General features: G+C 67.9%; 54 protein-coding genes, 1 pseudogene and 1 riboswitch (1 of these 56 only partly in view). Of the genes and pseudogenes, 41 read left to right on the top strand and 14 right to left on the bottom strand.

Annotated elements, in window-relative coordinates:
- Positions 1-237 precede the first annotated feature (237 nt).
- The 3 genes from GOAMR_RS24920 to GOAMR_RS21560 all read left to right on the top strand — a co-directional run bounded on the left by GOAMR_RS24920 (position 238) and on the right by GOAMR_RS21560 (position 1,732).
- Positions 238-471, top strand: coding sequence for a hypothetical protein (locus tag GOAMR_RS24920; RefSeq protein ID WP_138943850.1), 234 nt, complete (start codon positions 238-240; stop codon positions 469-471).
- Between the two features lie 6 nt (positions 472-477).
- Positions 478-957, top strand: coding sequence for a DUF456 domain-containing protein (locus tag GOAMR_RS21555; RefSeq protein ID WP_005193057.1), 480 nt, complete (start codon positions 478-480; stop codon positions 955-957).
- A gap of 172 nt (positions 958-1,129) precedes the next feature.
- A complete protein-coding gene (locus GOAMR_RS21560; protein ID WP_005193059.1) occupies positions 1,130-1,732 on the top strand; it encodes a hypothetical protein in 603 nt (200 codons plus the stop codon).
- Positions 1,733-1,803: 71 nt separating this feature from the next.
- Here the strand turns inward: GOAMR_RS21560 and GOAMR_RS21565 are convergent, their stop codons facing one another.
- Positions 1,804-3,186, bottom strand: a complete 1,383-nt coding sequence (locus GOAMR_RS21565; RefSeq protein ID WP_005193060.1) for an FAD-dependent oxidoreductase — start codon at positions 3,184-3,186, stop codon at positions 1,804-1,806.
- 284 nt (positions 3,187-3,470) lie between these two features.
- Between GOAMR_RS21565 and GOAMR_RS21570 the strand changes: the two genes are divergently transcribed.
- From GOAMR_RS21570 to GOAMR_RS21580, 3 genes are read left to right on the top strand one after another with little or no spacing between them, the layout of a single operon-like run.
- Positions 3,471-3,953: an Rv0361 family membrane protein gene (locus tag GOAMR_RS21570; protein WP_005193062.1), complete on the top strand. Its 483-nt coding sequence runs from the start codon at positions 3,471-3,473 to the stop codon at positions 3,951-3,953.
- Complete coding sequence (locus GOAMR_RS21575) at positions 3,950-4,363, top strand: rhodanese-like domain-containing protein (protein ID WP_040516072.1); 414 nt, start codon at positions 3,950-3,952, stop codon at positions 4,361-4,363. The genes GOAMR_RS21570 and GOAMR_RS21575 overlap by 4 nt, the downstream gene beginning before the upstream one ends.
- Entirely contained in the window at positions 4,360-5,559 is a 1,200-nt protein-coding gene (locus tag GOAMR_RS21580; protein WP_005193066.1) for an O-succinylhomoserine sulfhydrylase, read from the top strand. The genes GOAMR_RS21575 and GOAMR_RS21580 overlap by 4 nt, the downstream gene beginning before the upstream one ends.
- A 47-nt stretch (positions 5,560-5,606) precedes the next feature.
- Here GOAMR_RS21580 and GOAMR_RS21585 read toward each other — a convergent pair whose 3' ends face one another.
- A complete protein-coding gene (locus tag GOAMR_RS21585; protein ID WP_005193068.1) occupies positions 5,607-6,062 on the bottom strand; it encodes an Rv1443c family protein in 456 nt (151 codons plus the stop codon).
- 169 nt (positions 6,063-6,231) lie between these two features.
- Positions 6,232-6,344, top strand: a riboswitch (SAM riboswitch).
- A gap of 17 nt (positions 6,345-6,361) precedes the next feature.
- Between GOAMR_RS21585 and GOAMR_RS21590 the strand changes: the two genes are divergently transcribed.
- The 3 genes from GOAMR_RS21590 (at position 6,362) to GOAMR_RS21600 (ending at position 8,437) form a co-directional block, all read left to right on the top strand.
- The gene (locus GOAMR_RS21590; RefSeq protein ID WP_050942845.1) at positions 6,362-7,672 is read left to right on the top strand and encodes an aminotransferase class V-fold PLP-dependent enzyme; all 1,311 of its coding nucleotides are present in this window, start codon (positions 6,362-6,364) and stop codon (positions 7,670-7,672) included.
- Positions 7,669-8,130 carry a hypothetical protein gene (locus tag GOAMR_RS21595; RefSeq protein WP_005193073.1) on the top strand — a complete coding sequence of 154 codons (462 nt, stop codon included), beginning with the start codon at positions 7,669-7,671 and terminating at the stop codon, positions 8,128-8,130. Before GOAMR_RS21590 ends, GOAMR_RS21595 begins: the two co-directional genes overlap by 4 nt.
- Before the next feature lie 103 nt (positions 8,131-8,233).
- Positions 8,234-8,437 carry a cold-shock protein gene (locus tag GOAMR_RS21600; protein WP_005193076.1) on the top strand — a complete coding sequence of 68 codons (204 nt, stop codon included), beginning with the start codon at positions 8,234-8,236 and terminating at the stop codon, positions 8,435-8,437.
- Between the two features lie 84 nt (positions 8,438-8,521).
- Here GOAMR_RS21600 and alc read toward each other — a convergent pair whose 3' ends face one another.
- Positions 8,522-9,520, bottom strand: coding sequence for an allantoicase (gene alc, locus GOAMR_RS21605; RefSeq protein ID WP_244427482.1), 999 nt, complete (start codon positions 9,518-9,520; stop codon positions 8,522-8,524).
- Positions 9,521-9,844: 324 nt separating this feature from the next.
- The gene (locus GOAMR_RS21610; RefSeq protein WP_005193080.1) at positions 9,845-10,333 is read right to left on the bottom strand and encodes an inorganic diphosphatase; all 489 of its coding nucleotides are present in this window, start codon (positions 10,331-10,333) and stop codon (positions 9,845-9,847) included.
- A 178-nt stretch (positions 10,334-10,511) separates the two neighbouring features.
- On the opposite strand from GOAMR_RS21610, the gene GOAMR_RS21615 reads away from it, so the two are divergent.
- The 3 genes from GOAMR_RS21615 to tilS all read left to right on the top strand — a co-directional run bounded on the left by GOAMR_RS21615 (position 10,512) and on the right by tilS (position 14,313).
- On the top strand, positions 10,512-11,891 hold the full coding sequence (locus tag GOAMR_RS21615) for a D-alanyl-D-alanine carboxypeptidase/D-alanyl-D-alanine-endopeptidase (protein ID WP_083837063.1): 1,380 nt from the start codon (positions 10,512-10,514) through the stop codon (positions 11,889-11,891).
- The gene (locus GOAMR_RS21620; RefSeq protein ID WP_005193084.1) at positions 11,888-13,132 is read left to right on the top strand and encodes an Rv3626c family coenzyme F420 biosynthesis-associated protein; all 1,245 of its coding nucleotides are present in this window, start codon (positions 11,888-11,890) and stop codon (positions 13,130-13,132) included. Before GOAMR_RS21615 ends, GOAMR_RS21620 begins: the two co-directional genes overlap by 4 nt.
- 155 nt (positions 13,133-13,287) lie before the next feature.
- Complete coding sequence (gene tilS, locus GOAMR_RS25675; protein ID WP_005193087.1) at positions 13,288-14,313, top strand: tRNA lysidine(34) synthetase TilS; 1,026 nt, start codon at positions 13,288-13,290, stop codon at positions 14,311-14,313.
- Between the two features lie 181 nt (positions 14,314-14,494).
- Here the strand turns inward: tilS and GOAMR_RS21630 are convergent, their stop codons facing one another.
- Together GOAMR_RS21630 and GOAMR_RS21635 are read right to left on the bottom strand one after the other, a co-directional pair.
- Positions 14,495-15,211, bottom strand: coding sequence for a DUF8020 domain-containing protein (locus GOAMR_RS21630; RefSeq protein ID WP_005193088.1), 717 nt, complete (start codon positions 15,209-15,211; stop codon positions 14,495-14,497).
- Positions 15,212-15,588: 377 nt separating this feature from the next.
- Positions 15,589-16,308 carry a DUF8020 domain-containing protein gene (locus tag GOAMR_RS21635; protein ID WP_005193091.1) on the bottom strand — a complete coding sequence of 240 codons (720 nt, stop codon included), beginning with the start codon at positions 16,306-16,308 and terminating at the stop codon, positions 15,589-15,591.
- A gap of 456 nt (positions 16,309-16,764) precedes the next feature.
- Between GOAMR_RS21635 and hpt the strand changes: the two genes are divergently transcribed.
- The 14 genes and pseudogenes from hpt to lysS all read left to right on the top strand — a co-directional run bounded on the left by hpt (position 16,765) and on the right by lysS (position 30,616).
- Positions 16,765-17,325: a hypoxanthine phosphoribosyltransferase gene (gene hpt, locus GOAMR_RS21640; RefSeq protein ID WP_005193094.1), complete on the top strand. Its 561-nt coding sequence runs from the start codon at positions 16,765-16,767 to the stop codon at positions 17,323-17,325.
- A gap of 211 nt (positions 17,326-17,536) precedes the next feature.
- Positions 17,537-19,780 carry an ATP-dependent zinc metalloprotease FtsH gene (gene ftsH, locus GOAMR_RS21645; RefSeq protein WP_005193097.1) on the top strand — a complete coding sequence of 748 codons (2,244 nt, stop codon included), beginning with the start codon at positions 17,537-17,539 and terminating at the stop codon, positions 19,778-19,780.
- Positions 19,781-19,974: 194 nt separating this feature from the next.
- Positions 19,975-20,601, top strand: coding sequence for a GTP cyclohydrolase I FolE (gene folE, locus GOAMR_RS21650; RefSeq protein ID WP_005193100.1), 627 nt, complete (start codon positions 19,975-19,977; stop codon positions 20,599-20,601).
- 40 nt (positions 20,602-20,641) lie between these two features.
- Positions 20,642-21,616: a dihydropteroate synthase gene (gene folP / locus GOAMR_RS21655; protein WP_005193103.1), complete on the top strand. Its 975-nt coding sequence runs from the start codon at positions 20,642-20,644 to the stop codon at positions 21,614-21,616.
- On the top strand, positions 21,613-22,005 hold the full coding sequence (gene folB, locus GOAMR_RS21660; RefSeq protein WP_040516060.1) for a dihydroneopterin aldolase: 393 nt from the start codon (positions 21,613-21,615) through the stop codon (positions 22,003-22,005). Before folP ends, folB begins: the two co-directional genes overlap by 4 nt.
- The gene (gene folK, locus GOAMR_RS21665) at positions 22,005-22,538 is read left to right on the top strand and encodes a 2-amino-4-hydroxy-6-hydroxymethyldihydropteridine diphosphokinase (protein WP_040516062.1); all 534 of its coding nucleotides are present in this window, start codon (positions 22,005-22,007) and stop codon (positions 22,536-22,538) included. The genes folB and folK overlap by 1 nt, the downstream gene beginning before the upstream one ends.
- Entirely contained in the window at positions 22,535-23,068 is a 534-nt protein-coding gene (locus GOAMR_RS21670) for a DUF3180 domain-containing protein (protein ID WP_005193113.1), read from the top strand. The genes folK and GOAMR_RS21670 overlap by 4 nt, the downstream gene beginning before the upstream one ends.
- A 73-nt stretch (positions 23,069-23,141) precedes the next feature.
- Positions 23,142-23,777, top strand: a pseudogene (locus GOAMR_RS25970) (DUF6779 domain-containing protein); the annotation flags it as partial.
- A gap of 1,414 nt (positions 23,778-25,191) precedes the next feature.
- The gene (locus tag GOAMR_RS21680; RefSeq protein WP_005193119.1) at positions 25,192-26,229 is read left to right on the top strand and encodes a Rossmann-like and DUF2520 domain-containing protein; all 1,038 of its coding nucleotides are present in this window, start codon (positions 25,192-25,194) and stop codon (positions 26,227-26,229) included.
- Positions 26,226-27,140 carry a pantoate--beta-alanine ligase gene (gene panC / locus GOAMR_RS21685; RefSeq protein ID WP_005193121.1) on the top strand — a complete coding sequence of 305 codons (915 nt, stop codon included), beginning with the start codon at positions 26,226-26,228 and terminating at the stop codon, positions 27,138-27,140. The genes GOAMR_RS21680 and panC overlap by 4 nt, the downstream gene beginning before the upstream one ends.
- Positions 27,141-27,177: 37 nt before the next feature.
- Positions 27,178-27,600, top strand: a complete 423-nt coding sequence (panD, locus tag GOAMR_RS21690; protein WP_005193123.1) for an aspartate 1-decarboxylase — start codon at positions 27,178-27,180, stop codon at positions 27,598-27,600.
- A 3-nt stretch (positions 27,601-27,603) separates the two neighbouring features.
- A complete protein-coding gene (locus GOAMR_RS21695) occupies positions 27,604-28,407 on the top strand; it encodes a type III pantothenate kinase (protein WP_005193127.1) in 804 nt (267 codons plus the stop codon).
- 187 nt (positions 28,408-28,594) lie between these two features.
- The gene (locus GOAMR_RS21700; protein ID WP_005193130.1) at positions 28,595-29,008 is read left to right on the top strand and encodes a rhodanese-like domain-containing protein; all 414 of its coding nucleotides are present in this window, start codon (positions 28,595-28,597) and stop codon (positions 29,006-29,008) included.
- Positions 29,009-29,071: 63 nt separating this feature from the next.
- Complete coding sequence (gene lysS, locus GOAMR_RS21705) at positions 29,072-30,616, top strand: lysine--tRNA ligase (protein WP_005193131.1); 1,545 nt, start codon at positions 29,072-29,074, stop codon at positions 30,614-30,616.
- Between the two features lie 99 nt (positions 30,617-30,715).
- On the opposite strand, the gene GOAMR_RS21710 is transcribed toward lysS, so the two are convergent.
- Positions 30,716-31,534, bottom strand: coding sequence for an LppX_LprAFG lipoprotein (locus GOAMR_RS21710; protein ID WP_005193132.1), 819 nt, complete (start codon positions 31,532-31,534; stop codon positions 30,716-30,718).
- 226 nt (positions 31,535-31,760) lie between these two features.
- Here GOAMR_RS21710 and GOAMR_RS21715 point away from each other — a divergent pair, with 226 nt between their 5' ends.
- The 3 genes from GOAMR_RS21715 (at position 31,761) to GOAMR_RS21725 (ending at position 36,822) form a co-directional block, all read left to right on the top strand.
- On the top strand, positions 31,761-33,428 hold the full coding sequence (locus GOAMR_RS21715) for a cytochrome b5 domain-containing protein (protein ID WP_005193133.1): 1,668 nt from the start codon (positions 31,761-31,763) through the stop codon (positions 33,426-33,428).
- A gap of 126 nt (positions 33,429-33,554) precedes the next feature.
- Complete coding sequence (locus GOAMR_RS21720) at positions 33,555-34,769, top strand: type III polyketide synthase (RefSeq protein ID WP_005193134.1); 1,215 nt, start codon at positions 33,555-33,557, stop codon at positions 34,767-34,769.
- Between the two features lie 4 nt (positions 34,770-34,773).
- Entirely contained in the window at positions 34,774-36,822 is a 2,049-nt protein-coding gene (locus GOAMR_RS21725; RefSeq protein ID WP_005193135.1) for an ATP-binding cassette domain-containing protein, read from the top strand.
- 129 nt (positions 36,823-36,951) lie between these two features.
- Here the strand turns inward: GOAMR_RS21725 and GOAMR_RS21730 are convergent, their stop codons facing one another.
- Positions 36,952-37,788: a helix-turn-helix transcriptional regulator gene (locus GOAMR_RS21730; RefSeq protein WP_005193136.1), complete on the bottom strand. Its 837-nt coding sequence runs from the start codon at positions 37,786-37,788 to the stop codon at positions 36,952-36,954.
- A 68-nt stretch (positions 37,789-37,856) separates the two neighbouring features.
- Here GOAMR_RS21730 and GOAMR_RS21735 point away from each other — a divergent pair, with 68 nt between their 5' ends.
- Positions 37,857-38,363: a VOC family protein gene (locus GOAMR_RS21735; protein ID WP_005193138.1), complete on the top strand. Its 507-nt coding sequence runs from the start codon at positions 37,857-37,859 to the stop codon at positions 38,361-38,363.
- A 14-nt stretch (positions 38,364-38,377) separates the two neighbouring features.
- Here the strand turns inward: GOAMR_RS21735 and GOAMR_RS21740 are convergent, their stop codons facing one another.
- Complete coding sequence (locus GOAMR_RS21740; protein WP_005193143.1) at positions 38,378-39,949, bottom strand: FadD3 family acyl-CoA ligase; 1,572 nt, start codon at positions 39,947-39,949, stop codon at positions 38,378-38,380.
- A gap of 42 nt (positions 39,950-39,991) precedes the next feature.
- Between GOAMR_RS21740 and GOAMR_RS21745 the strand changes: the two genes are divergently transcribed.
- The 5 genes from GOAMR_RS21745 (at position 39,992) to GOAMR_RS21765 (ending at position 45,620) form a co-directional block, all read left to right on the top strand.
- On the top strand, positions 39,992-41,281 hold the full coding sequence (locus GOAMR_RS21745) for an acyl-CoA dehydrogenase family protein (RefSeq protein ID WP_005193145.1): 1,290 nt from the start codon (positions 39,992-39,994) through the stop codon (positions 41,279-41,281).
- The gene (locus GOAMR_RS21750) at positions 41,278-42,087 is read left to right on the top strand and encodes an SDR family oxidoreductase (protein ID WP_005193147.1); all 810 of its coding nucleotides are present in this window, start codon (positions 41,278-41,280) and stop codon (positions 42,085-42,087) included. Before GOAMR_RS21745 ends, GOAMR_RS21750 begins: the two co-directional genes overlap by 4 nt.
- A 207-nt stretch (positions 42,088-42,294) precedes the next feature.
- On the top strand, positions 42,295-43,449 hold the full coding sequence (locus GOAMR_RS21755; protein ID WP_005193150.1) for an acetyl-CoA C-acetyltransferase: 1,155 nt from the start codon (positions 42,295-42,297) through the stop codon (positions 43,447-43,449).
- Between the two features lie 186 nt (positions 43,450-43,635).
- The gene (locus tag GOAMR_RS21760) at positions 43,636-44,946 is read left to right on the top strand and encodes a sensor histidine kinase (protein WP_005193153.1); all 1,311 of its coding nucleotides are present in this window, start codon (positions 43,636-43,638) and stop codon (positions 44,944-44,946) included.
- Positions 44,937-45,620 (top strand): response regulator transcription factor, encoded by a 684-nt coding sequence (locus GOAMR_RS21765; protein WP_005193156.1) that lies wholly within the window; start codon positions 44,937-44,939, stop codon positions 45,618-45,620. Before GOAMR_RS21760 ends, GOAMR_RS21765 begins: the two co-directional genes overlap by 10 nt.
- Here the strand turns inward: GOAMR_RS21765 and GOAMR_RS21770 are convergent.
- Positions 45,602-46,420 (bottom strand): hypothetical protein, encoded by an 819-nt coding sequence (locus tag GOAMR_RS21770; protein ID WP_005193159.1) that lies wholly within the window; start codon positions 46,418-46,420, stop codon positions 45,602-45,604. The two genes, GOAMR_RS21765 and GOAMR_RS21770, sit on opposite strands and share 19 nt — an antisense overlap.
- 201 nt (positions 46,421-46,621) lie before the next feature.
- Here GOAMR_RS21770 and GOAMR_RS21775 point away from each other — a divergent pair, with 201 nt between their 5' ends.
- The 3 genes from GOAMR_RS21775 to GOAMR_RS21785 all read left to right on the top strand — a co-directional run bounded on the left by GOAMR_RS21775 (position 46,622) and on the right by GOAMR_RS21785 (position 49,408).
- A complete protein-coding gene (locus GOAMR_RS21775; RefSeq protein WP_005193162.1) occupies positions 46,622-48,127 on the top strand; it encodes an aldehyde dehydrogenase family protein in 1,506 nt (501 codons plus the stop codon).
- A 201-nt stretch (positions 48,128-48,328) separates the two neighbouring features.
- Positions 48,329-48,925 (top strand): TetR/AcrR family transcriptional regulator, encoded by a 597-nt coding sequence (locus GOAMR_RS21780; RefSeq protein ID WP_005193165.1) that lies wholly within the window; start codon positions 48,329-48,331, stop codon positions 48,923-48,925.
- An 84-nt stretch (positions 48,926-49,009) separates the two neighbouring features.
- Positions 49,010-49,408 carry a DUF7832 domain-containing protein gene (locus tag GOAMR_RS21785; protein WP_040516063.1) on the top strand — a complete coding sequence of 133 codons (399 nt, stop codon included), beginning with the start codon at positions 49,010-49,012 and terminating at the stop codon, positions 49,406-49,408.
- Positions 49,409-49,662: 254 nt separating this feature from the next.
- On the opposite strand, the gene GOAMR_RS21790 is transcribed toward GOAMR_RS21785, so the two are convergent.
- The 4 genes from GOAMR_RS21790 to GOAMR_RS21805 form a co-directional block, all read right to left on the bottom strand.
- The gene (locus tag GOAMR_RS21790; RefSeq protein WP_005193170.1) at positions 49,663-50,838 is read right to left on the bottom strand and encodes an NAD(P)H-dependent flavin oxidoreductase; all 1,176 of its coding nucleotides are present in this window, start codon (positions 50,836-50,838) and stop codon (positions 49,663-49,665) included.
- Positions 50,835-51,599, bottom strand: coding sequence for a CoA-transferase subunit beta (locus GOAMR_RS21795; RefSeq protein WP_005193172.1), 765 nt, complete (start codon positions 51,597-51,599; stop codon positions 50,835-50,837). The genes GOAMR_RS21790 and GOAMR_RS21795 overlap by 4 nt, the downstream gene beginning before the upstream one ends.
- Positions 51,596-52,495 (bottom strand): CoA transferase subunit A, encoded by a 900-nt coding sequence (locus GOAMR_RS21800; RefSeq protein ID WP_005193175.1) that lies wholly within the window; start codon positions 52,493-52,495, stop codon positions 51,596-51,598. Before GOAMR_RS21800 ends, GOAMR_RS21795 begins: the two co-directional genes overlap by 4 nt.
- A 102-nt stretch (positions 52,496-52,597) precedes the next feature.
- Positions 52,598-53,359, bottom strand: coding sequence for an enoyl-CoA hydratase family protein (locus GOAMR_RS21805; protein ID WP_005193177.1), 762 nt, complete (start codon positions 53,357-53,359; stop codon positions 52,598-52,600).
- A 54-nt stretch (positions 53,360-53,413) separates the two neighbouring features.
- Here GOAMR_RS21805 and GOAMR_RS21810 point away from each other — a divergent pair, with 54 nt between their 5' ends.
- The 3 genes from GOAMR_RS21810 to GOAMR_RS21820 all read left to right on the top strand — a co-directional run.
- The gene (locus tag GOAMR_RS21810; RefSeq protein ID WP_005193181.1) at positions 53,414-54,286 is read left to right on the top strand and encodes an SDR family oxidoreductase; all 873 of its coding nucleotides are present in this window, start codon (positions 53,414-53,416) and stop codon (positions 54,284-54,286) included.
- A 133-nt stretch (positions 54,287-54,419) separates the two neighbouring features.
- Positions 54,420-55,316: an SDR family oxidoreductase gene (locus tag GOAMR_RS21815; protein WP_005193183.1), complete on the top strand. Its 897-nt coding sequence runs from the start codon at positions 54,420-54,422 to the stop codon at positions 55,314-55,316.
- 10 nt (positions 55,317-55,326) lie between these two features.
- Positions 55,327-55,533 carry the 5' portion of a DUF8021 domain-containing protein gene (locus tag GOAMR_RS21820; protein ID WP_005193185.1) on the top strand. The gene runs 165 nt beyond the window's last position, so only the first 207 of its 372 coding nucleotides appear in the window; it begins with the start codon at positions 55,327-55,329; its stop codon lies off the right edge, out of view.

Consider the following 55,533-nt stretch of genomic DNA (forward strand, 5'->3'; position numbering starts at 1 on the left):
GGTGGCCCGCGCCCGGGACCAGGTGGTCCCGTGCCGCCGCCTCCGGGAGGTCCGCGCCCCGGCGGGACGGCCGAACGTCCCGCCCAGCCCGGCCCTGCCCAGCGCGGCCCTGCCCAGTCCGGCCCCACAGGCCAGCCGGGTGGTCCCGGACCGCGCCCGCCGCAGCCCGGCGGTCCCCGACCGGGGCCACGTCCCGGACCGCAGGGACGTCCGCCCGCACCCGGAGCGAGGGGTCCGGTGGCCGGTCCGCGCCGCCCGGGTCCGCCGCCCGGTGCGCAACCGCCCGGCCCGCCGCGTAAGCCGGGTCCGCAGGGTGCGGGTGCTTCTGCACCCGGCCGTCCCGCGCCTGCCCGGCCCACTGCCGGTGCTCCCACCGCCGTCACCACCGAGAAGCCGGCACCGCAGCCGACCCCCGACGCCGACGGCTCCGACGACCGCACGCAGGTCGTGCGTTCACCCGGCTCCGACTGACACCGGGTGCCGTTCTGGGGTGAGCTGATCGTCGGACTGACGATCGGCATAGGTCTGTTGGGGATCGTGATTCCCGTGCTGCCCGGCGGGATCATCGTCGGGCTCTCGATCCTCGTGTGGGCCGCGATCGTCGGCGGCTGGGCGTGGCTGGTGTTCGGGATCGCCGCCGCGGTCATCGTGATCGGCGACGTGGTCAAGTATCTCGTCGCCGGTAAGCATCTCAAGTCCAGCGGCGTGCCCAACACGACGATCCTGGTTGGTGGCATCGTCGGGATCGTCGGTTTCTTCGTGGTCCCGGTGCTCGGCCTGTTCCTCGGCTTCATCCTCGGCGCCTACCTCGCCGAGTTCGCGCGCGCACAGAACGCCTCGATCGCCTGGAAGGGTGCGCTGGCCGCGGCCAAGGCGGCGCTGATCACCATGGGCATCGAGCTGTTCGCAGCCCTTGTCGCCGCCGGAACCTGGCTCGGCGGTGCCCTGGCATTCTGATCCGGCCACATTTGTTAGCAATAGGAAGGGTCTTTCGGCCCTATCTTTTTGTGATTGCCGTAACGTTCTCGCGCCTCTTGGGCGACATTGTGTGCACGGGGGTCAAGCACACAATGTCGTGACCGAGGTGGCCCGGCACAATGCCGATGCCACGAATTGGAGGAATACACGGATGAATGCCCAGAAGATGGCTGCCCTGAAGAAGGCCGGGGTGGCCACGCTCGCGGCCGCCGGTCTGGCGGCGGGCACTATGGTGGGGACCGCACCCGCGCAGGCCGCGGGACCGGGAGATCTCCAGATCCGGGGTTCGGTGAAGTGCGTCTTCGGTCAGTGGGGGCAGCCGTGGAATCAGCTCTGGTACATGAAGCGCTCGCTGACGGTGAAGAACATCGGCGGCACCACTATCCGTGACGTCACCCTGACCGAGATCAACGGCCGCAGCGTCCACATCGACGAGGTCAAGCCCGGCAAGACCGTGATGGTGTACAACAAGGCCGCCAAACGCTGGCAGTACCCGATCGAGACGCGCTGGACCGGCTGCGTGCCCAGCTCCATCTCCGGCTACGCCATCGGCCCGGTGATCGAGAATCTGTCCAACAACCTCGGCGCCTGGCGCAACGAGGTGACCATCGGCAAGAACGCGCCGTCGACACCGTCGGGCATCCGGGCCGGCAACCTCGAGGAGCAGGTCGAGCAGAACGGCGGCACCGGCGGCACCCCGCTGCGCCCGTCCACCGGCTCGTCGTCGTTCGGGTCCTCCGACTTCGGCTCGTAGATGTGCCACAACCACTGAGGGCGACCGGAAATCCGGTCGCCCTCAGTGGTTGTATGTGAACCAGCCCGGCCCTAGACCTTGTCCGGTTCCGAGGCGGCGAGCATGTCCTCGCGCTCGACCACCTTGATGCGTTCACGGCCCTCGGCGGCACCGAGCGCGCGCTCGTGCTCGTCGAGGCGGTACCAGCCGGCCCAGGTGGTGAACGGGATCTTGCGGCTCTCCAGCAGCGCGATCACCGACTCCTCCGACGGCTCGGCCGGGGTGTTCAGCTTGTCGGCGGCGGTGTCGTCGACGATGCACTGGACGGTCTCGTTGGCGTCGCCCTTGGTGTGGCCGATGAGGCCGACGGGGCCGCGCTTGATCCAGCCGGTGGTGTACAGGCCGGGCAGGTGGGCACCCTCGTCGAAGATGCGGCCCGCCTCGTTGGGGATCACACCCGCCTGCGAGTCGAACGGGATCTCCGGCAGACTGTCCGACAGGTAGCCGACCGCGCGGTACACGGCGCCGATCTCCCAGTCGGTGGTCTTCCCGGTGGGCTTGACGTTGCCGGTGCCGTCGAGTTCGGTGCGCTCGGTGCGCAGGCCGACGACCTTGCCGTCCTCACCGAGAACCTCCACAGGGTTCTCGAAGAAGTGCAGGAACAGCTTGTGGATGGCGCCCTGCTTGGGCTCGCGGATCGCGTAGTTCTCGATGATCGTGGCCACCTGGTCGGTGATCTTCGAGCTGCGCCGGGCGACGGCCGAACCCTCGTCGTACTCGATGTCCTCGGGGTTGACGATGACCTCGATGGTGGGGGAGTGGTCGAGCTCCTTGAGTTCGAGCGGGGTGAACTTGGCCTGCGCCGGACCACGACGGCCGAACACGTGCACCTCGACGGCCTTGTTGGCCTTGAGGCCCTCGTACACATTGGCCGGGATCTCCGTCGGCAGCAGCTCGTCGCCGGTCTTGGCCAGCACGCGCGCCACGTCGAGGGCCACGTTGCCGACGCCGATCACGGCCACCTTCTCGGCCTCGAGCGGCCAGGTGCGCGCGAAGTCGGGGTGCCCGTCGTACCAGGCCACGAACTCGCCCGCGCCGTAGCTGCCGTCGAGCTCGATGCCGGGGATGCCCAGATCGCGGTCGTCGACGGCGCCGGTGGAGAAGATGGCGGCGTCGTAGTGACGGGCCAGATCCTCGCGGTTGATGTCGGTGCCGTAGTCGACATTGCCCAGCAGCCGGACCTGCGGCTTGTCGAGTACCTTGTGCAGGGCGTTGATGATGCCCTTGATCCGCGGGTGATCGGGCGCCACGCCGTAGCGGATCAGCCCGAACGGTGCAGGCATCCGCTCGTACAGGTCGATGCTGACCCCACGCTCTTTGAGGTCGTCGTGCTTCATCAGGGCATCGGCGGCGTAGATCCCGGCGGGACCCGCGCCGACGATGGCAACCCGCAACGGACGGGTGTCTTCGGTCATCGTGAGGGGTGTTCCTCTGTGTCGGTGGTGTCTATCTCGGTTGTCACAGGCACCCGGGGGCGGCCGGAAGGTGGTGGCCGTCGGCGGGTGTGCGATGGGCGGGCCCATCAGTGTCGGGCAAAAGGCGGGCGGTTGTGACGCCCGTCATTTGCCTATCCCTTCTACGGTAGGCGCTCAACTGCCGACACCCAAATGGTTGTGAGGGTTGCCTCACTCGGGAGGCTGGACGGGCGGGCTGATCCTGCCGGACAGGGACCGGATGCACGGCCGATAGAATCCGCCTCATGGCGAAAGACCGGACCCCGACCCCGCAGGCCCCGGACGGTGACGCACCGTCCTGGAAGGCGGCGCTGCCGTTCATCATCGCAGGTGTGGTGGTGCTCGTGGTGGTGATCGGGGTGCTGATCTCCAACGCGGTCCGTCCGGCGGAGGACCGGATGAGTGAGGACGCGAAGGTCCAGCACGCGATCAACGACTACTACACCGCCCGCAACGAGGCCGACTTCGACAAGTACGCCGCCGTGAACTGTGCCGCCGTCCGGGGCGCCGAGGGCTTCCCCACCAAGGACAGCTTCGTGACCGACAACCGCAAGTCGATGGACGACAACGGGCAGATCAAGATCCCCGAGATCACCGACCTCACCGTCAACGGCGACCGCGCCACGGCGCGAGTACATTGGCATTTCGATAAATCCGAAGACAAGAAGAACGTCGTCGACACCACCGTGGTGCGCGAGGACGGCGAATGGAAGGTGTGCACGTCGTGACGTACGCGGGAGATCTGACGCCCCAGGAAGCATGGGATGCGCTTGAAGCCAACCCCGATGCCGTCCTGGTGGACTGTCGCACTCGCGCGGAATGGAACTTCGTCGGCGTACCCGACCTGGAGGTCCTCGGGAAGCGGACCGTGTTCGTCGAGTGGATCGACTTTCCCGCCGGCGCGCCCAACCAGGCGTTCGTGGCGCAGCTGCGCGACGCCGGTATCCGCGACAGCGACGAGGTGATCTTCATCTGCCGGTCCGGGCATCGCTCCATCGGTGCGGCCGAAGCGGCGACGGCGGCCGGTATCGCCAAGGCCTACAACGTGCTCGACGGTTTCGAGGGCGCTCTCGATGGATACGATCATCGTGGCTCCGCGGGCTGGCGCGCCTCGAACCTGCCTTGGAGGCAGTCATGAGTCATATTCTGCCCGAAGGGGTTTCGCTCGACACCATCGGTGTCCGGGGTGGTCTGGACCGTTCCGGCTTCTTCGAGACGTCCGAGGCGCTGTACCTGACCAGCGGCTACGTCTACGAGTCGGCGGAGGCCGCCGAACGCGCCTTCACCGGCGAGGACGAGCGCTACGTGTACTCGCGCTACGGCAACCCGACGGTCAACATGTTCCAGGAGCGGCTACGCCTGCTCGACGACATGCCGGCCGCCTTCGCCACCGCCAGCGGCATGGCCGCGGTGTTCGTGGCGCTCGGCGCCCTGCTCAAGGCCGGCGACCGGCTCGTCGCCGCGCGCAGCCTGTTCGGTTCGTGCTTCGTGGTGTGCAACGAGATCCTGCCGCGCTGGGGTGTGGAGACCGTCTTCGTCGACGGCGAGGACCTGCAGCAGTGGGAGCAGGCGCTGTCGGTGCCCACCACCGCGGTGTTCTTCGAGACCCCGTCCAACCCGATGCAGACCCTCGTCGACGTCGCCGCCGTCACCGAACTGGCCCACGCCGCGGGCGCGAAGGTGGTGCTGGACAACGTCTTCGCCACCCCGCTGCTGCAGCGCGGCGCAGACCTCGGCGCCGACGTCATCGTGTACTCGGCAACCAAGCACATCGACGGCCAGGGCCGGGTGCTCGGCGGCGCGGTGCTCGGTGACAAAGAATTCATCGACGGACCCGTGCAGCAGTTGATGCGGCACACCGGCCCGGCGATGAGCGCGTTCAACGCGTGGCTGCTGCTCAAGGGGCTGGAGACGATGAAGCTGCGCCTGGACGCCTCGGTGGCCACCGCGCTGCGCATCGGCGAGTTCCTGGAGACCGACGACCGCGTCCGCTGGGTGAAATACCCGTTCCTGCAGTCGCATCCGCAATATGACCTGGCGCGTCGGCAGATGTCGGGCGGCGGCACCGTGCTCACCTTCGAGCTCAACGACCGGGCCGGCGTGTCCGGCAAGGAGCGTGCGTTCGAGGTGCTCAACGGGCTGTCGGTGATCGACATCTCCAACAACCTCGGTGACTCCAAGTCGCTGATCACCCATCCGGCCACCACCACCCACCGTGCGATGGGGCCCGACGGCCGCGCCGCCATCGGCCTCACCGACTCGGTGGTGCGGCTGTCGGTGGGTCTTGAAGGTGCCGACGACCTGCTCTCGGACCTCGACAAAGCCCTCGGCTGAGCAAATCTCGTCCCGGCACGTAGCCGTCGCTCACATACACACAGGGATCACCGGGAGGCCGTCGCGATCGCCGCGACGGTCTTCCATCGTCGGTGCCGGTGCGGGAACAGCAGGCGGATGAACAGCCGGGTGGGCCAGCCGGCGGCACCGTCCTCGATCTCGATCTGATCTGTGTAGCGGCAACTGTTCTCGGTGATCGGTTCGAAGGTGAGCCGGTGATTCCACACCTTGAGCGGGCCACCGTGTTCTGTGGTGTACAGCTCGTGGGCACTGCGTTCGACGAGGGTGATCGTGTGTCTCCAGCTCGGGATCAGGCCGAACCACTTCACCTGGCCGGTGGCGGAGAATCCCGGCTCGACGACGGTGCCCGGCGGTGGCACGTTCTCCCGCGACAGGCTGAGCACGGGCGCCAGGACGAACATCATCACGTCGGGGGTGGCGGCGAGCCGGCAGGCGGTGTCGGCCGGCATCTGTAGTTCGGTGCTGATGGAGACGATTGCCATGCGCCCACCCTAGACCTCGGGGTATGGAAGATTTGTCCCCTGGCAGGACGACACAGGAAAGCCCGCGCGGTGGAAAGTCGAGACGGCGTCGGGCGGGTTTCGACCACGCTGAATCAAACCCACGATCTCGATTGACACCTCCGGCGGCCGTGGGCCACCCTTGGTCGTGGGTCATGAGTGCCAGTGACAAGCCCCGGCTCGCTGGTCGGCAACCCTCCACCACGGTGGGGTGCTCCGGGTGACGACCCGGCCGTGTTCGACCGGACACGGCAAGCGTGGATCTCCTAGGAGTCTTTGTCATGACCGCTGTTCTTTCCAGTCCTGCTGTCCTATCCGGCCCTGCCGTATCTGATTCTGTTGCCGGGCCGTTCATTCCGGCTCTCGCCGAGGTCGTCGGCTGTGATGAGCGCGTCCGGGTGCTCGACGGATCGTCGGTGCGGTACGCCAACTTCGACTACGCGGCCAGCGCACCGGCGCTGCGGGCCGTCGCCGACGGGCTGCTCGACGCTCTGCCGCAGTACGCGAGCGTGCACCGCGGCGCGGGCGCCCTGTCGCAGATCACCACCCACCGCTACGAGCAGGCCCGCGAGACCGTCCGCCGATTCGTCCGTGCCCGCACCGACGATCATGTGGTGTTCACCCGCAACACCACCGACTCGATCAACCTCCTCGCGCACTGCCTGGCCGAACGGGGTGGTGACATCGTTGTTCTCGACATCGAGCATCACGCCAATCTGCTGCCGTGGCAGCGGCTTTCCGGAACCCGGGTGGTCACCGCGTGCGGCACGGTCGAGGACACCCTGGCCGCGCTCGACGCCGAGCTCGCGTCAAAACCGGCTGCGCTGCTGGCGATCACCGCGGCGTCGAACGTGACCGGCGAGGTGCTGCCGATCTCGCGGCTGGCGTCCATCGCCCACCGGCACGGCGCCCGGATCCTGGTCGACGGCGCGCAACTCGTGGCGCACCAGCCGATCTCGGTGGTCAGCCACGGCATCGACTACCTCGTGTTCTCCGGACACAAGCTGTACGCACCGTTCGGCGCCGGCGTGCTGGTGGGCCGCGGTGACTGGCTCGACGAGGCCTCGCCGTACCTCGCAGGCGGCGGTGCGAGCGCCGAGGTCGGCGCCGACGGTGCGCCGCACTGGCATTCGGGCCCGGCACGGCACGAGGCCGGATCGCCCAACGTACTCGGCGCGGTGTCGATTGCCGACGCCTGCACCGCCCTGGCCGGCATCGGTTTCGAGCACATCGGCCACCACGAGCACGCGCTGCGTGAACGCCTCGACGCCGGGCTGGCCGCGCTCGACGGTGTACGCCCGCTGCGGATCTTCGCCGACACCGACAACCGGGTCGGCATCGCCGGATTCGCCGTCGACGGCTTCTCCGCCCGCACGGTGGCCTGCTATCTCGCCGACCATCACGGCATCGGGGTGCGCGACGGCCGCTTCTGCGCACACCCGTTGCTCGCCCGCCTCGGCTACCCCGACGGTGCGGTGCGCGCGAGCTTTGGTCTGGGCACCGACGCGGACGACGTCGATCGGTTGCTGAACGCATTGTCGGAGTTGGTGTCCCGTCGTGACACCGGACGAGTGGAAGAGAGCCTGGGATGACTGTCGAGATCGCCGAAGCCACACCGCGGGCGACCATCAGCGTCGGGCGGCCGCAACTGGTGGTGGCCCTGCGCGGCGACACCACCGTAGATCTGCCGATCGTGGTGCGCCGCCCCACCTTGCGCGACGCCCAGCGGACCCGCAACGTGCTGCGCGCCGGTCAGCGAGATCCGGCGAAATTTATTGTGGCACTTGAGGTCGAGGTGGCAATAGCCGCGCATCCGGCGTCTGCGCGAGCGTCGGTGAGTGCACTCGAGTCGGGACCTCGGGGCCAGGCTGGGACCCGGCCATCGGGCACCGAGACGGTGCGGTATATCGGTTCCTCGCACGGACTCATCGGCCTGATCCGTGACATCTACGCCGCCGAGGTCGCCGACGCGGTCATCCTCACCCCGCTCGACGGTTCGGCCACCGAGGTTCGGATCCGCGAGGAGATCATCCCGGCCTTCGCCTCCTGAAGGGTTCACGCGGTGCCGAAGCACCGAATCGGCCCGATGTGTGAGATGCTGGAGGTGGTGGGCCGAAAAATGTGGCCCGCATTGCAGGAAGTAGCACAGTAGTATGGCACAGGGAACCGTCAAGTGGTTCAACGGCGACAAGGGCTTCGGCTTCATCGCCCCCGACGACAAGGGCGACGACGTGTTCGTCCATTTCTCCGCGATCCAGGGCAGCGGATTCCGCAGCCTTGAGGAGCAGCAGCGCGTCGAGTTCGACGTGGAGCAGGGCGCGAAGGGCCTTCAGGCCACCAACGTGACCGCGATCTAGAGGCAATATCCTCTGACTTTCAGCCCCGGTAACCGGACATCCGGTTACCGGGGCTGTGTCGTATTCGGGTACAGGCCGACCGGGTCAGGCCTCGCCGCGTTCCCACTGCTCGATGAGGGTGGCCTCGGCGTCGTCGGTGAGGGTGCCGTAGAGGCGGAACCGGGCCATGCCGCCGTCGGGGAAGATGTCCAGGCGGGCTTCGGTCATCGGCCGGTCGAGGTCGATGACGAAGCGGTGCCGGGTGTCGGGCAGAAGTTCGGTGCGGGGGAGTACCTCGAACCATTCGCCGTCGTCGCCGTCGCGGCCGCGGACCGTCGCCGAACCGGGGGCGTTGCCGAGGAAGTAGCTGGTGTCGAGTTCGACGAGGCTGACGCGGCTGCGTCCGGCCAGACGCACCTGCACCCAGTCGTTGCCGGCGTCGCGGCGCCGGGACGTCTCCCAGCCCTCGCCCATGGTGCGGGCGCGGCCGGGCATCAGCAGGTTGTTGGGGGAGCTGTAGAACATGTTGGAGCAGGCGGTCACCAGGCCGCCGTTCTCCAGCGCGGCCAGGTCGAAGTGGCCGTAGCGGAAGAACTTCGGGTCCGGGACGCCGCGTCCGTGCACCCGGAAGCGGGCCACGCCCCCGTCGGGGTGCATGGTGAGCCGCACGTGGGTGAAGCGTTCTTTGGCGTCGACACGGAACGGGTTGCGGGTGTCGCCGTCGACGGCGGACTTCTCGACGATGGTGACCCAGTTGTCGCTCGCGGCCAGTTCGGCGCCGGAGACGAGGCCCCCAGGTGCGATCTGTTCTGCCGCGATCGCCTCGACGGAGACGAACGGCGGATAGTTGCCCTTGAACCATGAGGTGTCGACGACCACGCCGTACACCACGCCGGGCGCGCCGAGCCGCACGATCGCCTGGTCGACGCCCTGCTCGCGGCGGCGGCGGGTCTCCCAGCCGTCGTACACCTGTCCTTTGTGCCCGAACGTCGCCGGCCTGTACTCGGCGGGCGGGGTGCTGAGCAGGTTCTGCACCTCGGCGAACAGGTCGTCGTTGGTCCAGACCACCGCCCCGCCGAGATTGCGCAGAGCCAGGTCCGGCATCGACGTGAAGTGCGGGCGGGAGGCTGCGGGGGCGGGTGGCGAAGGCGTCACAACGGTCGATCCTAATGCCGGTCCGTGCCTCCTGCCGGGTACACGAAAGCAGCCACCATCTTGATCCCTGAGGCGGAGGTGACCAACCATCGTGATCCCTGAGGCCGGGGCGAGGACGGGCGACCAACCATCTTGATCCCTGAGGCCGGGGCGAGGACGGAGCGGCCAACCATCTTGATCCCTGAGGCCGAAGCGAGGAACGAGCGAGGGTCACGAAGGGGCCGGTGAGACGAGCACCTGACGCGCCCACCTCCCGGACCCTCGGAAAAGCTCCTAGTGGCCTTCGTTCTTGAGACGCTCGACGGCCTCGACGGCCACCTTCTCGGCCTCCTCGCGGCCGACCCAGCCACCGGGGTTGACGCTCTTGCCCGGCTCGAGGTCCTTGTAGTGCTCGAAGAAGTGCGAGATGGCCTTCAGCTCGAAGTCCGAGACGTCGCCGACGTCCTGGATGTGGTCCCAGCGGACATCGCCGGCGGGCACGGCGAGCAGTTTGTCGTCGCCGCCGGCCTCGTCGGTCATGGTGTACATGGCCACGATGCGGGCCTTGACGACGACGCCCGGGTACACGGACTCGGGGAGCAGGACCAGCACGTCGAGCGGGTCGCCGTCCTCACCGAGGGTGCCGTCGGCGTAGCCGTAGTCGGCGGGGTAGCCGAACGAGGTGTACAGGTAGCGGTCCAGGAAGACCTTGCCCGTCTCGTGGTCGACCTCGTACTTATTGCGGCTGCCTTTGGGGATCTCGATGATCACATCGAATTCCACGTTTCCTCCTGCGGTTGAGACTCTGCGCGGGCCTTCCGTAACCCGCATAAACCGCCTTGAACGATACTGTTAGATCTGTATCCCTGAAGTCGGACCCGGAGGTTTTGTGCGCGACACCGTCAGCTCGCGTCCCAGAAGGACTCGGCGCATCGTGCTCTGGACGCTGCTGTCGGTGGTGATGGTCGCGGTTCTGGCCGTCGGCGGCATCACCGTCTACAACCAGCTGAACGAGGACGAACTGCCCGAGGGGATCCCGCCCCGGCCCGCCGCGATCGTCGCCGACCCGCAGATCAAGCCGGTCTCACCCGACGCGCCCACCCCGTCGGCGGCGGGGGTGCGCAAGGCCATCGCGTCGTCGATCAAGGCCCCGGCTCTCGGTGAGTTCACCGGCCAGATCTCCGATCCGCGCACCGGTGAGGTGCTGTGGTCCCAGAGCCCCGACAAGCCGCGGGTGCCGGCCTCCAACGCGAAGGTGCTCACCGGCGCCGCCGCGCTTCTCGGCCTGCCGCACGACAAACGCCTCACCACCAAGGTGGTGGTCGGCCGGAGTGGGCAGCTGATCCTCAAGGGTGCGGGCGACCCGACGCTGTCGGCGCAGCCCACGGGGGCCGACACTTTCTACACCGACCCGGGCCGCATCGCCGACCTGGCCGCGCAGATCAAGAAGTCCGGCACCGACGTGTCGTCGGTGGCCGTCGACACGTCGCTGTTCAGCGGACCGTCGATGAACAAGAACTGGGAGCGCGCCGACATCGCGGGCGGCGACATCACCCCCATCGAGTCGCTGATCGTCGACGGCGGCCGCACCAAGGACCCGCTCGACGAGTTCTCCCCGCGGACCGCCGAGCCGGCGAAGGTGGCGGGCCAGGCGCTCGCCGACGCGCTGGGCGTCGACTTCGACGACGAGGTCAGGGCGGATTCGGCCGCACGGGTGGTGGCGTCGGTGAAGTCGGCACCGCTGCAGACGCGGGTCGAGGACATGCTGCGGTTCAGCGACAACGTGCTCGCGGAGACACTGGCGATCGAACTGTCGGTGGCCCGCGGCGGGCCGGCAAGCCTGTCGGGCGGTGCCGACGCGGTGCGGGCGACCTTGGCCGACGCCGGTTTCAGCATCGACGGCGTCACGATGGACGACTCGTCGGGCCTGTCCTACGACAACCGTGTGTCGGCGACGATCCTGGACACCGTCATGTCCGCGGCCAGCGGCCCCGAGTCGGCCGAGTCCACCACATCGTCGGGCGCGCCGGGATCAGGCAGTGGGCAGGGTGTGAGCGCGAAGAACCGCACCCTGATCCGCCCGCTGCTCGACGGCCTGCCCATCGCGGCCGGCACCGGCACCCTGGCCGACCGCTTCGATCCGTCGAGCAACCCGGGCGCGGGCTGGGCGCGGGCCAAGACAGGAACGTTGACGGGGGTCAGTTCGTTGACGGGGATAGTGCAGACCGTCGACGGCCGCGTGCTGTCGTATGCGCTGATCTCCGGCGGGACCTCCCCGGCGGATGCGCGACCGGCGCTCGACGCGGTGGTCGGAGACCTGAGAGAGTGTGGATGCCGATGAGCCACAGAGCCCCAACCGAGCAGGATCACGACCTGGTGGAGTCGATCGGCGAACGGATCGACTGGTCGGTGGCGGCGAGCATCGGCAAACGCCTGTCGCGCCCCGGCCCCAAGATCACCGCGTACACCCGCGACGCCGCCTACGCCGAACTTCTCGACGCCGCGACCCGTGCCGAGGCCCCGGTCCGCGAGGTAACCGGCCTGGCCGACGGCCTGCGCATCCCCACCACCCGCGTCCTCGATCGTGACGAATGGGTCGACGCCGCCGCCCGCTCGATGCAATCCATGCTCGGCCTCGACGCGTCTCCTTCGCCGGTCGCTTCCTTGCCGGTTGAGGCGCGCACTTCGTCGGTTGGGGTGCCCCCTTCGTCGGTTGAGGTGCGAGGAGCGTTAGCGACGAGCCTCGAAACCCCGCACCACAACGACGCAGCGCAACAGGGCCTCACCGCCATCCCCGGAAAACTCTGGCGCACCTCGATCTCCAACCTGGAAAAGGTCCCCGCCACGGTCGGCGGGGCCCAGGCGGGCACCCTGCTGGCGTTCCTGTCCTCGGCGATCCTCGGCCAGTACGACCCCTTCACCCCCGACCCCGACACCGGCGAGCCGGGCGTGCTCATGGTGGTGGCCCCCAACATCATCTCCGTCGAACGTGCCCTCAAGGTGGTCCCGTCGGATTTCCGCCTGTGGGTGTGCCTGCACGAGGTGACGCACCGGGTGCAGTTCTCGGCCAACCCGTGGCTGCGCCAGTACATGACCGACAACATCGAACTCCTCACCTCGGATGCGGGGGAGTCGACGTCGGAGGTCGTCACCCGTATCACCGCAGCGCTGCGTAGTGACAAGCCCCGGGAGAAGGGCGTCATCGGCGCGATGCAGCTGCTGCAGTCGCCCGAGCAGTACGAGGCGTTCACGCGGATGATGATGCTCGGCACGCTGCTGGAGGGCCACGCCGATCACGTGATGGACGCTGTCGGCCCCGCCCACGTGCCGACGGTCGCCGCCATCCGCAAGGCGTTCGACGGTAAGCGCGCCGCCAGGCAGAGCCCGCTGCAGCGCATCTTCCGCGCCCTGATCGGTATGGACGCCAAGATGGCGCAGTATGTGCGCGGCAAGGCGTTCGTCGACGAGGTCGTGGGCACGGTCGGCATGGAACGCTTCAACGCGATCTGGACTTCCCCCGAGACTATGCCGCTCCCCGAGGAGATCAGCGAGCCGAAGAAGTGGATCGAACGGGTGCTGTAACCGCGGCCGTCGCAGCCTTCGCCCGCACCCACCTCAACGCGTCCCTTTCGCCGGTTGAGGTGAGAGGAGCGCAAGCGACGAGCCTCGAAACCCCGCAAGAGGAGAATGTTGTCTCACCAGGTTTCGAGGCTCGCAAGCTCGCACCTCAACCAGCTGTGGCCATCTGCGTCGCCCTGTCCGGCGGCCCCGACTCGCTCGCCCTTCTCGCCTGCGCGGTCCGCGCCGGCCTGACTGTCCACGCGATCGTCGTCGATCACAACCTGCAACCTGGTTCGGCGGACACCGCCGCCCGCGCCGCCGACCAGGCGATCGCCCTCGGTGCGACCGCGGAGGTGGTCTCGGTGACCGTCGACGGCCCCGGCGGCATGGAGGCCGCAGCCCGCAGCACCCGCTACGACGCCCTCGACCGCGCCCGCGCCGGCCGCCCGGTGCTGCTCGGCCACACGATGGACGATCAGGCCGAGACGGTTCTGCTGGGCCTGGCCCGCGGTTCGGGTGCCCGGTCGCTGGCCGGGATGCGTGAGTGGAACGATCCGTGGGGCCGCCCGCTGCTGGGCCTGCGCCGCACCGACACCCGCGGCGCCTGCGCCGAGCTGGGTCTGGACACCTTCGACGACCCGCACAACCACGACCCCCGCTTCACCCGGGTGCGCCTGCGCACCGAGGCGCTGCCACTGCTCGACGACGTCCTGCACGGTGGCGTGGTCCCCGCTCTGGCCCGCACCGCATCGTCCCTCCAAGACGACAACGACGCCCTCGACGCCCTCGCCACCGCCGCCTACGCCACTGTGGCGACCACCCCCCGAGCGACCAACCATCTTGATGCCCGAGGCCGAAGCGACGAAGGCCCGGCCAACCATCTTGATCCCCGAGGCCGAAGCGACGAAGGAGCGAGGGTCACGAGGGGTCCGGCGACCCTGGGCTCCCAACCCGACCCCACGCCCACCCTCGACGCAAGAACCCTCGCGACTTACCCGCCCGCGATCCGCCGCCGCATCATCCGGCTGTGGCTGCACGACTGCGGCGCCACCGATCCGACCCACCCGGTGATCACCGCCGTCGATGCCCTGGCCGCCGACTGGCACGGCCAGGGTGGCGTCGCGATCGGCGGCGACCCGAGGCACCGTCTGGAGGTGGTCCGTACCGCCGGCCTTCTCACCCTCCAACGCACACCCCGCTGACCCCCGCCCGCTGCTGTCCCCTCGCCGGTTGAGGTGTGAGGTCGCCCGGCGACCGAGCCTCGAAACCCCGTGAGACAACAATGTCGGCAACCACGGCCTCATCCGAGGACAGCGATTGCCGACATTGTTGTCATGCGGGCGGGGTCATGCCGGGCGGGATGCCGTCATGACACCCGGGCGATCAGTTCTTCTTCTTGCGCGGCGGGGTGAACGGCGAGGTGATCGTCTGGAAGTACCGGATACCGGCCACGACCACGGAGCCGCTGCCGCCGATGATGGTGCCGGCGATACCGCCGATGGCGACACCGGCCGTGATCGCCGGGACGCAGGCGACGATGGTGGCGCAGCCGATGACACCGATCAGACCGACACCGAGGATCACGCCGATGACGGTGAAGATGATCGAGGTGATGGTCATGCCCGCGGCGACCTCGGAGTTGAACCGGCGCAGCGCGGCGTCGTCACGCTCCTTGCGGGTCTGGTAGCCGTCGGACGCGTAGTTCTGGGCGTACTTGCGGGAGACCTCGACCATCTTGGTGTCGGCGGGGGTGGAGCGCGCCGGATCCTTGATCGGAACCAGTGCCACCCGGTTCGAGCTGTACTTGACCAGGTCGATGGGGAACTGCTTGTTCTCGAGCGAGTAGGTCAGCGGTGCCGACCACACCGCGCGTCCTGCGTTGTTGCGGATGCTCAGCAAGTCACCGTCGCGGGTGATCGAGCCACCGGTCACCGACAGCAGCACCTTGTCGCCGTCTCGGGCGATCTTGTACTGCACCGGGTTGTTGACGGGCGCGGCGCTCGCGGCGCCACCGGACATCAGGGCGGTGGTCACCGCCAGCACCGCGATCACCACGGCCGTCAGCAGACGGGTCATCGCCTGCCGGGAGAGAACGAACATCTGGGCTGCTTCCTCTGGGTTGATCAGGTCAACAACCGGCCGACCTGGTGGGGCTGCGAAACACGGATAGGTGTCTTCGGTGAATGCAGATCTTCACGAACACGAATCGGTCTCGGTTACGACAGTGTTTCACGTCACTCCGACAAAACGGTAAGCCAAAGGTCCCGGGCGGGCGATTTCCGGTGGTTTTCGACCACATGACCGACAGTTATTTCCCACGAGAGAAATAGTTCGCCGGTGATTGTTTTTCGGTCGCGTGGATCGTTCTGGAGTCGGACCCGAGAATCGGCGCGGGAAACGGCGATCCCGCCGACGGATGTCCGTCGGCGGGATCGCCTGTGGTGTTCAGTTGTTCCGGCGGGGGCACCGGGTGTGGGCTACCTCGGGCAGACCGTTGCCTTGAACGGGGTGTTCAGGGTGGTCAGGTAGTTGGTTGCTGCGTACAGCAGTGTCGGTCCACCGGCGATGATGGTGCCGACCACGCCGCCGATACCCGCGCCTGCAACACCGCCGACGCCGAACAGCGGCACGCCCGCGATGAATCCGATGACAGTTCCGATGAAGCCGCCGATGGCGGTGGCGGTGCCCAGCTGGCTGGTCACACGGTTCAGAGCGGCATCGTCACGCTCCTGCCGCGACTTGTAGCCGTCCTTGTCCGTCATGGCCTTGTCGCACTTCTTCTTCTTCTTCGCGTAGTCCTGCTGGATACGGAGCTGGGCGGCGGCGAAACCGGCCGGGCTGAGTGCCTTCGCACGTGCCTTGTCCTGCGACGGGGTCAGGACGGCGTCGTACTTGCCGTTGTGGCGGATGTCGATGGGGAACTGCAGCTTGTCGATCGAGTACGACAGCGGCATGGTGAACACCTTGCGGCCGGCGGTGTCGTTGATGGCGAGCCAGCCGTCGTCGCTGGTGATGGTGCCGTTGCCGACATGCATCTTGACGCCCTTGCCGGTGTTCAGGAGCTTGTAGCTGACCGGCTTGGGTGCCGGTGCCGCGGCGGCACCGCCGGTGCTCATGAACGCGGTGGTCATGGCGAAGATCGCCAGGACCGATGCGGTGATGACGCGCACGACTGTGCGCCCCGTCAGGTTCTGCATGTGGAACTGCCTTCTGTCGTGGGTATTGCCGGAAGCTGTGTCTCGCGGTCACCGAAGATGCGGGCTGTCACGATCTCGCGAGTGTGTGAGGTTGCTGCGTCATCATCCGCCGACGCGGCGTACCTTACAAATTCACATCGTTCTAGAAGCTAGATAGTTACAGACGATGCATATATGCATGCCTATTCGTTATCGCTCCGTTATGAAAACCATCCAGTCAGCTGACAGGAAGCCCCAAGTTTTGGGGGCACTGTGACGAAATGGTTGGTACTTCGTCCTGCGAAGTATTCCTGTGAACGGCCCGGTCCGCAAGGGTGTGGACGCACGGTGTCAGACTGCCGCCGACAAGCCGCATGTCCGACTACCGGACCCGGTCCGGTCATGACAAGCTGAACGGGTGCAGACTGACGATCCTCAGCCCAGCAGCCACCCCGCCCATGTCGAAGTGTCGGCCTCATGAGTACCGATCCCTATAAGGACGACATCGACGCGGTCCTGATCACCGAGGAACAGATCCGGCAACGCACCCGTGAGCTGGCCGAATCGGTGGCCGCACGCTACACCGACACCGAGGACGATCTGCTGCTGATCGGCGTCCTCAAGGGCGCGATCATGTTCATGACCGACTTCGCCCGGGCGCTGCCCATCCCCTCACAGATGGAGTTCATGGCCGTCAGCAGCTACGGCTCGTCCACGTCGTCGTCGGGCGTGGTCCGCATCCTCAAGGACCTCGACCGCGACATCTCCGGCCGCGACGTGCTGATCGTTGAGGACATCATCGACTCCGGTCTCACGCTGTCGTGGCTGATGCGCAACCTGTCCACCCGCAACCCGCGCAGCCTGCAGGTGTGCACGCTGCTGCGCAAACCCGACGCCATCAGCTGCCCGGTGGACGTCGCCGATGTCGGCTTCGACATCCCCAACGAGTTCGTCGTCGGATACGGCCTCGACTACGCCGAGCGGTACCGTGACCTGCCTTACATCGGGCGCCTCAAGCCGAGCGTCTACGAGCACTGATCCGTTCAGCTGCCCGGCCGCGATCGAGGCATCCGGCCGGGCCGGGGAACGGTTTCCCTTCCCTGCGCGTTGACCGGTAGCCTGGGTCAATAGCCCTCGCCCGCGTCCGCGTGCGCTCACGCCTGCATGCACGCCGCGGGTGCAGTGTGGCAGCGAAGTCGACGGGAAGGACAGCGGGAACGGCCGACGTGCCGCACCCCACCAACAGCGAATGAACCGCAAAGCAGTTTTCCGTAATCTGGCCATCCTCGCGCTGATCCTGTTGGTGCTGTGGGGCTGGAGCGCGATGCGCGACACCGACCGCGGTTTCCGCGGCGTCGACACCTCGGTGGCGCTGACCGAGCTCAACAAGAAGAACGTCGAGTTCGTGCAGATCGACGACCGCGAGCAGACGCTGCGGATCACCCTGAAGCAGCCGATCAAGGTCGACGACAAGGGCGCCACCTCCGAGAAGATCAGCACCAAGTACCCGTCCGACGGCAGCGAGTTCGTCTTCGACTCGGTGCGGGCCTCCCAGGCCGGCTACCAGACCAACGTGTCCCAGGATTCGGTGCTGTGGTCGATCCTGGTGTTCCTGTTGCCGATGATCATCCTGTTCGGCCTGTTCTTCTTCGTGATGAGCCGGATGCAGGGCGGTGGCCGCGGCGGCGTGATGGGCTTCGGCAAGTCACGCGCCAAGCAACTGTCCAAGGACATGCCCAAGACGACCTTCGCCGACGTCGCGGGTGCGGACGAGGCCGTGGAGGAACTCCACGAGATCAAGGATTTCCTGCAGAACCCCGCCCGCTACCAGGCGCTCGGCGCCAAGATCCCCAAGGGCGTACTGCTCTACGGCCCGCCCGGCACCGGCAAGACCCTGCTCGCGCGCGCGGTCGCAGGCGAGGCCGGGGTGCCGTTCTTCACCATCTCCGGATCGGACTTCGTCGAGATGTTCGTCGGCGTGGGCGCCTCCCGCGTGCGTGACCTGTTCGAACAGGCCAAACAGAACAGCCCGTGCATCATCTTCGTCGACGAGATCGACGCCGTCGGCCGTCAGCGTGGCGCCGGCATGGGCGGTGGTCACGACGAGCGCGAACAGACCCTCAACCAGCTGCTCGTGGAGATGGACGGCTTCTCCGACCGGTCCGGCATCATCCTGATCGCCGCCACCAACCGGCCCGACATCCTCGACCCGGCGCTGCTGCGTCCCGGCCGTTTCGACCGGCAGATCCCCGTCGGCAACCCCGACATGGCCGGCCGCAAGGCGATCCTGCATGTGCACGCCAAGGGCAAGCCGATCGACTCGGGCGCTGACCTCGACGGCCTGGCCAAGCGCACCCCGGGCATGTCGGGTGCCGACCTGGCCAACGTCGTCAACGAGGCGGCGCTGCTCACCGCGCGCGAGAACAAGACCGTCATCACCGCCGAGGCCCTTGAGGAGGCCGTCGACCGCGTGGTGGGCGGTCCGCGCCGCAAGAGCCATATCATCAGCGAACACGAGAAGAAGGTCGTCGCGTACCACGAGGGCGGACACACCCTCGCCGCGTGGGCGATGCCCGATCTCGACCCGATCTACAAGGTCACCATCCTGGCCCGCGGGCGCACCGGTGGTCACGCGCTGGCCGTGCCCGAGCAGGACAAGGACCTGATGACCCGCTCGGAGATGATCGCGCGGCTGGTCATGGCGATGGGTGGGCGGGCCGCCGAGGAACTGGTCTTCCAGGAACCCACCACCGGCGCATCCAGCGACATCGACCAGGCGACCAAGATCGCCCGCGCGATGGTCACCGAATACGGCATGAGCGCCCGGCTGGGTGCGGTGCGCTACGGCCACGACCAGGGCGATCCGTTCCTGGGCCGGTCGATGGGTGCGCAGTCCGAATACTCCACCGAGGTGGCCCGCGAGATCGACGACGAGGTGCGCAGGCTCATCGAGTTCGCCCACACCGAGGCGTGGTCGATCCTGTCGGAGTACCGCGACACCCTCGACGTGCTCGCCACCAACCTGCTGGAGAAGGAGACGCTGACCCGCAAGGATCTGGAGAAGATCTTCGCCGACGTGGTCAAGCGTCCCCGGATCACCGCCTTCAACGACTGGGGCGAGCGCATCCCGAGCGAGAAACCGCCGGTGAAGACGCCGGGCGAACTGGCGGCCGAACGTGGTGAGCCGTGGCCGCCGCAGCCCGTCGTCCCGCAGCCGGTGCCCGCGGCCGCGGGCGTCTACCAGCAGGCACCCGCCCCCCAACAGCCGTACCCCCAACAGCCGTACCCCCAGCAGCCGGGCTACGGTCCGGGCCCCGCCGGCGGCACCTACCCCGACTACGGCGCCCCGCGCGACTGGTCGGCACCGGGCTGGCCGCCGCAGCACGCCGCCCCGGAACAGCCCCAGGGCTGGCCGGGCGGCTACCCGCAGGGGACCAATGGCCACGACCCCAACGGCCACAACGGTCACAACGGTTCCGGCCACCAGGGCTGATGTGCGCGGTCGGTCATGCGGCTGTGTCGCCGGACCCTTCGAGACGCCTCGCCTCTTGATTCCTGAGGCCGATGTGATGAAGGGCCGGGTACCCCTCTTGATCCCTGAGGCCGAAGCGACGAAGGAGCGAGGGTCACGAAGGGTCCGGTGACGCTCCGCACATGACGCAACCACGCCTAACTTAGGATCGACTCATGACGATGACCGAAGACAGCGAGCCCCTGGCCGACGCCACGCCGGCCGGCGCCGCCCGGCGCCCGTTCGACTTCGCCCGCGCCGAGGCCGCGGTGCGCGAGCTGCTGCTGGCCGTCGGCGAGGATCCCGACCGCGAGGGCCTGCGCCGTACCCCCGCCCGTGTGGCCAAAGCGTACGAGGAGGTGTTCGCCGGGCTGTACACCGACCCGAGCGAGGTCCTCGCCACCACCTTCGATGAGGACCACGACGAGCTGGTGCTGGTCAAGGACATCCCGATGTACTCCACCTGCGAGCATCATCTGGTCTCGTTCCACGGCGTGGCCCACGTCGGCTACATCCCGGGCGAGTCCGGCCAGGTGACGGGCCTGTCCAAGCTGGCCCGCCTCGTCGACCTGTACGCGAAGCGTCCCCAGGTGCAGGAGCGGCTGACCAGTCAGATCGCCGACGCCATCGTCGCCCGGCTCAACCCGCGCGGGGTGATCGTGGTGATCGAGGCCGAGCACCTGTGCATGGCGATGCGCGGGATCCGCAAGCCGGGGGCCACCACGACGACGTCGGCGGTGCGCGGTCTGTTCAAGACCAGCGCGGTTTCCCGCGGCGAAGCGCTGGACCTGATCTCCCGCTGACGTGACCCCACCTGCCGCAGTGTCCCCGAGGACCCGGGTGATGGGCGTTCTCAACGTCACCGCCGACTCGTTCTCCGACGGAGGCCGCTACCTCGACGTCGACGCCGCGGTGGCGCACGGCCGCGAACTGCTCGCCCAGGGCGCCGACATCGTCGACGTGGGCGGCGAGTCGACGCGGCCGGGTGCGGTGCGGATCGACCCGGAGATCGAGGCCGCCCGGGTGGCCCCGGTGATCGCGGGCTTGCGCGCACACATCCACGACACACCCGAGCTGGCCGGACGCGAGATCTCCGTCGACACGATGCGCGCGCGGGTCGCCGAGGCGGCGATCGAGGCGGGTGCGGGCATCGTCAACGACGTGTCGGGCGGGCGGGCCGATCCGGAGATGGTGCGGGTGGTCGCGGCCGCGGGCATCCCGTGGATCCTGATGCACTGGCGGCCGCTGGAGGCCACCGGTCGAACTGCCGGTCGTGCCGACCGCCGCGACCTGTTCACCCACTCCCTCGACGACATCGGCGGCTACCGCGACGTGGTGGCCGAGGTGAGCGGCGAACTGCTGGCCCAGGTGGACGCCGCGGTGTCCGGCGGAGTAGATCCGGCCCGGATCATCCTCGACCCGGGACTCGGCTTCGCCAAAGCGCCGGAACATAATTGGGCGCTCCTGCATGCGTTGCCGACGCTCGTCGGGCTCGGTTTCCCCGTCCTGATCGGTGCCTCGCGCAAACGTTTCCTGGGTTCACTGCTGGCGTCGGACGGCTACGACCGTCCGCCCGCGGGGCGCGAGGTGGCCACGGCCGCGATCTCCGCGCTGGCCGCCGCGGGCGGCGCGTGGGGAGTGCGGGTGCACGACGTGACGGCGAGCAGGGACGCGGTGGCCGTCGCCGCCGCGTGGACGGCGGGCGGCAGGCGCGGCCTGGTCGACGATCTGACACAGCCCGGTCTGACACAGCCCGGTCTGACACAGCCCGGTCTGACGGAACCACCGGCGGGCGGACAGGAGAACGCGGCGACATGACCGACCGGATCGAGCTGAAGGGCCTGGTGGTCCGCGGCCATCACGGCGTTTTCGACCACGAGAAGCGCGACGGCCAGGACTTCATCGTCGACATCGTGCTGTGGCTGGACCTGCGTGCCGCCGCCGCGTCGGACGACCTCGCGGACACCGTTGACTACGGCGCACTGGCGCAGCGGGCGTACGACATCGTCGCGGGCAAGCCGCGGGATCTGATCGAGACGGTGAGTGCGGAGGTGGCCGAGGCGGTGATGACCGATCAGCGGATCACCGCGTGCGAGGTGACGCTGCACAAGCCCTCGGCGCCCATCCCGCTGACGTTCGGCGATGTGGCGGTGGTGGCCCGCCGGTCCCGCAAGTCGGTCGGCCCGGGTACGGCGGGCCGCGCCTGATGAGTCGTGCTGTGCTGTCGGCCGGTTCCAACATGGGCGACACCGTCGCGCATCTGTCGGCGGTCGTGCGGGCCGTGGGCGGGGAGCTCGTGGCCGTGTCCGGGGTGTACGCGACCCCGCCGTGGGGCGGTGTCGAGCAGGCCGACTTTCACAACATCACCCTGATCGCCGACGGACCCCGCGACGCGCCGGGCTGGCTCGAACTCTGCCGCGAACTGGAGCGTGATGCCGACAGGGTTCGCGATATTCGTTGGGGTCCAAGGACTTTGGATGTTGACGTGATCACCGTCGACGACCGTGGGGTGGTGCTCTCCGACGATCCGGAACTCACGTTGCCGCATCCGCGGGCCGCCGAGCGTGCCTTCGTGCTGGTGCCGTGGCTGGAGATCGAACCCGGCGCCCGGTTGTGGACCGCCGGCGGACCGAGGCCGATCGCCGAACTGATCGCGGCACTGCCCCGTGAGGAGGTGGCCGCGGTGACCCGGATCCTGCCGGGGGCCGCCGTCCCGTCGCTGCCGGACTGGGTCCGATGACCACCCCGCGGGGCAACCGGCCCACCGGCGACGCCCCGGAGCCGACGATCGGGCCCACCAAGCTGCGCGACCTCGCGGCCATCGCCGCGTTCGCCACCGTCGCCTCGTGGATCCTGGTCCGTTACAACTACGGCGACCTGCCGCCGCTGCCGTTGCTGGCGGGGCTGGTGTTCTACGTGCTGGCCGCGATCGAGGTGGTGGTCGCGTTCGTCGTGCGGGCCCGCGTCGCCGACCGCAACGTGGGCCGGGCGCACGGTCAGCTGCATCCGCTGATGGCCGCCAGGGTGGTGGCGCTGGCGAAGGCATCGGCGCTGCTCGGGGCCATCGGAACGGGGGTGTGGGCAGGTCTGCTGGCGTACCTGTGGCGGCACAGTGACCTGGCCGCGGCCCAGGATGACACTCCGGCGGCGGTGATCGGGCTGATCGGCGGTGTGCTGCTGGTGGCGGCGGCGCTCTGGCTCGAATATTGTTGTCGGGCACCGGATGATCCCACCGACGAGGCGGCCGGCGGACACGCCGACCCGGCATGAACGCGCCGACCAAATCGAGGCGCTCCGCGGGAGTTCATCGATCGTTGTGCTGCCAGCAGGTAAATTCTCCGATATGACGACCTCCAACGGCCGTTCGGGCGAGGGTAGACGGGCGCAGCGATCGGCGGGGCAATGGCTCATCGGCTTGCTGATCGTTCTCGCTTTGGCGGCCAGTGTGCTGATGGTGATCAACGACGACATGTCGCTGGCCGGTTCACTCGCGGTCATCGCCGCGCTGTGGGCCGCGGTGATCGCCGCGATCCTGGTGACCAAGTTCCGCCGGCAGGCCGAGGGCGCCGAGGCCAAGAGCCGTGACCTGCGGCTGGTGTACGAGCTTCAGCTTGAACGGGAGATCGCGGCGCGGCGCCAGTACGAGCTCGACGTCGAGTCCACCATCCGCCGCGAGGTCGCCGACGAGGCCAATCACGAGCTGGTCGATCTGAAGCACCAGATCGCGTCGCTGCGGGCGAGCCTGGAGGTGCTGCTGGGCGGCCCGCTGCCCGACCAGGGCATCGCGCTGGGCAACGAGCGGGTGCGTCAGCTCGGTGCCGGATTCGGTGGGCACATGCCCGACGACCTGCGCGCCGCGCAGGATTTCGCGGCCACGGCACCGGCCCGGCAGGACGCGCGTTCGAGCACGGCCAATGCCGACCCCAACGAGATGACCGAGGTGATCCCGGTGGTCACCGACGACGAGCCGCTGTCGGGGGAGTTCGAGGCGGTCGACTATCCGGCGTACGGGTCGTCCGACGCCGGCCAGACGGGTCCCCACCAGGCGTACTCCCAGGTCCAGGACCAGGAGGAGTACCCGCGCGAGTTCAACCCCGTCGCGTATGCCCAGCAGAACTACGGGCAGCAGGACCGGCCGCAGCCGGAGACGGGCCGGCAAGAGGCCGCATCCCAGGACTGGGGCGCCTACGTCGCCAATCGTGCGGCGGCCGATCAGCCCTCCGACCTGGAGACCACCACCGTCTTCAACCGCCGCGATCTCGACGAGGGTTCTCACGATCCGGCGGCCACCACCCAGATCGCGTTTGTCGAGTCGGGCCGCGACTACGAGGACATCGGCGAGCACGCCCCGCGCCAGGAGCCCGAGCCGTTCGACCCTGACGCCGACGACGATGCCGAGTCCTACGACGATCCCGACGCCTATGACGATCCCGCGTCCTACGACGCGGACGACGCAGAGGAAGCTGCCGGGACCCCGGACGAGGCGGAGGCGGAGACGGCTGATGCGCCTGAGGCTCCCGATGCGCCTGAGGCTCCCGATGCCACCGAGACCCCGGTCGACGTCGAGACCCAGCATGCCGGCTCACACGAGAGGGCCGATGACGACGAGGCCGTCGTCGGCGAACAACCGGAGCTCGCGGGTTTTTTCGATGAGGCGGGGGAGTCCGGTGCCGGGGAGGGCTCCGGGATGGCCGAGCCGGAGACCACGGACGACGTCGCTGACGTGACCGGTCCGGAAGATCAGCCGGAGCAGGCCCCGGAAGCACTCGTAGAGGAGACCGGCGAGATCACCGGTGACGCGGTCGAGGTCGCCGAGCCCGAGCCGGGTGCCCCCGCGGAGTTCGTCACAGAGGATGCCGAGTTCGTCCCCGAGGATGTCGCCTCTTACGAGGCCACCCCAGAACAGTTCGTCGCGCAGGATGTCGCCCCCGAGGATGGCGAGTTCGTTCCGGACCACGCGGCGGTCGTCCCGGGCGAGGTCGCCGCGGACCAACCGGCGGCGGACCAGGCCTGGGCTGAGCAGGGTGTCGCCGGACAGGAGTGGCACGAACAGCCCGCTGCCGAGGTCGTCCCGGAGTCTTCCGACACCGAGCCGGTCGAGGTCGAAGCGGTTGAGGTCCCGGCCGAGTACCACGGAAGCCATGAGGCGGGCCCCGACATCGGCGGCTTCGCGCTCGGCCGTCGCCGCCGGCGCCGCGACGACGAGAACGCCCACACCGGAGGCATGCCGGTGTCCGAACTGCTCCGGCAGTTGCGCGGAGACTCCTGACCCGACTTTTGCCCCGTGAGGCCGGTCACACCTGACTGGTCCTGTCGATGGTTGACGCCTAGTCTTGGCGTGCAACGTCTGGTACCCGCGCAGCGGGACTGGAACGACATCGTGGAGGACATCGGTGACCTCACCTTTTGGTGGTGGCGATTTTGAGCTGCCTGACGCACCCGGACCCGGCACGCCCGGCGCCCGGGACTCTGCGTTCGGGTCGGGGGCGGCCGAGTACCTTCCGGGCGTCTCCAACCTTCCCGCCCCGGCCCGGCTGAGCGTCGGGATCATCTCCGCGGGCCGCGTCGGCACCGCCCTCGGCGAGGCTCTGGAGAAGGCCGGCCACGTCGTCGCCGGCGTCGTCGCACGATCCCCGAGGTCGCGCGAGCGTGCCGCCGTCCGGCTGCCCGAATCCCCGGTCCTCGACGTCGACGGCGTCGTCTCGCGCAGCGAGCTCATCATCATCAGCGTTCCCGACGCCGAACTGCCCGCGGTGATCGCACGCATCGCGTCGTGTCCGGGGCTGCGGCCGAGCACGCTGGTCGCGCACACCGCGGGTGCCCACGGTGTCGGCATCCTCGACCCGATCACCGCCCGCGGCGCCTTGCCGCTGGCGCTGCACCCGGCGATGACGTTCGTCGGTTCGGCCGACGACACCGTCCGCCTGCACCGCGCCTGCTTCGGCATCACCGCGGCCGACGCCATCGGCGACGCGATCGGGGCGTCGCTGGTGATGGAGATGGGCGGCGAACCGGTCCGCATCCCCGAGGCGCACCGCACCCTGTACCACGCCGCCCTCGCGCACGGCGCAAACCACCTGATCGCGCTGATCAGCGATGCCGTGGCCGCACTCAACGCGGCCATCGACGGTGAGGCCGGCGCCGCCAACGCGACGGTCGACGGCGACGCGACCCGGCTGGCCGAGCGGATCCTCGGACCGCTGGTCACCGCCTCGCTCAGCAATGTGCTGGAACTGGGTCCGTCGGCGCTCACCGGGCCCGTCGCGCGCGGCGACGCCGCAGCGGTGTCCGCGCACCTGGCCGCGCTGACCACCGTCCCCGACGGCGACGGCCCGCACGGCATCGCCGACGCCTACCGCACCCAGGCCCGCCGCGCCGCCGCGCAGTCCGGCGCACCGACCGATCTCATCGAGATGCTGGAGGAACAGTGACCACATCCACCACGGCAACGGACTCCGCGCTGTTCGCCCCCGGCGAGCTCACGGTGCACCGCGACCCCGCCGACCTGCGCCGGGTCAGCAACGCGCTGCGCGCGGCCGGCAAGCGGGTCGCGCTGGTCCCCACGATGGGCGCGTTGCACGCCGGGCACCTCGAACTTGTCCGGGCGGCCAAGGCCAAGGGCAACACCGTCGTCATCGTCTCGATCTTCGTCAACCCGCTCCAGTTCGGCGCCGGCGAGGATCTCGACGCCTACCCGCGCACCTTCGAGGCCGACTGCGAGTTGCTGCGCCCACTGGGCGTGGAGCTGGTGTTCGCACCGACCGTCGCCGGCATGTACCCGAACGGGCAGCGCACCATGATCCACCCGGGTGCGGCCGGTGAGATCCTCGACGGCATCTCCCGGCCCACCCATTTCGCGGGCATGCTGACCGTCGTCAACAAGCTGCTGTCCATCGCCAACCCCAACGCGGCCTACTTCGGCGAGAAGGACTACCAGCAGCTGGTCCTGATCAAGCAGATGGTCGATGACCTCAACCTCGGTATCGAGATCGTCGGCGTACCCACGGTCCGCGAGCCCGACGGCCTGGCGATGTCCTCGCGTAATCGCTACCTCGACGACGCGCAGCGCGAGCTGGCCACCACCCTGTCGGCGGCGCTGGTCGCGGGCGCGCACGTGGCCGCCCAGGGCAAGGACGCCATTCTGGCCACCGCCCGTGCCGTCATCGAATCCCACCCCGACATCGCGGTCGAGTACATCGAGTTGCGTGGCCGCATGCTCGAGGAAGCCCCCGAGAAGGGCGACGGCCGGCTGCTCATCGCGGCCCGGATCGGCCCGGCCCGCCTCATCGACAATGTCGGCGTCGCCATCGGCACCGGTTTCGACGGCCGCGAACAACCCTGACATCAACCACACACCGGAAACACCGAGGGGAAAACCGATGCTCCGCACCATGATGACCTCAAAGATCCACCGCGCCAAGGTAACTCAGGCCGACCTGCACTACGTCGGATCGGTCACCATCGACTCCGACCTGCTGGAGGCCGCGGGCCTGCTCGAAGGTGAGCAGGTCACGATCGTCGACATCGACAACGGCGCCCGCCTGGAGACCTACGCGATCGCCGGCGAGCCCGGCTCCGGCGTCATCGGGATCAACGGCGCCGCAGCACATCTCGTCCACCCAGGCGACCTGGTGATCATCATCGCCTACGGCATTCTCAACGAGCAGGAGCTCAAGGAGTACGCGCCCAACGTGGTGTTCGTCGATGAGAACAACCGCATCCTGCAGGAGGGCCACGACCCGGCCCACGCCCCCGCCGGCTCGGGCCTCCTCGACCCCCGCGTCATCCTCGCCGACGCCTGACACATGCTGCTGACCGTCGAGATCGGCAACACCACCATCCACCTGGGCACCTTCACCGGTTCCGGTGACCATGCCAAGCTGGTGCGGGACTGGCGGCTGCACACCCGCCCGCAGGCCACCGCCGACGAACTGGCCTTGCTGATCCGTGGTCTGCTCGGCCCCGACATCGAGCAGATCACCGGCGTCGCCGCGCTGTCGACGGTGCCGTCGCTGTTGCGTGAGATGCGCACGATGCTGCCCAGGTACTACCCGTCGGCGCATCATCTGCTGCTCGAACCGGGGGTGCGCACCGGGGTGCCGCTGCTGGTGGACAACCCGAAAGAGGTCGGCACCGACAGGGTGGCCAACTGCCTGGCCGCGTACGCGAACTTCGGCGGCCCCACCATCGTCGTGGCGTGCGGCACGGCCACCGTCGTCGACGCGGTGTCGGCGAAGGGCGAGTTCCTCGGCGGCGCGATCGCCCCCGGCATCAACCTCGGTGTCGAGGCGCTCAGCGAGCACACCGTGACGGTGCGCCGGGTGGAGCTGATGCCGCCGCGCGGGGTCCTCGGCAAGAACACCGTCGAAGCCCTGCAGTCGGGCATCATCTACGGTTTCGCCGCCCAGATCGACGGACTCGTCGACCGGATCTGTGACACCGTGCCCGGCTTCGGCGCCGACAACGTGACCGTGGTCGCCACGGGTTCGCTGGCGCCGCTCGTCTACGACGAATGTGCAAGTCTCACAGACCATCACCCGTATCTGACTCTCGACGGTCTGCGCCGCGTGCACGAGCGGTCCAAGTCCGATCCGCGTGCCCGCCGCTGACCGTGCGGGTTTAGGTTCACGGTGGGTCCAACGAATGATGTCGCTGGACGTCACCCGGCCTGATCTGGCAGACTGGCCGACATGATCAAGAGCTGTCAGGAGTGTTGTCAGGGCTGAGTCCGCGTCTGCGGCTGCCCCCATTCGGCGACCCCTCCCACCTCTTCGATCATTCCAAGGATTCCCCGTCATGACTGCGGTCCTTTCCACCGTTCGTGTTTCCACCACCTCTGATCTGCGTATCTCCGTCCTCGTCTCCGAGTACGCCGGCCTCACCGCCGACGGTGTGATCGCAGTCGACATGCGCAGCCAGCACCAGCGCGACGTCCAGGGTGTGCTGCCCGGCGCCCTCGCCGTCGACGCCGGCGACGTCCTCGACCGGCTGACCCCCGGCACCCGGGAGTCCCTGCGGGTGGCCTCGCCCGAGGCCCGTTGGGTCCTGATCAGCGACGATGGCCACGACGCCGAATGGCTGGCCTGGCACCTGCAGGCCCGGGGGATCTCCGGCGCCACCTTCCTGGTCGGCGGTTTCGCCGCTCTGCACGCCGCCCGCGTCAGAGCCCCCCTCGACTCCGGCGAACTCGCCACCATCTCCGCCCACTGACCAGGGGCACAGCACCGATATCGAGTTGGAGCACATTCGCCCTGCCCGATAGGGTTTTGAGTCGTGAGCCAGACCCCGAACACCGAAGCAGCCGTGCCGTCGACGGAGGGTACCGACGAGGCCCCCGAACAGATCCGCATCCGGCGTGGTAAGCGTGAGCGGATTCTTGCCGAGGGCCGTGAGGCGTACCCGGTCGAATTGGAGCGGACGCACAGCCTGGCGCAGATCCGCGCCGACTACCCCGACCTCGAGGCCGGCACCGAGACCGGCGCCGAGGTGGGTGTCGCCGGCCGCATCATCTTCCTGCGTAACAAGGGCAAGCTGTGTTTCGCCACCCTGCAGGAGGGCGACGGCACTCAGCTACAGGCGATGATCAGCTTCAACGGTGTCGGTGAGGAGTCGCTGGCCCGGTGGAAGGCCGACGTCGACCTCGGCGACATCGTGTTCGTGCACGGTCAGGTGATCAGCTCCCGGACCGGTGAGCTGTCGGTGATGGCCGACGACTGGGCGATGGCGTCGAAGGCGTTGCGCCCGCTGCCGGTAGCGCACAAGGACATGAACGAGGAGACCCGGGTCCGCCAGCGCTACGTCGACCTGATCATGCGGCCGGAGGCCCGGCAGATCGCGCGCACCCGCATCGCGGTGGTCGCCGAGCTACGGGCCGCGCTCGCCCGCCGCGCCTTCCTGGAGGTCGAGACCCCGATGCTGCAGACGCTGCACGGTGGTGCGGCGGCCCGCCCGTTCGTCACCCACTCCAACGCCTTCGACATGGACCTGTTCATGCGGATCGCGCCGGAACTGTTCCTCAAGCGCTGCGTGATCGGCGGCATCGACAAGGTCTTCGAGATCAACCGCAACTTCCGCAACGAGGGTGCCGACTCGACGCACTCGCCGGAGTTCGCGATGCTCGAGACCTACGAGGCGTACGGCACCTACGACACCGCGGCGGTGATGATCCGCGAGCTGGTGCAGGAGGTGTCGCAGGCCGCGATGGGCACCCTGACCCCGGTGATGCCGGATGGTTCGGAGTACGACCTGTCGGGCGAGTGGACGTCGCTGGAGATGTATCCGTCGCTGTCGGAGGCGCTCGGCGAGCAGATCGTGCCCGCGGGCGCCGATGATTCGACGACGGTCGAGCAGCTCCTGGCGATCGCCGCCAAGGTGGGCCTGGAGGTGCCCAAGGACAAGGGCTACGGCCACGGCAAGCTGGTTGAGGAACTGTGGGAGCATCTGGTCGGCGCCAAGCTGAGCGAGCCGGTGTTCATTCGCGACTTCCCGGTGGAGACCTCGCCGCTGGTGCGCTCGCACCGCGGTGTCCCCGGCGTGGTGGAGAAGTGGGATCTGTACGTGCGCGGTTTCGAGCTGGCCACCGGCTATTCCGAGCTCGTCGACCCGGTGATCCAGCGTGAACGCTTTGTCGATCAGGCGCGGCTGGCCGCGGCGGGTGACGACGAGGCGATGGTCCTCGACGAGGAGTTCCTGGCTGCGATGGAGTACGGGATGCCGCCGACGGCCGGTACCGGTATGGGCATCGACCGTCTGCTGATGGCGCTCACCGGTCTCGGTATCCGCGAAACGATCCTGTTCCCGCTGGTCAAGCCCCGCTAGCGCGAACTGTCCCGGACGCATGAAGTCCCCGTACACCGCCGGGTACGGGGACTTCATGCTTGCCCAGGGTCTGGGTCCGAAGACGCGGGGTTCTCGGGGCTATGGGGCCTGGATGTCGACCTTCTTCTGCCAGTCGGAGGTGGTGAGGTTGATCTCACCGGTGTCGACCTTGAGGTTCACCTTCACCAGGTTGTACGGTGCCGCGTCGGCGATGTACAGGGTGACCGGGATGGCGCCGGAGAACTTCCCGTCGCCCTGCGTCGGGAAGACCTTGTCGAGGACCTCCGCGGGGACCGTGCCGGTGACCTTCTTCGCCTGGACACCGTTCACGGTTTCGGAGCCGTCCAGCTTGAAGCTCTTGAGGCTTTCGATGATCTTGGCCAGACCCTGTTCGCGGTCGAGGATGATCGCCGGGTCGTAGACCTTGGACGCCTCACCGATCGACGTGTACTCGGAGTCGCCGTCCTTCTTGATGTACAGCTGACCGTCGGAGACGATGAACGCGACCTCGGTGTCGTTGTTGTTGATGCGGAACTTGCCCTCACCCTGGGCTTTGGGTGCCGGGTTGCTGGTCAGGTCGCCCTTGACCTCGCGGACCGGCAGGCCCATGACCTTGTCATCGACTTTCAGCTCCACGTGCGCCGACTGCATGAGCCGCGTGGTTTGTGCGCTCTGCTTGACCAGGGCGTCGGCGTCGGTGGTGGACACCTTGGGCTGCTCGGACCGGGAGGTCTCGATCATCGACGGTGCGCTCGCGGCGGCCGTCGTGGTACCGGTCGAGTCGTCATCGTCGTCGGAGGCACAGCCTGCGACCAGTGCCACCACGGCGGCGGCGCCCACCGCTGCGGACAGCAGTGCACGGGATCGTTTACGGGCGGTACCCGCGAGATGCGGGGTGTGGGTGAGTTGTGTCTTCATGTCGCCATACATTAACCAGCGACGACGCAGATCACACGCATTAGTCGCAATCGTCGTTCACACGCGGTACTTATGCACCCAGATGATGCATGCGGTCCGGCGACACGGCATGCTGATCCTCAGCAAACGGTAGCGGCGAAGCGACTGAAGCGTGGGGACTTCTCCGGCATTGGTGCCAGAATTAACGGTGCTTATCGGTTCGACACAGAGGAAAGCGAGGTCAGCGATGGCCCACACGGAAAGTGGCACTGATGTGCGGACTGCGGTGTTGCCGAATCGTGCGCCCGAGCAGGGGGGCCCGGACGCGTCTGGAGAGGAAGCGGAGCAGACCGCGACGGGCAACGCCGTCGCCGGATCGCCCGCACCGACGGATGCCGAACCGGGTGTGGGTGAGGGTGATCGCAGACCTCCGGGTTCGGACGGGCCGGAGGTAACCGAGGGCAGCGAGGTGCTGCGCCATCCCGACCTCGGCCGGCTGCCCGGTATCGAGGGCGGACCGCAGCTCGCGGACGTGTGGGTGTACAAGGGCCGCGCCTACGATCTGACCGACTGGATCTCCAAGCATCCCGGCGGCGAGTTCTTCATCGGTCGCAGCAAGAACCGCGACATCACCTCGATCATCGGCTCGTATCACGCGAATGTCGAAGCGGTGGAACGGATGCTGGAGAAGTACGCCCTCGACAGGGACGCGGTCATCGAGGATGTGCATCCCAAGAACAACGCACCCGACTTCCTGTTCACCGAGCGCTTCGACAGCTGGCGCGATACCCCGAAGTATGACTTCGGCCGGCGCAACGACCTGCTGCACGAGATCAAGAAGCGGTTGCGGGGCAAGGATATTCAGGCCAAGCTCAAGAGGCTCGACCGCTGGTTCAACATCGTGGCCGCGCTGCTGTTCATCGCCTACTTCGCGGTCCAGGGTCTGCGGTTGTACGACACGTCGTGGATGCCGCTGCCCGCGTTCGTGATCCTCATGGTGATCCTGCGCAGTTCACTCGCCGGCTTCGGGCACTACGCCATCCACCGGGCGCAAAAGGGCGCCACCAAGGTTCTGGTCAACGCCTTCGATATGAATTACGTAGCGTTGTCATTCGTTACCGCCGACGGTCACGCGCTGCTCCATCATCCGCATACGCAAAGTGAAGTCGACATCAAGAAGAATGTCTTCACCTTCATGATGGATCTGCCTCGCTGGTATCGAATTCCGATTCACACGATCCATAAATTCGGACATGCCGTCACCGGTATGACGTTCCGTTTGATCGACGTCTGCAATCTCACCAGAAAGGTGGGTATCGCGCAGATGTACGGCTCCAAACGGGGTGGTCTGCCGCACTTCATCGGTGCCTTCGGCATGCGGTTCCTGCTGCTCGCCGAGTTGATCGCCTTCATCGTGGCCGGCGACTTCTGGGCGTGGTTGCTCCAGTTCGTGGTGACGATGTGGGTCAGCACCTTCCTCGTCGTGGCCAGCCACGACTTCGAGATGGACGCAGAGGAGATCGAGCCCGACACCGACGACTGGGCGATCAACCAGCTCGAGCAGGCCTACGATCTCAAGATCACCGGCATCCGGTACGTCGACTGCTTCCTGTCCGCGGGTCTGAGCTCGCACCGCGTCCACCACGTACTTCCGTACCAGCGCAGCGGTTTCGCCAACATCTGGTGCGAGGACCTCGTCGCCGAGGAGTCGGCCAAGTTCGGGGTCGAGTGGTTGCCGGCCAAATCCTTTGTCGCCGACCGCTTCCCCAAACAGGTTGTCACCTACCTCGGCGCCAAATCCCGCACCGCACAGGAGAACAACTGGGGCTTCTTCCGCGAGCACTTCTCGCCGACGATGCTCAAGACCTGCGCCGACTACACCGTGAAGGGCTTCACCGGCGTCGGAACCGTTTGAGTAACAGGACCTTCCGGCCGACAGCTCTGTGCTGACCACATAGCGTCCGACCCCGTCGTTCGCGTTCGACCGCATCGGTGGATGCACCGCACCCACCGGCGAACACCCATCCCAGGAGTCATAGCCATGACCATCGACAACTTCCTCCCCGGCGACCAGGCCCGGCGCGCCCCCGGGCGCCAGACGGCCCCCACGTCGATGCCGCCCGCACCGTCCACCGCGGTCGCGATCATCGAGGGCATCGCCACCGGGGCCCCGGAGCGGGTGTTCGACCAGGAGACCGCGGCCCTGGACGTGGCGAAGATGTTCGACGGCGACGAGAACCGCGAACGGATCGCCCGCATCTACCGTAAGACCAAGATCACCACCCGGCACCTGGCCGTCGACCCGCTCGATCCGGAGTTCGCCGAGTTCTCCAAGCGGCCGGCCACCATCCGCGAGCGGATGAACCTGTACATGGAACTCGCGGCTCCGCTGGCCATCGACGTCGCCCGCCGCGCCACCGCGGGGGTGTCCGACATCGCCGACATCGGGCTGCTGGTGTTCGTCACCAGCACCGGCTTCATCGCCCCCGGCGTCGACGTCGCGGTGCTGCGGGCACTGGAACTGCCGGTCACCACCAACCGGGTGGTGGTCAACTTCATGGGCTGCGCGGCCGCGATGAACGGCATCCGGTCGGCATCGGATTACGTTCGCGCCCATCCCGATCGCAAGGCACTGGTGATCTGCCTGGAACTCAGCTCCGTCAACGCGGTGTTCACCGAGGACCCGTTCGCGATCATCACCCACAGCCTCTTCGGCGACGGCTGCGGTGCGGTGGTCATCGGCGCCGGCGGCGTCGGCACCGAACAGCCCGCCGGGGCCGTCGTGATCCGGGAGAGCTTCAGCCACCTGTTCGACGACGCGGAGGACGGCATCGTGCTCGGCGTCAACGACGACGGCATCACCTGCGAACTGTCGCCGCAACTGCCCGACTACATTGTGCGCGGGGTCGACCCGGTGATCGTGGACCTGCTGGCCCGCAACGGCCTGGCCAAGACCGACATCGACCTGTGGGCTGTGCACCCGGGCGGCCCCAAGATCCTCGACTCGTCGATCGAATCGCTGGGCCTCCCCGCGGATTCCACGGGGCCGAGCTGGGAAGTGCTCGCCGAATACGGCAATATGCTCAGCGTCTCGCTGATCTTCGTGCTGGAACGCATGATCGCCCAGTCGGTGTCGCGGGCGGCCACGCCGGATGCGGCCGACGGGGCCGACGGGGCCATATCCACCGGCGTCGCGTTCTCCTTCGCCCCGGGCGTCACGCTCGAGGGCATGCTGTTCGACATCGTAGGACGGTAGTGCGATGGCGTTACTGCGTTTTCTGGTGTCGGTGTCCTGGCGGGGGATCGTCTTCGCCGTCGTCGCCGGCCTGATCGGTGGCGCGGCCAACGCCTTCCTGGTCACCCAGATCAATTCCGTCATCTCACCCAAGCCCGATGTGCACGGCAACTGGGGCACCTTCGCGCTCACCGCGGTGGTGGTGCTGATCACCGGCCTCGCCTCGCAGGTCATCCTGACCCGGCTGGCCCAGGACGCCATCTACCGGCTGCGGGCCTCGCTCGGGTCGGGGGTGATCGCCGCGCCGCTCGAACATCTCGAACGCCTTGGTGCACATCGACTCATGGCGACCCTCACCGAGGACGTGCGCACCCTCTCGCAGGCGGTGTCGGCGATCCCGAGCGTCTGCATCGACGTGGCCACCATCATCGGCTGCCTCACCTATCTGGCGATCATCTCGCCCACCATCTTCGCGGTGCAGGTGGGTGCCACGCTGCTGTCGATCCTGTGCGTCGAACTGCTCGCCACCCGGGTGCGCGAACTGTACCGGCAGGCCCGCGAAACCGACGACGAACTGCTGCGCTCGTTCGGCTCGGTCACGCACGGCATCAAAGAGCTCAAGATGCACCGCGATCGCCGCACCGACTTCATGAACCGGCATCTGCTGGGTTCGGCACGGGAGTTGCGCGACAAGAACATCACCGCCGGTGTCCGTTTCTCCTACGCGCAGGGCCTCGGCCAGCTCACCCAGCTCGCGACGATGGCGCTGATCCTGTTCGGGCTGGCCGCGGCGATGAAGCTGCCGCTGGAACAGATGATCGGCTACGTGCTGGTCACCACGTTCCTGTCGATGCCGATGCAGAACATCATGCATCGCATCCCGGATCTGCTGCGCGGCGATGTCGCGCTCAAGAAGATCCACCGGATGGAACTGTCGATGGAAACCCCGCACGACGAGACAACTCTCGGCGGTGCCGATCGGCTGCCGGTGACCGCCGCCCACATCGAACTGTCCGGCGTCCACTACTCCTACCTCGGCGACCAACTGCCCGCGGTCCCGATGGGCCCGCCTCCCGGCCCGGGTCCGGACGACCTGGACCAAGCCGGTCCGCTCCCCGAGCCCTCCGGCCACCCGCAACCCGACCCGAACCACAACGGGGTGGCCCATCCGGGCCTCGGTCACCCGGCCCCGGACCACAACGGTGTCGCCCACCCTGGCCTCGGTCACCCGGCCTCCGACCGTGATGGTGTGGACCTCACGGACGCCGGTCACCCGGCTCCGAACCACAACGCCAACCCGGGCCCGGGTCACCAGGCCCCGGCGCACAACGGTCCGGGCCGACCAAGCTCCGGTCCCGGGCGTGATGGCCGGCGCCCGATGCTGGGGCATAAGGGCCCGGATGGACGTGGCCTACCGCATCACGCACCGGCGGGAATACATCCCATGGCGGGTCCGGGCGAGCGTGCCGGCTTCCATCTCGGACCGATGGACCTGGTGCTGCAACCCGGTCAGGTGACGTTCATCGTCGGCGGCAACGGCAGCGGCAAATCGACTCTGGCCAAGCTCCTTTCGGGCCTGTATCTGCCGCAGTCGGGAACGATCTCGCTGAACGGTGAGGCGATCGGGCACCACAACATCGAATGGTTCCGGCACGCCACGTCGGCCATCTTCACCGACTTCCACCTGTTCGAGGACTTTTTCGGTTACCTGCGCCCCGGCATCGACGACGAGGTGAACCGGCTCCTGCGGCAGCTGCAGATCGCGCACAAGGTGAGCGTCCACGACGGCAAGCTGTCGTCGATCGCCCTGTCACAGGGCCAGCGCAAACGCCTCGCCCTGGTCACCGCCCTGCTTGAGGACCGTCCGGTGTACCTGTTCGACGAGTGGGCCGCCGACCAGGAACCGCAGTTCCGCGAGACCTTCTACCACGAGATCCTCGCTGACCTGCGCCGCCGCGGAAAGACCGTCATCGTCATCACCCACGACGATCGGTACTTCCACCTCGCCGACCAACTGATCAAGCTCGAATTCGGACACCAGGAATCCTTGATCGACGCCCTGCCCCCGTCGTGACCATTCTTCTTGATCCCTGAGGCCGATGCGACGAAGGTGCGACCACCCGTCTTGATCCCTGAGGCCGATGCGACGAAGGTGCGACCACACATCTTGATCCCTGAGGCCGAAGCGACGAAGGAGCGAGGGTCACGAAGGGTCCGGTGACCTTTCGCCGCCTGACGCACCCACCTCGGGGCCACCCGCACCCCGCCGATAGGCCGTCGGCGACATCCCCAGCGTCCGTGTGAAATCCGACGTGAAATGCGCCTGGTCCGCATACCCGAGATCCGCCGCCACATCCCCGACGGCGGTCCCGGGTTCGGCCCGTAGCCGCGCCGCCCCTTCCTGCAACCGGTACCGCCGGATGATCGCGAGCGGCGCCAGCCCCACATAGCGGTCCGCCAGCCGCTGGAGCGTCCGCACCGACACCGAGAGCCGTTCGGCGAGATCATCGACTCGCAGGACGGTGCGATCACCCGCGACGATATCCTCCATCGAATTGGCCAGCAGCGCAGTCTCATCGGGCTCCGGAAGGGTGGCCCGCAGCCACTCGCCATAGATGGCGACAGCCCGGTCCTGCGCGCCCGCGTCCTCCGGATCGGTCATCGCTGCACAGATATCGTCGTATAGTCCACGAGCCTCGAAAGGGATCTCGGTATCCCGAATCTCCTTGGGCGCCTGATGGATAGCGACGATCCCCGCGGGCCGCAGCAGTATCCCCACCGCCCAGCCATGCCCGCGCAGGTCCCGGTACGACGCACTGGTCGTCGGTCCCGACAGCACGATCCCGTCGTGCTGCACCACAAGGTTCGACGCCGGAAACGGCAGCAGGTTCTGCCGGGACGTCCGCCCCGGCGCGAGGCGCCACACCGGAATCCAGAACCACCGCACCAGCGCGGCGAGGTCGTCGGGCGCCGGCACCCGACGGAATGTGGGTAGCCGCGCCGGATACAGCACGCCCCGCGGGTCGTCGGTATCAGTCACCGGTACCCGCCCGAAGTCTGTCGCAAATCTTCAAGCCGAACATATGTCCACAATCCTACGGTCGAGTCATGACTCACACACAGGAAAACACCACCGGCGTGACCGGAACATACACCACCGACGGCCTCCCGCGCGGAGTCACCAGCCTCACCCCGTTCATCACGGTCCAGGGTGCTGCGGAGGCAATCGAGTTCTACCAGAATGTGTTCGGCGCTCGGCTTATCGACAAGACGCAGTTCGGCGGCGTCATCGCGCACGCCGAGATCGACTTCGGTACGGGCCACCTGCAACTCGGTGAGCCCAGCGACGACTACGGACTGATCCCCGCACCGGCCGGTGACGCCGACTGCTACTCGCTCGGCCTGTACCGCCCGAACGTCGACGACGTGGTCGCCAAGGCGGTCGAGGCCGGCGCCACTGTCCGCGAAGCCCCGTCGACATTCGTCTCCGGTGACCGTTTCGCCTCGATCCGTGACCCGTTCGGCGTCCGCTGGTCCATCCTGAGCCGCGTCGAAGACCTGTCCGAGGAGGAATCGGCCCGCCGCGTCGCGGAATGGGCTGCCACCCAGCAGTAGTGCACAGAAAGTCGTCAGCTGAGTTCACGTTTGAGGATCTTGCCCGACGCGTTCCGGGGGAACGCGTCGATGACCTCCACGACTCGCGGCACCTTGAAGTTGGCCAGATGCTCACGGCAGTAGGCGATCACGGCGTCGCCGTCGACAGCCGCATTCTCGCGTACCGTCAGGAATGCCTTGCCCACCTCGCCGAGCCGTTCGTCGGGCACCCCGATCACCGCGGAGTGGGTGACCCCGTCGAACCGGGCGAGCACCTGCTCCACCTCGGCGGGGTACACGTTGAAGCCGCCGCAGATGTACATGTCCTTGAGCCGGTCGGTGATCGTGAGATTGCCGCGCTCGTCGAGGGTGCCGATGTCACCGGTGTGCAGCCAGCCGTCGGCGTCGATGGTGGCGGCGGTGGCGGCGGGATCGTCGAGGTACCCGAGCATCACCATGTCGCCGCGCGCCAGCACCTCGCCCTGTTCCGACAGCGTGATCTCCATGCCGGCGAACGCGCGCCCGCAGGTGTTGGCGACGGTGACGGCGTCGTCGGCGGCGGTGCAGGTGGAGACGAACCCGGAGCATTCGGTGAGCCCGTAGGCGGTGATCACGGTGTCGACGCCCAGTTCGGCGGCGATCCGCTCGATCAGCACCACCGGGACGATCGCAGCCCCGGTGACCACCAGCCGTAGCGAGCTGAGGTCGTGGTCGGCGCGGTCGGGTGCGTCGAGGATGGTCTGGAAGATGGTGGGCGCGCCCGGGAATACCGTGGCCCGCTGCTTCGACACCAAAGTCATTGCGGTGGTGGGGGAGTACACCGCCAGCGGCAGCATTGTGACACCGAACAGCACGCACGGGAGGATGCCTGCCTTGTAGCCGAAGGTGTGGAAGTACGGGTTGACCATCAGATAGCGGTCGTCGGGGTTGAGCCCGCCGTTGCTGCCCCAGGCGTGCGATCCGGCGAGGGTCTGGCGATGAGTTGCCATGACCCCCTTGGATTTTCCGGTGGTACCGGAGGTGAACAGGATGTCCGAGAGGTCATCGGGTGCCACCGTGTCGGCGCGGCGATCCGCTTCCGCCGTACCGTCGGGGGTGGCCCGGCTCAGGAAATCGGTCCAGTCCACGGCCCCGTCGGGCAGTTTGCCACCGCCGAGCGGCACGCGGACAACGGTCTGCGGCATCGACCCTCGGTGGGCCGTCAGCAGTTCGGCGCAATGATCGGCGCCCAGAAACTCCCCGGACACGACGACGGCTGCCGCTCCGGAACGTTCGATGATCTCGACGGCCTCACCCGCGGTGTACCGGGTGTTGAGTGGGATCAGCACCGCCCCCGCGTAGTGCGCGCCGAGCGCCGCGACCGGCCAGTGGTGGCTGTTGGGCGCCCAGATGGCCACCCGGTCGCCGGCCCCGATTCCCGACGCGACGAGCGCCGCGGCAAAGGTACGGGCCGCGTCGTGCAGGCCCGCCCAGGTGAGTTTGACTGCGGCACCCCATTGACCGTCTACGACCGCGACGGCGTCGGGCCAGGTCTGAGCCGCCCGGCGCAGCGCCGCCGGAGTGGTCCGCGGATAGTCGACGGGGGCGGTTTCGGGTGCGCTCGGCATGCAGCCAACCTAGCACTTGCTTGGTCGGCTATGCTAGCTCCCATGACGACGAGTGCAGGCGACGCGCAGGGGTCGGTCGACCTGGCGGATCGGTCGATTGACCTGGGCGCTTGGGCCGAGAACACCCCCGATGCCGCCGAGGAGTTCGCCCGGGCGGTGCGCACCTGGCTGGCCGACAACCTGGTCGGCGACTTCGCCGAACTCGCCGGCCGGGGCGGACCGGGCAGCGAACACGAGTTCTTCGCCGAACGCCTCGCCTGGGACCGGCACCTGGCCGCGGCCGGCTGGACCTGCCTGGGCTGGCCGACGCGTTACGGCGGCCGCGGCGCCACCATCGAGCAGCGCATCATCTTCCACCGCGAGTACGCCCGCGCGAACGCGCCTGCCCGCGTCAACCACCTTGGCGAGGAACTGCTCGGGCCCACGCTCATCGAGTTCGGCACCGAGGAGCAGAAGCAGCGGTTCCTGCCGCACATCGTCGACGTGACCGAACTGTGGGCACAGGGCTATTCCGAGCCCGGCGCCGGATCTGATCTCGCCGGTGTCTCCACGTCGGCGCGGCTGGAGGACGGCCGCTGGGTGATCAACGGCCAGAAGATCTGGACCTCGCTGGCGCACATGTCGCAGTGGGTCTTCGTGCTGTGCCGCACAGACAAGGACTCGAAACGCCATGCGGGCCTCAGCTTTCTGCTCGCCCCCCTCGATCAGGCCGGCATCACGGTCCGGCCGATCCAGCAACTCACCGGCACCTCGGAGTTCAACGAGGTCTTCTTCGACGGCGCCGTCACCGATGCCGACCTGATCGTCGGCGCACCCGGCGACGGCTGGTCGGTGGCGATGGGGCTGCTGCAGTTCGAGCGCGGCGTGTCCACCCTCGGCCAGCAGGTCGGCTTCGCCCGTGAACTCGATGATCTCACCGACCTCGCCCGAGCCAACGGCGCGATCAACGACTCCGAGATCGCCTCCCGCCTGGCCCGCGCCCGCATCGGCCTGACCGTGATGGGCGCCCACGCCCAGCGCACCCTCGGCGGCGACATCACCTCCGAGGCGGGTGCGGCGTCGACGTCGAAACTGTTGTGGGCCAACTGGCATCGTGACCTCGGCGAGCTGGCGATGGCGATCTCCGGTGCGCCCTCGCTGATCGGCCCGTCGCACAACGCCGAAGGCACACCCAACGATCTGCACGACCCCGAGCACGTCGAACTCGACGAATGGCAACGGCTGTGGCTGTTCACCCGCGCCGATACCATCTACGGCGGCTCGAACGAGGTGCAACGCAACATCATCGCCGAGCGCGTGCTCGGCCTACCCAGGGAGGCACGTCCGTCATGACAGCAGAAGCACGATCCCCGCTCGCCACCCCGCCGGCCGAAACTCCCGGCCACGGGCTGCTCGCCGGACGCAAGGCCGTGGTCACCGCCGCCGCGGGTACCGGCATCGGTTTCTCGACGGCCCGCCGCATCCTCCTCGAGGGTGGCGACGTGCTGATCAGTGACTGGCACGAACGCCGGCTCGGCGAGGCCCGCGACAAACTTGCCGAGGAGTTCCCCGAGCGCACCGTCGCCCAGCTCACCTGCAACGTGCAGGACACCGCCGAGGTCGACGCCCTGATCGCCGGTGCCGCAACCGAACTCGGCCGCATCGACGTACTGGTCAACAACGCCGGGCTCGGCGGCGAGACCCCGGTCGCCGAGATGACCGACGAGGAGTGGGACCGCGTCGTCGACATCACCCTCACCGGCACCTTCCGCGCCACCCGCGCCACACTGCGCTACTTCGGTTCGGTGGATCACGGCGGCGTCATCGTCAACAACGCCTCTGTGCTCGGCTGGCGCGCCCAGCGCGGCCAGGCCCATTACGCCGCCGCCAAGGCCGGCGTCATGGCGCTGACCCGTTGTGCCGCAATCGAAGCCGCCGACGTGGGGGTGCGCATCAACGCCGTCGCCCCGTCCATCGCCAAACATCCCTTCCTGGCCAAGGTCACCAGCGACGAACTCCTGGACGAGCTGGCCTCGAAGGAGGCCTACGGCCGCGCCGCCGAGGTCTGGGAGGTGGCCGCCACCATCGCCATGCTCGCCAGCGACTACACCACCTACCTCACCGGCGAAGTCGTCTCCATCTCCTCCCAACGTGCCTGATTCCCCGCCGTCCCCTTCGCTGGTTGAGCCGCGAAGAGCCGCTTCCCCCTCTCGCTGGTTGAGGTGTGAAGAGCCGCTTCCCCTCTCGCTGGTTGAGGCGCGAAGAGCCGCTTCCCCTCTCGCTGGTTGAGGTGTGAAGAGCCGCTAGGCGATGAGCCTCGAAACCCCGCAAGCCGACATCGTCCCCAACCCCAAGGACACCGAACAATGACCACACCCCAGGCCTACATCGTCGACGCCGTCCGCACCCCGGTCGGCAAGCGCAACGGCTCCCTCGCCAAGGCGCACCCCGCCGACCTCGGCGCCCACGTCATCTCCGCGATCGTCGACCGCACCGGCATCGACCCGGAGGTGGTCGACGATGTGGTGTTCGGCTGCGTCGACGCGATCGGCCCGCAAGCGGGCAACATCGGCCGTACCGCGTGGCTGGCCGCCGGAATGCCGCTGGGCGTGCCCGGTACCACCGTCGACCGCCAGTGCGGATCCTCGCAGCAGGCAATCCATTTCGCCGCGCAGGGCGTGATGAGCGGCACCCAGGACGTGGTGGTTGTCGGCGGGGTGCAGAACATGAGCGCGATCCCGATCTCACAGGCCATGATCGCCGGCCAGGAGTTCGGATTCACCACGCCCACCGCCGAATCCGAGGGCTGGCGCAAGCGTTTCGGTGACGCCGAGGTCTCCCAGTTCGCCGGCGCCGACGCGATGGCCGTCAAGTGGGACATCAGCCGCGAGGACATGGAGCAGTGGGCGTTCAACTCCCACGACCGCGCCCGCACCGCCATCGCCGAGGGCCGCTTCGACCGCGAGCTCGTCGCCTACGGTGACCTGTCCGTCGACGAATGCCCCCGCGAGACAACGCTGGAGAAGATGGCCGGCCTCAAGCCGCTGGCCGAGGGGTCGCGGCTCACCGCTGCCGTCGCCTCCCAGATCTCCGACGGCGCGTCGGCCGCGCTGGTGGTGTCCGAGGCAGCGCTCAAGCAGTACAACCTCACCCCGCGCGCTCGCATCCACCACCTGTCGGTGCGCGGCGATGACCCGGTGATGATGCTCTCGGCCCCTATCCCGGCCACCGCCTACGCCCTCAACAAGGCCGGCATGAGCATCGACGACATCGACGTCGTCGAGATCAACGAGGCCTTCGCCTCGGTGGTGCTCGCCTGGATCAAGGAGACCGGCGCCGACCCCGCCAAGGTCAACCCGAACGGCGGCGCCATCGCCCTCGGGCACCCCCTCGGCGCCACCGGCACCAAACTGTTCGCCACCCTCCTCAACGAGCTCGAACGCACCGGCGGCCGCTACGGCCTGCAGACCATGTGCGAAGGCGGCGGCACCGCCAACGTCACCATCATCGAACGACTTTGATCCCTGAGCCGGTGCGTCGGCGGACTGGGTCACCGTCTTGATTCCTGAGGCCGATGCGAGGAACGAGCGAGGGACGCGTTGGGTCCGGTGAGCTACCCACCTGAAGTGACCACCTCATCGTTCACCCGGAAAGGAAAGCCGACACAGTTCCTCCAGAACTGGGGATACGCTGGCTCAGTGACGTCGATGACCGTGCATACGGGCCTGCCCCGTCGCCCGCCGACCGGCCGGGCGCACCGCGCCGTCCGCCGGACCCTGGCCGAGTCGGCGTACCTGTTGACCGCCCCGGGCACCGCCGTCCTGGGCGTGTTGTGGGTGACCGTCACCTTTGTCGCGGGAACCCTCACCGCAGCATCACCGCGATTCTCTCGCCGGTGCTGGTCGGCGGCCCGAAGTCCGGGCGACGTCGAATGGTGGCGTGTCCGCTCCTTGGGAGCGGCCGGTGCACACATGTCGCCGGCCGAACGACGGCCCGCCGCGTCCGACCCCGGAACAGACCCCACCCGCTGGCTCGACGCCGCGCACGCGGTGATCATGATCCCGGTCGTGGCGGTCACCTGGTTGGTGACTGTCTCGTGGTGGCTTCTCGGCCTGGCGTTCGCGACGTATCCGATCCGCAACTATCCGGTGACGGGGCCGCTGCGACCGCTGACCCTCGATGCCGACGGCGGCGGCTCCCATCTGTCGGTGAGCCTGGGGCTGACGTCGCCCGCGTCCCGGATCGTATTCGCTGTCGGTGCCGCCCTGCTGCTGGCGGTGACCTTGCCGCTGGTCACCCGCGTCGCCGCGACCGTCCACGGCAGACTCGGCGAGGCGCTGCTGTCGAGCGATTCGGTGTGGCATCGCCGCATCAGTGGTCTGGAGCACGAACGCGACACCGCCCAGGCGCAGGCCGCGGCGGCGGTGTCGGCGGAGGCGGAAGCGCTGCGCAGACTCGAACGGGACATTCATGACGGACCGCAACAACAGCTGATCCGGCTGGGGATGGAGTTGGGCCGTGCCCGGTACCACTTCGACCGTGATCCCGGGCTGACCCGGAAAGCCTTGGCCGAGGCGGCCATTCATGTGCAAGAAGCAGTGGATGAGCTGCGCGCGCTGTCGCGGGGAATCGCCCCGCCGCTCCTCGCCGACCGGGGTCTTGCGGCAGCACTCGCGTCCCTCGCGGACCGTAGTGTCGTCCCCGCGACGCTCGATGCGGACGCCGAGCCGGTTCCTCTCGGAGCGGCCGCCGAGACTGCCGCGTATTTCGTTGTCGCCGAGGCTCTGACGAACGTGGCCAAACACAGCGACGCCCACTCCTGCACCATCGGCCTGCGCCGGTCCGCCGACGTCGTGCGGGTGTGGATCACCGACGACGGCCGCGGCGGTGCCGCAGTGGGCAAGGGGCACGGGCTACACGGCCTGGCTGAGCGCGTTTTCGCCGTGGGTGGCACTTTCGATATCGACAGCCCGCCGGGCGGCCCGACGACGATCACGGCGGAGCTGCCATGCCGATAGATCAGGGGCCGGTGCGCAAGCGGCTGCGGATCGTCGTCGCCGACGACTCGGTTTTGTTGCGCGAGGGGCTGATCCGGCTACTGGAGGAGGACGGCCACGAGGTGCTGGCGGGCGTCGGCGACGGACCCCGACTCGTCGACGCTATTCGCACGCACCGCCCTGACATCTCGGTGGCCGACATACGGATGCCGCCGACGCACACCGACGAGGGCCTGCGTGCCGCGATCACCGCCCGGCGGGAGATGCCCGGGACGCCGGTGCTGGTGCTGAGTCAGTATGTCGAGGTGCTGTATGCCGCAGAGCTTCTCGACGACGGCTCGGGAGCGGTCGGCTACCTGCTCAAGGACCGGGTGACCGACGTCGCGGACTTCCTCGACACACTGCACCTGGTGGCGGGCGGCGGTGTCGTACTCGACCCGCAGGTCGTCGCGCAGCTGCTCGCACGGCGCTCAGGCGATCCGCTCGACGCCCTGACCGTGCGCGAGCGGGAACTGCTCGGCCTCATGGCCGAGGGCCGCTCGAACACAGACATCGCGCGCAGACTGGTGTTGTCATCGAGTGCTGTCGAGAAGCACATCGGCAATGTGTTCGCCAAGCTCGGCCTGCCACCGGACGATGCCCGGCATCGTCGGGTGCTCGCGGTGCTCGCCTACCTTCAGAACGTGCCCCGGTAGAAGTCGAGCACGGCACGCGGCGAGTCGAGCGCCGCCGACGTGTTGGCCGCGGCGAGTACGACGACGGCGACCGCCAGCACGCCCGAGGCGATCGCGACCGCACCGGACAGGCGACGGCGGCGCAGATCGTGCCGCGGCCTCCGGGCACGGGCACGCACCGACACGATGGCCACAATGGTCAGCGCCACCGCCGACGACCAGCCGATCACCGCGACCACCACGTGGTAGCGGGCGAGGTCATTGACCATCATCCGCAGCGGTGCGGGACTCGCCCCGGAGTAGTGGGTCAGCTCGTCGCGCACCTGTCCGGCCATCGCCGCGAGGTCGCCGCCGGCCGTGCCGACGGGCAGCATCGACATCAGTGAGGCCGTCGGCGCGACGATCGACTGGATGTTGGCCACCACCGCGACGTACGCGACCACTGCCAGGGCGGACACGACCGTCCCGGCGGCCGCAACAGGCCAGGCTGCCATGTTCGGAGCGGCATGAACGTAGCGTCGCGAGAGCCGGACCGCCCATACGGCCAGCACGACGAGCAGTGCGACGGCCATTGCGGTCTTGACCAGGTGGAACCACCGCCAGTAGTCGGAGAGGTCGGAGAGTTCCGGCGTCAGGGTCCGCGACCGGTTGTCCCAGTAGCGGACGAACGCGGCCCGCACCCGGTCGGTGAGTTGTGCCTCGTCGTACGGGCCGTGCCCGGAAAGCAGGGTCGCGAGCGATGGCGGTGACAACACAAACGCGGCGGTGAGCGTCGCCGCCGAGAGGCACAGCCAGGTGTTGCCGAGTCGTATCCGGGTCATACTCAGGACTCTGGCACCGTGGCAGGGTGGGGTCACTGGGGTGCACCACCGACTTTCGGTGGGGATGTCCCCACCGCGCGGACGGGTGCCAACCGCCCTTCGCCAAATCCTGTGAAGTACCGCATACTGATACCAGAAACATATATGTTTTGGTGTTTACGCTGGTAGCAGGAACGCCGACACACAATCCTGGGAGGACGCATGACCAAGCCCGCTGAGATCACCACGACAGACACCCACGTGTCGTCGGATCAGCACACGATGACCGAGTTGCTGGAGATCCAGCGGGCGGCCTTCCTGCGCGACGGCATCCCCGACGCCAAGACCCGGATCGACCGTATCGCCCGGCTCGCCGCGCTGCTGCTCGATCATTCCGACGAGATCGCGGAGGCGCTCACCGCCGACTTCGGGTCCCGTCCCCGGGAGTTGTCGCTGGCCGCCGACGTCGCGGGCTGCATGATCGACCTGGCCCACCAGCGGCGCAGCGTCACCAAGTGGATGAAGGAGACCAAGACCTCCCGCGCGATGGGCGTCGCCGGTTTCAAGCAGTCCATCCGGCACGACCCCCTCGGCGTCGTCGGCATCATGGGTCCGTGGAACTTCCCGCTGCAGCTCACGATCGTGCCCGCGGGCTCGGCGTTCGCCGCCGGTAACCGGGTGTTGATGCGCCCGTCGTCGATCACCGCCAAGACCACCGACGTCATCGCCAAGTACGCGCCCGACTACTTCTCCATCGAGGAGTTCGCCGTCATCACCTCGCGGCACGGGTCCGGCTCGGACTTCGCCAAGCTCAAGGTCGACCACATGTTCTTCACCGGCTCGCCCGAGGTCGGTGCGTCGGTGGCGGCCGAGGCCGGCAAGAATCTGGTGCCGGTCACCCTCGAACTCGGCGGCAAGAACCCGGTTGTCGTCGATTCCGACGAAGACATCGCCAAGGCCGCCAAGTTCGTGGCCAACGCCCGCATGGTCAACGGCGGCCAGGTCTGCCTGTGCCCCGACTACGTGTTCGTGCCCGAGGCCAAGGTCGACGAGTTCGTGGACGGGGTGATCGCGCGGTGGACCGAGATCTTCCCGTCCATCGTCGACAACCCGCAGTACACCGCCACGATCAACGAGAAGAACTACAACCGCATCGTCGGCCTGATCGACGACGCGGTGTCGCTCGGCGCCACCAAGCGCGAGGTGGTGCCTGCCGGTGAGCAACTGCCGGATGCGGGCACACGCAAGATCGCGCCGACCGTCCTCACCGGCGTCAAGGCCGGCATGAAGATCGAGGAGGACGAGGTCTTCGGCCCGGTCCTCACGGTGTACCCGTACCGCAGTCTCTCGGAGGCGATCGGGCACATCTCCGCCAACCCGCACCCGCTCAACATGTACTGGTGCGGCGACCGCAACGAGCGTTTCGAGCGCCTCGCCGACGGCACCCGCAGCGGCGCGATCAACGGCAACGACTTCGCGCTGCACCTGTTCGGCCCCGAACTCCCGTTCGGCGGCGTGGGCCGCAGCGGCATGGGCGGCTACCACGGCAAGACCGGCTTCGACACCTTCAGCCACCGCCGCGCGGTCGCGTTCTCGTCGATGCCGGTGAGCATCGCCGAAATGATGTCCCCGCCGTTCGTCAAGCGCGACACCAAGATGGCCGACGGCCAGATCGCCATGTGGCGCAAGCTCAACACCCGCGCCCTGAAAAAGGCCCGCAAGAAGTAGCCCCGTCGGTTGAGGTGCCCCCTTCTGCCGGTTGAGGTGCCAGGCTCTGCCGGTTGAGGTGCGAGGAGCGTTAGCGACGAGCCTCGAAACCTGGTGAGCGGACAATGTCACCTCACCAGGTTTCGAGGCTCGCAAGCTCGCACCTCAACCGGCGGTGGTGAGTTCACAACAACCCGACCAAGCGCTTGCTAGGGTAGACCAATGGCAGCACGCACTTCGACCAGCTCGGCCCGCCGCGACGAACTCCTGTCGACGGCGGGCCGTCTGTTCGCCGAGAACGGGTTGCGGTCCACCACGGTACGCGACATCGCCGACGCGGCGGGCATCCTGTCGGGCAGCCTCTATCACCACTTCGACTCCAAGGAGTCGATGGTCGATGAGATCCTGCGCGGCTTCCTTGACCGGCTGTTCGGCAGCTACCGCGAGATCGCCGCTGCCGACCTGTCGGCCCGCGAGACCATCCGCCGTTTCGTGGTCGCCTCGTTCGAGGCCATCGACATCGACCATCACGCGGTGGCGATCTACCAGGACGAGGCCCCGCGCCTGGCCTCCCAGGAACGCTTCGCCTATATCGCCGAACTCAACACCGAGTTCCGCGGCCTGTGGCTCTCGACGCTGCGCCATGGCGTCGACGACGGCGAGTTCCGCGCAGATCTCGACCTCGAGCTGGTGTACCGCTTCATGCGCGACACCGTCTGGGTGGCCGTGCGCTGGTACCGCCCCGGCGGCACGTTGGGCGTCGAAGATATTGCGCAGGAATATCTTTCGATCGTCCTGGATGGCATCGTCCCGCGCTGACGGTTCGCGGCGGTGTCATGCGTTCGACGCACTTGACCACCATTTCCTGGTCACGGTGACTGCCGTTACATTACCGTGACCCGCATGACCTACGACGACGCCGAGTGGCATCTGGACACGGTCGGCGAACTGGGCCTGGACGACTCGGCGGCCGATGTCCACATCGGCGTCTATCTGGCGTGGGCGGCCACGCGCGGCCTGCTCAGCAAACCGTACGCATCCGCATCGAGCCAGGTACGCAGCCGCGCCGGCACCCCCGCGCAACTCGCCCACGACATGTTCGTCGACCAGATCGACCCGGGAATGCTGTCCCCGGTCGGTCGCCGATTCACCGAATCGGCATATTCGAGCTACCTCGCCACCGTCGACACCGCCGCCCAGGTCGCCGGCCTGAAGGTGTGCTACGAGCTCCCCGACACCTGGTCCACGTACGACAACCTCGTCCCCCTCATCGACTCCCTCTACGAAAACTGGGTCGACTGATCGCCCACCATCACCATCGAGATGCCCCGGCCCGGCTCTGCCGGTTGAGGTGCCCCGGCTCTGCCGGTTGAGGTGCCCCGGCTCTGCCGGTTGAGGTGCCCCGGCTCTGCCGGTTGAGGTGCGAGGAGCGTGAGCGACGAGCCTCGAAACCCCGCAAGATGACACTGTCGTCTCACCAGGTTTCGAGGCTCATCGCCTAGCGGCTCCTCACACCTCAACCAGCGGAGGAAAGAAGCGACTGACGTAGTGGTGGTTCAGCTCAACGCTTTACGACGCTCATGCGCCTGCGTCATCACCGACTGGATCAGCTCATCACAACTCGGCAGATCATCGATCATACCGACCACCTGACCCGACGCCAGCACCCCGGCCCGGGTGTCACCCTCGACCAGCCCGGCACGCAGCAGCATCGGGGTGTTGCCGGCCATGATGATCTGCTGCCAGGTGCGTTCACCCGACTTCTTCATCGCGAGCCCGTCACGCAGCAGGGTGGTCCACTTCATCCCGGTGAGCTGCTTGAACTCGTTGGCGTTCCGTGCCGCGGCCGTCAAAGCCTTGACGGGACTGCCACTTTCAAGGGCATCGACCAGCGGGGTGCGCAGCACGCGGTGCGGCATGCCGTCGACCTTCACCGATACGACGGTGTCGTTGAGCGAGCGCTTCAGGTACTCCTGCTTCACCGAATCCGGAACCGCGCTGTCGGAGGTGAGCAGGAAGCGGGTGCCCATCGCGATCCCGTCGGCGCCGTACGCCAGCGCGGCGACCAGCCCGCGGCCGTCGAAGAACCCGCCCGAGGCGACCACCGGCATATCCGAACCCGCCTGCGCGAGAGCGTCGATCACCGACGGCAGCAGCAGGGTGGTGGCAACGGGACCGGTGTGTCCACCGCCCTCACCGCCCTGCACGATCACCGCATCCGCACCCCACGACGCCACCTTCAACGCGTGCTTGGCGGCACCGATCGACGGGATCACCACCACACCATGATCTTTGAGCTTGGCGATCAGCTCCTTCTTCGGCGCCAGCGCGAACGAGGCGACCTTCACGCCCTCCCGGATCACCAGGTCGATCCGGTCGGCGGCATCGGTGGCGTCGGCACGCATGTTCACGCCGAACGGCTTGTCAGTCAGCGACTTGGTCTTCTTGATCGCCGCTTCCAGTTCGCCGAAAGTCATTGTCGCCGAAGCGAGAATGCCGAGTCCACCGGCGTTCGAGGTAGCTGAGGTGAGAGACGGCCCCGACACCCAGCCCATCCCGGTCTGCACGATCGGATACTCGATACCCACCAGCTCGGTGAACTTGGTGGGAAGTGCGGCGGCACGTGATGTTCCTGCCCCGGTGACATTTCCCGTCGCTTCGCTCGCGGTGACATTTCCCGTCGCTTCGCTCGCGGTGACATTTCCCGTCGCTTCGCTCGCCCCGGCACTCATCGGACCTCCCGATTGCGAACACCCTTGGGGTCCAGGACCTCCCGGATGATCGACAGTTCCTCGGCCGTGGGCTGCCGGGTCACCCCGGCCGATTCGAGCCCGGCCACCTCGAACGAGGTGTTCTCCGCGACCTCGGCAGCCTCCACACCCGGATGCAGCGACAGCGCCCGCATCGTGTGATCGGGTCCGCCGAAATCGAACACACCCAGGTTGGTGATGACGCGATGAATGTTGTGGTCGTCGAACGCCGGGTTCTCGGGATCGACCTTGTCGTAACCGATTCCGGACACGATGTCGACGGAGTCGGTGAACACACGCGTCGAATGGCGGCCCACCCAGTAGCTCGTCGGATGGTTGATGGTGTTGCCGGGAGCCCCGCGCACCCCGAACATCTGCCGCGTCGGCTGCTGCAGCGGCCCGAACGCCGACAGGTTCTGGTTGCCGTACCGGTCGATCTGGTTGGCGCCCATCACCACATGCCGGCGGCCCGATGCGACCACGTCGAACACCTTGCGGAACGGCATCCAGCCCTCGATGGGACCGGAGCGGCCGATGGCCGGGGTGTCGGCCAGGATCAGTGCCTCACCGTCGGTGATGAGCAGATCGGGTTCGGAAGTCAGCCGGGCCAGCCGGGCCCCGAGCAACGCCATCGGCGCCATCGGGGAGGCCATGATCTCGCCGGCGCCCGAGAAGATCTCGGCGCACGCGACGACGCAGATCTCCGCGCGCGTCACCTCGGTGGTGGATTCTGTGGTGGTCACTTGCTCTCCTCCTGCTCGGCCTGCCACGCGGCCACCTCACGCTGATAGGTTTCTTCATCGACGCGCAGGAAACGCTGCGAGAACGCCTCCCAGGTCGCGGGATCCTTGGCCGATTCGACATAGAACCGCTGGAATGCCTCGTCGCGGCCGTACTCGCCGGCGAAGGTGAAATGCGCGCCGTTGGGGGCGTGTACCACCTTGTCGACGTTCATCCGGTTCAGCAGAAGCCGCTGATGCGGAACGGATTTCACCAGTACCTCGGTGGACACCAGCTGATCGGTCTCCAGGTAGCGACGATCGGCGGCGGCACAGAACAGATCATCCATGTACGGATCGACGCCGGTGTAGGCGGCATTGCCTCGATTGTCGGCGATATCGAGATGCACGAACGCGGCGTCGAGACGCAGAGCCGGCATCGCGACCAGCGTCTGGGTGCGGCCGTCCGCGTCGGGGTACGGGGAGGTGACCGTCTTGAGCTCACCCTCCCAGAAGTTCAGCACATCCGAACCGAGTCCGGCCCGGATCGGCAGGAACGGCAGCCGCGAGGCGGCGGCCTCCAGGCCGCACTTGACCATGCCCTCGTCCATTTCGCGCGCCTCGATGGCACCGGTGGTGCGGGCGTGGGCGAACCACGGATCGTAGAACGGCGCCGAGTCCAGCGACACGAACCCGTAGTACGCGCGCCGCACCTTGCCTGCGGCGCACAGCAATCCGAGGTCGGCGCCGCCGTAGGTCACCACGGTCAGATCCTTGACGTCCGAGCGGGCCAGGGCCCGCACCAGCGCCATCGGCTTGCGCCGCGACCCCCACCCGCCGATGCCGATGGTCATCCCGTCGCGCAGCTCGCCGATCACTTCGTCGAGCGTGCTGGTCTTGTCTGTTGGTACTGCTGCCATCAGTTCTCAGTCGCTTTCTTTGTCATTGAGGTCCACCTGCTTGATCCCTGAGGCCGATGCGAGGGACGAGCGAGGGTCACGAAGGGTCCGGCGACCCGAGCATCACGAATCACCCACAGCCTTTCCCGTGGCCACGAACGCATCCCGGTGCTCGTCGGACACCCCGGCCAGGTTCAGTTCGAACGTGTACCCCTGCTCCAGCCGGTAGCTGGTCTTCACGTCGACGGGATCGATGTGGTTGATCGCGGCCTTGGCAGCCCGGATCACCCGGGTGTCCTTCTTGGCGATCATCTCCGCGACTTCGGTTGCGGCGGAGAGGAGTTCGTCGGCGGGCACCACCCGGTACACCGACCCGAAGTGCAGCAGCTGCTGGGCGGAGACGGTCTGCGCCGTGTAATAGAGGGTGCGCATCATGTGCTGCGGCACCAGCCGCGCCAGATGTGTCGCGGCGCCGAGCGCACCGCGATCGACCTCGGGCAGCCCGAAGTAGGCGTCGTCGGAGGCGACGATGACGTCGGCGTTACCGACCAGCCCCACGCCACCGCCGACGCAGAAGCCGTTGACGGCCGCGATGACGGGAACGGGGCAGTCGTAGACGGCGGAGAAGGCGGCCGCGCACCCGTGGTTGGCGCCGATGAGGGCGCCGAATCCGGTGGTGGTCTGCATTTCCTTGATGTCGACGCCCGCGTTGAAGCCGCGTCCCTCCGAACGCAGGATCACCACATGCGTCGACGGGTCCTCGCCGGCTGCGGTGATGACATACGCGAGGTCGAACCAGGCGGCCGACGGCAGCGCGTTGACCGGCGGATAGTCGACGGTCACGATCGCGATGCCGCTGTCTGTGCGTGCGGTGGTGATGGGCATCAGGGCTCCTTATCCAACCAAGCAAGTGCTTGGTTGTTTGGTAGGGTATCACCCATGACCGCAGCACCACAGGTCGCCGGTACGCCCGAACCGGCCGAGACCGGACCGCCGGAACCGGGCGACACATCGAGCGCAGTCGCCGGGGAAGGTGCTGCGTCCGCACGCTTCGACCTGGGGCTGGCGGGCAAGGTTGTCCTGATCACCGGCGGCGCACGAGGCGTCGGAGCCGGAATCGCGACGGTGCTCGACAGCCTCGGCGCCACCCCGGTCATCTGCGCCCGCAGACCGCCACAGGGCGACGACCACCCCGACTTCTTCCCGTGCGACGTCCGGGACGAGGATGCGGTGGCCGAACTGGTCGGCGCCATCGTCGACAAGTACGGCAGGCTCGACGGCCTGGTGAACAATGCCGGCGGCTCACCGTTCGCACTGGCCGCCGACGCGTCGGCGACCTTCACCAACAAGATCATCGCGCTCAACCTGGTTGCGCCGCTGATCGTTTCCCGGGCCGCGCATGCGGTGATGGTCGACCAGCCCGACGGCGGTGCGATCGTCAACATCTCCAGCGTGAGCGGTCACCGTCCCTCGCCGGGTACCGCGGCCTACGGCGCGGCCAAGGCCGGCGTCGACAGCGCCGCCACCGCGCTCGCTGTCGAATGGGCACCTAGGGTCCGCATCAATTCCATTGTTGCCGGGGCGATTCAGACCGAACTGTCGCACCTGCACTACGGCGACCAGGCCGGTATCGACGCCGTCGCCGCCACCATCCCGATGGGCCGCCTCGCCCTGCCGTCCGACATCGGCAACGCCGTCGCGTTCCTGCTGTCCCCGTTGTCGTCGTTCATCACCGGCAGCACCCTCACCATCCACGGCGGCGGCGAACGCCCCGCCTTCCTGGCCGCCGCCAACGCCGGCAACCAGGTCTGACCGACAGGGAACCTCGTGATCCCTGAGGCCGAAGCGACGAAGGAGCGAGGGTCACGAAGGGTCCGGTGACCTTTCGCCACCTGACGCCACCACATCCACACCATCACCACCACCCGCCAACCAAGGAGAACCATTGTCCAGCAAGCTGAATGAGGGCCGCGTAGCCATTGTCACCGGAGCGGGTCAGGGCCTGGGCCGCGCCCACGCGCACGCCTTCGCCGCCGACGGCGCCGCCGTCGTCGTCAACGACTACGACGCAGACTCGGCCAACACCGTAGCCCAGGAGATCCGCGATGCGGGCGGCCAGGCCGTCGCCAGCGTCGGTGATGTGGCCGACTGGGCGTACGGCGAGTCGCTGGTCGCGACCGCGATCAGCGAGTTCGGCCGCCTCGACACGCTGGTCAACAACGCCGGTTTTGTCCGCGACCGGATGCTGGTGTCGCTGTCGGAAGACGAGTGGGATTCGGTGGTGCGCGTGCACCTCAAGGGCCACTTCGTCACCCTGCGCCACGCCGCCGCCTACTGGCGCGCCGAGTCGAAGGCGGGCCGCACCCCGGCCGCCCGCATCATCAACACGTCCTCGGGCGCCGGTCTGTACGGCTCGGTCGGCCAGGGCAACTACTCGGCCGCCAAGGCGGCCATCGCCGAGCTGACCATCCAGGCCGCCGCCGAACTGGGCGGCTACGGCATCACCGCCAACGCGATCGCCCCGTCGGCCCGCACCCAGATGACCGTCGGCGCCGGTGGCGCGATGGCCGAGCAGATGGCCGCGCCCACCGATGGTTCGTTCGACGCGATGAACCCGGCCAACGTGTCACCGCTGGTGGTGTGGCTGGGTTCGGCGCAGTCGGCGTCGGTCACCGGCCGCGTGTTCGAGGTCGAGGGCGGCAAGATCTCGGTGTCCGACGGCTGGCAGCGCAGCGTCGAGGCCGACAAGGGTGCCCGCTGGGACGTCGCCGAACTCGGCCCGGTCGTCGAGGAATTGCTGGCCAAGGCGCCGGTGCCGATGCCCGTCTACGGCGCCCGGTAGAACGGGACGTATGACTATCGACGAATCCCGTCAGATCGCCATCGCCAAGGCCTATGTCGACGCCCTGGTCAGTCACGATCCGTCGGAGGTGTCGCTGCACCCGGACTGCACCCGACTCGAGTTCGGGGTGCGCACCGGGCGCAACGGCGCGCACATCGCCCGCAGCCTGGCCCGTGGACCGCAGTTCCGCACCATCCACGCGGTCAGCGGTTTCGAG

Source organism: Gordonia amarae NBRC 15530 (assembly GCF_000241345.1).
Taxonomy (GTDB): domain Bacteria; phylum Actinomycetota; class Actinomycetes; order Mycobacteriales; family Mycobacteriaceae; genus Gordonia; species Gordonia amarae.

Excerpts from the sequence above, each read along its gene's own strand:
- GOAMR_RS21560 (WP_005193059.1), top strand. The coding sequence starts at position 1,130 with ATGAATGCCCAGAAGATGGCTGCCCTGAAGAAGGCCGGGGTGGCCACG.
- GOAMR_RS21565 (WP_005193060.1), bottom strand. The coding sequence starts at position 3,186 with ATGACCGAAGACACCCGTCCGTTGCGGGTTGCCATCGTCGGCGCGGGT.
- GOAMR_RS21570 (WP_005193062.1), top strand. The coding sequence starts at position 3,471 with ATGGCGAAAGACCGGACCCCGACCCCGCAGGCCCCGGACGGTGACGCA.
- GOAMR_RS21580 (WP_005193066.1), top strand. The coding sequence starts at position 4,360 with ATGAGTCATATTCTGCCCGAAGGGGTTTCGCTCGACACCATCGGTGTC.
- GOAMR_RS21585 (WP_005193068.1), bottom strand. The coding sequence starts at position 6,062 with ATGGCAATCGTCTCCATCAGCACCGAACTACAGATGCCGGCCGACACC.
- GOAMR_RS21590 (WP_050942845.1), top strand. The coding sequence starts at position 6,362 with ATGACCGCTGTTCTTTCCAGTCCTGCTGTCCTATCCGGCCCTGCCGTA.
- GOAMR_RS21595 (WP_005193073.1), top strand. The coding sequence starts at position 7,669 with ATGACTGTCGAGATCGCCGAAGCCACACCGCGGGCGACCATCAGCGTC.
- GOAMR_RS21600 (WP_005193076.1), top strand. The coding sequence starts at position 8,234 with ATGGCACAGGGAACCGTCAAGTGGTTCAACGGCGACAAGGGCTTCGGC.
- alc (WP_244427482.1), bottom strand. The coding sequence starts at position 9,520 with ATGCCGGACCTGGCTCTGCGCAATCTCGGCGGGGCGGTGGTCTGGACC.
- GOAMR_RS21615 (WP_083837063.1), top strand. The coding sequence starts at position 10,512 with ATGGTCGCGGTTCTGGCCGTCGGCGGCATCACCGTCTACAACCAGCTG.
- GOAMR_RS21620 (WP_005193084.1), top strand. The coding sequence starts at position 11,888 with ATGAGCCACAGAGCCCCAACCGAGCAGGATCACGACCTGGTGGAGTCG.
- GOAMR_RS21630 (WP_005193088.1), bottom strand. The coding sequence starts at position 15,211 with ATGTTCGTTCTCTCCCGGCAGGCGATGACCCGTCTGCTGACGGCCGTG.
- GOAMR_RS21635 (WP_005193091.1), bottom strand. The coding sequence starts at position 16,308 with ATGCAGAACCTGACGGGGCGCACAGTCGTGCGCGTCATCACCGCATCG.
- hpt (WP_005193094.1), top strand. The coding sequence starts at position 16,765 with ATGAGTACCGATCCCTATAAGGACGACATCGACGCGGTCCTGATCACC.
- ftsH (WP_005193097.1), top strand. The coding sequence starts at position 17,537 with ATGAACCGCAAAGCAGTTTTCCGTAATCTGGCCATCCTCGCGCTGATC.
- folE (WP_005193100.1), top strand. The coding sequence starts at position 19,975 with ATGACGATGACCGAAGACAGCGAGCCCCTGGCCGACGCCACGCCGGCC.
- folP (WP_005193103.1), top strand. The coding sequence starts at position 20,642 with ATGGGCGTTCTCAACGTCACCGCCGACTCGTTCTCCGACGGAGGCCGC.
- folB (WP_040516060.1), top strand. The coding sequence starts at position 21,613 with ATGACCGACCGGATCGAGCTGAAGGGCCTGGTGGTCCGCGGCCATCAC.
- folK (WP_040516062.1), top strand. The coding sequence starts at position 22,005 with ATGAGTCGTGCTGTGCTGTCGGCCGGTTCCAACATGGGCGACACCGTC.
- GOAMR_RS21670 (WP_005193113.1), top strand. The coding sequence starts at position 22,535 with ATGACCACCCCGCGGGGCAACCGGCCCACCGGCGACGCCCCGGAGCCG.
- panD (WP_005193123.1), top strand. The coding sequence starts at position 27,178 with ATGCTCCGCACCATGATGACCTCAAAGATCCACCGCGCCAAGGTAACT.
- GOAMR_RS21695 (WP_005193127.1), top strand. The coding sequence starts at position 27,604 with ATGCTGCTGACCGTCGAGATCGGCAACACCACCATCCACCTGGGCACC.
- GOAMR_RS21700 (WP_005193130.1), top strand. The coding sequence starts at position 28,595 with ATGACTGCGGTCCTTTCCACCGTTCGTGTTTCCACCACCTCTGATCTG.
- GOAMR_RS21710 (WP_005193132.1), bottom strand. The coding sequence starts at position 31,534 with ATGAAGACACAACTCACCCACACCCCGCATCTCGCGGGTACCGCCCGT.
- GOAMR_RS21715 (WP_005193133.1), top strand. The coding sequence starts at position 31,761 with ATGGCCCACACGGAAAGTGGCACTGATGTGCGGACTGCGGTGTTGCCG.
- GOAMR_RS21720 (WP_005193134.1), top strand. The coding sequence starts at position 33,555 with ATGACCATCGACAACTTCCTCCCCGGCGACCAGGCCCGGCGCGCCCCC.
- GOAMR_RS21725 (WP_005193135.1), top strand. The coding sequence starts at position 34,774 with ATGGCGTTACTGCGTTTTCTGGTGTCGGTGTCCTGGCGGGGGATCGTC.
- GOAMR_RS21735 (WP_005193138.1), top strand. The coding sequence starts at position 37,857 with ATGACTCACACACAGGAAAACACCACCGGCGTGACCGGAACATACACC.
- GOAMR_RS21740 (WP_005193143.1), bottom strand. The coding sequence starts at position 39,949 with ATGCCGAGCGCACCCGAAACCGCCCCCGTCGACTATCCGCGGACCACT.
- GOAMR_RS21745 (WP_005193145.1), top strand. The coding sequence starts at position 39,992 with ATGACGACGAGTGCAGGCGACGCGCAGGGGTCGGTCGACCTGGCGGAT.
- GOAMR_RS21750 (WP_005193147.1), top strand. The coding sequence starts at position 41,278 with ATGACAGCAGAAGCACGATCCCCGCTCGCCACCCCGCCGGCCGAAACT.
- GOAMR_RS21755 (WP_005193150.1), top strand. The coding sequence starts at position 42,295 with ATGACCACACCCCAGGCCTACATCGTCGACGCCGTCCGCACCCCGGTC.
- GOAMR_RS21760 (WP_005193153.1), top strand. The coding sequence starts at position 43,636 with ATGACCGTGCATACGGGCCTGCCCCGTCGCCCGCCGACCGGCCGGGCG.
- GOAMR_RS21765 (WP_005193156.1), top strand. The coding sequence starts at position 44,937 with ATGCCGATAGATCAGGGGCCGGTGCGCAAGCGGCTGCGGATCGTCGTC.
- GOAMR_RS21770 (WP_005193159.1), bottom strand. The coding sequence starts at position 46,420 with ATGACCCGGATACGACTCGGCAACACCTGGCTGTGCCTCTCGGCGGCG.
- GOAMR_RS21775 (WP_005193162.1), top strand. The coding sequence starts at position 46,622 with ATGACCAAGCCCGCTGAGATCACCACGACAGACACCCACGTGTCGTCG.
- GOAMR_RS21780 (WP_005193165.1), top strand. The coding sequence starts at position 48,329 with ATGGCAGCACGCACTTCGACCAGCTCGGCCCGCCGCGACGAACTCCTG.
- GOAMR_RS21785 (WP_040516063.1), top strand. The coding sequence starts at position 49,010 with ATGACCTACGACGACGCCGAGTGGCATCTGGACACGGTCGGCGAACTG.
- GOAMR_RS21790 (WP_005193170.1), bottom strand. The coding sequence starts at position 50,838 with ATGAGTGCCGGGGCGAGCGAAGCGACGGGAAATGTCACCGCGAGCGAA.
- GOAMR_RS21800 (WP_005193175.1), bottom strand. The coding sequence starts at position 52,495 with ATGGCAGCAGTACCAACAGACAAGACCAGCACGCTCGACGAAGTGATC.
- GOAMR_RS21805 (WP_005193177.1), bottom strand. The coding sequence starts at position 53,359 with ATGCCCATCACCACCGCACGCACAGACAGCGGCATCGCGATCGTGACC.
- GOAMR_RS21810 (WP_005193181.1), top strand. The coding sequence starts at position 53,414 with ATGACCGCAGCACCACAGGTCGCCGGTACGCCCGAACCGGCCGAGACC.